Consider the following 57,671-nt stretch of genomic DNA (forward strand, 5'->3'; position numbering starts at 1 on the left):
ATGTGCAAATTCAGTGGTTCGATGGACCAGGCTCGCGGCGGCAGCCTGTGCTGTGGTGCCTCCGCTTGCCGCATTCGCCGGGTTCGTCCCGTCGCTCTTCGTTCCTAAGGACATCGGACACGTCCAGCCCGCGAGGCTTTTTCGGCACCCCTCAACCGCGTGGCATTGCCTTCGTGCGCGCACCGTTTCCGTTCGAGTAGTAAGCTGTCCGGCATGGCACTCGCCATACCGTCATGCCATGCGGCGCGCGGCCCGCGCGGCGCGTCGTCGTCTTTGCTCGTCCGTTTCCGGACTCTCACGGTTGGGCTCATGGCCCGTGTCCGTATCATCAAGCGAGACCCTCAATGAAAGCATCGGACCTGTTCGTCAAGTCGCTGGAAGCCGAAGGTGTCGAGTACGTGTTCGGCATCCCCGGTGAAGAAAATCTCGATCTGCTCGAATCGCTGCGCCGCTCGAAAATTCGTCTGATCCTCACGCGGCACGAGCAGGCGGCCGGCTTCATGGCCGCCACATATGGGCGTCTCACTGGCCGCACCGGCGTATGTCTGGCCACGCTCGGCCCCGGCGCAACCAACTTCGTGACCGCCGCGGCATATGCGCAGCTAGGCGGCATGCCGATGCTGATGGTCACCGGGCAAAAGCCGATCAAATCGAGCAAGCAGGGCCATTTCCAGATCGTCGACGTGGTGCGGATGATGGAGCCGCTCACCAAGTACACGCGGCAAATCGTGTCGATCGCCAATATTCCGGCGGCGGTGCGCGAGGCGGTCCGGCAGGCCGAAGAGGAGCGGCCCGGCGCCACGCACCTCGAATTGCCCGAGGACGTCGCGCATGAAGAGGGCGACGGCAAGCCGATTCCGAAGAGCTACAGCCGCCGTCCGGTCGCCGAGGAAAAAGCGGTGGCGCGCGCAGTAGAGGCGATCACCGGCGCCAGGCATCCGTTGCTGATGATCGGCGCGGGCGGCAATCGCAAGACCACCACCAAAATGCTGCGCGAGTTCGTCGACCAGATCGGCATTCCGTTCTTCACGACCCAGATGGGCAAGGGCGTGATCGACGAATCGCATCCGATGTGGCTCGGCAACGCGACGCTGTCCGACGGCGACTTCGTGCACCGCGCGATCGACCATGCGGACTGCATCATCAATGTCGGTCACGACGTGATCGAGAAACCGCCGTTCTTCATGCGCAGCGGCGACGCGAGCGAGAAGACGGTGATTCACGTCAATTTTCTCGGCGCGGAAGTCGACACGGTGTATTTCCCGCAGATCGAAGTGGTCGGCGATATCGCCAACGCGGTGTGGCAGTTGAAGGAACGTCTCAAGGCGCGCCAGGAGCATTGGGACTTCACCCGCTTCAAGGAGATCAAGGAGCATTTCGAGGCGCATCTGGTCAAGGGCCAGCACGACGACCGCTTTCCGATGTACCCGGTGCGGATCGTCAACGACGTCTACGAGACCACGCCGGCGGACGGCATCGTGTGTCTGGACAACGGCATGTACAAGATCTGGTTCGCCCGCTATTACCGCGCGCATGAACCGAATTCGCTGCTGCTCGACAACGCGCTGGCGTCGATGGGCGCGGGCCTGCCTTCGGCGATCGCCACCAGGATCGTGCACCCGGACCGCAAGGTGATCGCCGTGTGCGGCGACGGCGGCTTCATGATGAATTCGCAGGAGCTGGAAACGGCGGTGCGGCTGAAGCTGGACTTGGTGATCCTGATTTTGCGCGACGACGCGTTCGGCATGATCCGCTGGAAACAGGAGAACATGAACTTCCCGGACTACGGCATGACGCTCGCCAATCCGGATTTCGTCGCCTACGCTCAGAGCTACGGCGCGAAGGGGCATCGGATCGAATCGGCGGCGGAGTTCGCGCCGTTGCTGCGTGAATGTTTCGTGACACCCGGCGTGCACGTGATCGACGTGCCGATCGACTATTCGGACAACGAGCGCGTGCTGAATCGCGAGATCAAGCGGCTGTCGGCGCAACTGTGAGCGCCGTCTGAAGCGTATGCGGGCGGCGTTCGGGAATGAACGCGCACACGCCGGCGGGGTATGGCCGGGATATGGCCGGGATATGGCCGGGATATGGCCGGGATTTGGCCGGTTTATGGCTCTTGCTGGTTGCGCTGTCATGCCACGCTGCAACTGTCAGGCATCGGATCAAGGAGAACGCGTCATGTTGAACGAGACTTACCCGTACTACCTCGCGAACGAAGCGGTGGCCGCCAATACCGATCTCGAAGTGACCGACAAATTCAGCGGCGCGGTGGCGACCCGCGTGGCGATGGCCGACGCACCCACGATCGACAAGGCGATCGGTTACGCGGTCGACGCCATGCCCGCGTTGCGCGAGTTCCCGCCGTTCAAGCGCCAGGCCGTGCTCGAGCACTGCGTGAAGCGTTTTCGCGAGCGTTACGACGAACTGGCGCTCGCGCTGTGTATCGAAGCCGGCAAGCCGATCAACGATTCGAAAGGTGAAGTCACGCGCCTGATCGACACGTTCAAGGTGGCCGCCGAAGAGAGCGTGCGCATCGACGGCGAGATCGTCAATCTGGAAATTTCGCCGCGTGCGAGGGGCTATCACGCCTATGTGAAGCGCGTGCCGATCGGGCCATGCTCGTTCATCTCGCCGTTCAATTTCCCGCTGAACCTGACCGCGCACAAAGTTGCGCCCGCCATCGCCGCGGGCGTGCCGTTCGTGCTGAAGCCGGCGAGCCGCACGCCGGTCGGCGCGCTGATCATGGGCGAAATCCTCGCGGAAACCGATTTGCCGAAAGGCGCGTTCTCGATTCTTCCCGCCCATCGCGACGGCGCCGATCTGTTCACCACCGACGAACGCTTCAAGCTGCTGTCGTTCACCGGCTCGCCGGCGGTGGGCTGGGAGCTGAAGAGGAAGGCCGGCAAGAAGAAAGTGATTCTGGAGCTGGGCGGCAACGCGGCCGCAATCGTCGACGGCGATCAGGGCGACAAGCTCGACTATGTGGTCGAGCGGCTCGCGTTCGGCGCGTTCTATCAGTCGGGGCAGAGTTGCATCGGCGTGCAGCGGATTCTGGTGCATGCGCAGGTCTATGATGCGTTGCGCGAGAAGCTGATCGCGAAAACGAAGTCGCTCGTGATGGGCGATCCGAAAGACGAAAAGACCTTTGTCGGGCCGATGATCTCCGAGTCGGAATCCAAACGGCTCGCCGGCTGGATGGAGAGCGCGGTGCAGGCGGGCGCGAAAATCGTTGCGGGCGGCAAGGTCGACGGTGCGATGTTCGAGGCCACGCTGCTCGAAGGCGTGCAGCGCGACACCGATCTGTACCGCAAGGAAGCGTTCGGGCCGGTCGCGATCCTTGAGCGTTTCGACGATTTCGAGGCCGCGCTCGAGGCGGTCAACGACAGCGACTTCGGTCTGCAGGCGGGCGTGTTCACCGATTCGCTCGCCCATGCGCATCGCGCTTGGGATGCGCTCGAAGTGGGCGGCGTGGTGATCAACGACGTGCCGTCGTTCCGGGTCGACAACATGCCGTATGGTGGCGTGAAAGACTCGGGACTGGGGCGCGAAGGCGTGCGCTACGCGATCGAGGATATGACCGAGTTGCGCTTGATGGTGATGCGCGAGACGTGGTGACGCGGCGCGGCCGGCGGCGGCCTTGTGCCGCCGTAAGCAGAAAGGCGCCGCACGCGCCATGAGTGTTTTCGCTGAAGTGCTACAATACCGCCCTTTCCGGCGGGTGTTTCCGTCGGCCGGAGCCGGCCGCAGTTTTTCCAGTCGTACCGACGGGTCCTGTGCGCAACGCCGTGGCTCCGCCTTCATCCTGATGCTCTCTGCGGTTGCGACCGCTGCCGCGCGCACCGCGCCAAGCGCATTTTTAGCGAAAGCCACCATGTCCGACACAGCCGTCATGCCCAGCACTGCGACTTTTGATCAATTCGGCCTCGCGCCCGACATCCTGAAAGCCGTCAAGGAATCGGGCTACACCACGCCCACGCCGATCCAGGCGCAGGCGATTCCCGTCGTGCTGGCCGGCCGTGACGTGATGGGCGCTGCGCAGACCGGCACCGGCAAGACCGCGAGCTTTTCGCTGCCGATCATCCAGCGGCTGCTGCCGCAGGCCAGCACGAGCGCCTCGCCCGCCCGCCATCCGGTGCGCGCGCTGATCCTCACGCCGACCCGCGAACTGGCTGACCAGGTCGCCGCCAACGTGCAGTCGTATGCGAAGCACACGGCGCTGCGCAGCGCCGTGGTGTTCGGCGGCGTGGACATGAATCCGCAGTCCGAGCAACTGCGCCGCGGCGTCGAAATCCTGATCGCCACGCCGGGCCGTCTGCTCGATCATGTGCAACAGAAAACCGCCAACCTCGGCCAGGTGCAGATGCTCGTGCTCGATGAAGCCGACCGGATGCTCGACATGGGCTTCCTGCCGGATCTGCAGCGCATCCTGAACCTGCTGCCGAAAGAACGTCAGACGCTGCTGTTCTCGGCCACCTTCTCGGGCGAAATCAAGAAGCTCGCGGCGACGTATCTGCGCAACCCGCAGACCATCGAAGTCGCGCGCAGCAATTCGACCGCGACCAACGTGACGCAGATCGTCTATGAAGTCGCTGAAGGCGACAAGACCGGCGCGGTCGTGCAACTGATCCGCGAGCGCAGCCTCAAGCAGGTGATCGTGTTCTGCAACAGCAAGATCGGCGCGAGCCGCCTTGCGCGCAGCCTCGAACGCGATGGCGTGGTGGCGACCGCGATTCACGGCGACCGCACGCAGAACGAGCGGATGCAGGCGCTCGACGCGTTCAAGCGCGGCGAGATCGAAGCGCTGGTGGCGACCGATGTCGCCGCCCGCGGTCTCGACATCGTCGAGCTGCCCGCGGTGATCAACTTCGACCTGCCGTTCAACGCGGAAGACTACGTGCATCGGATTGGCCGTACCGGCCGCGCGGGCGCATCGGGCGATGCGTTGTCACTGTGCAGCCCGAACGAGCGCAAGCAACTGGCCGATATCGAGAAGCTGATCAAGCGTCCGCTGGATGTGGAACGCATGAGCGTCGATGCGCCGGTGCGGCATCGACATGAAGAGCGCGCGCCGCGCCGTGAGCGTAGCGACGGGCGTGACGAGCGGGGCGCTCGCCGGCGCTCGGGCGCGTCGTCGGGTTCGTTCGATCGGCCGCATCATCATCGCGCGCAGCCGGTGGATGACTTCTTCCTGAAGCCGTATGAGCCTTCGCCGGCGTCCATGCGCAAGGTCGAGGAGAACGCGGCTGCCGCGCCTGCGCCGCAGAAGCCGGGTTCCCGGCAGCCGTTGGCGGCGTTGCTCGGCGGCTTCGGAATGCCGAGGAAGTCGACCTCATCGTCGTGATGTCAGTCGGCGGCGAGATTTTGAAACATGCGGCGTCCTGAACGCTTTGCAGGTTCTCGAAGGCTTCGCAGCCTCAATGGCTGAGCTCGCTGTCACACCCTCGCACCCATCCGCCTTGCCCACGCCGCGGTGGCGGCGCCATAGAAGCCGTCTAGTGTCGTAGGCGTGCTGCCGCCCAGGTCCAGTCCCAGATGCCGCGCCGCGGCGCTCAACGCTTCCAGTGGCCGATCGCTGTCGAGCGCGGTGGCGCCGTTCTGCTTGCTCAGCTTTTCGCCCCGTTCGTTCGTTACGACGGGCACATGTAAATAGCAAGGCGTCGGCACGCCAAGACAGCGTTGCAGATAAATCTGCCGCGCCGTCGAGTCCATCAGGTCCGCACCACGCACAATGTGCGTGATGCCCGCGTCCGCATCGTCAACCACTACCGCCAGTTGATATGCCCATTGGTTATCCGCGCGCCGCAGCACGAAATCGCCGACCTCGGTGGCGAGATTCTGCGTCTGTTCGCGCTGCCAGCGATCCTCGAAGGTGATCACGGCGGCAGCGCCGTCGGGCACGCGCAGGCGCCATGCGCGCGCCGGTTTGCCGTGCAGGCCCGAGCGGCACGTGCCGGGATAGGCGAGGGTGGTGTTGCGCGCATGCGCATGCAGCAGCGAATCGGCGATTTCCTTGCGCGTGCAGCCGCATGGATAGAGGAGGCCGGTAGACTTCAATTGCTCCAGCGCCTGCTCGTAGCGCGCGGTGCGCCGGCTTTGCCAGACCGGTGCTTCGTCGGCGTGCATGCCGAAGCGTTCGAGGGTGGCGAGGATATCTTCGGCCGCGCCCGGCACGGTGCGCGGTCCGTCGATGTCTTCGATGCGCACGAGCCACGCGCCACGATGCGCGCGGGCGTCGAGCCAGCTTGCCAGCGCACTGGTCAGCGAGCCAAAGTGCAGCGGCCCGGTCGGCGACGGCGCAAAGCGTCCGCGATACGTCATGATTGGGTGGGCGAGGTTGCTTCGCTCAGGCGCCTGCCGTGCGACGCCATTACGCGGCGTGCGCAGCCTTGCTGTCCGGATGGCAGGCGGGGCATGTTTTACCCGCCACGTACAGCGGCGATTGTTGCTCTTCGGGCGTGACCACTGCGCGGCAGCCAAAGCATTGTGCGGTCGCGGTGGGCTCCAGATTTGGATTTAGCGCGGTGCGGTAGTCGAACACGAAGCAGTCGCCGTGGTAATGCGCGCCGCCCACTTCCTCGAAGTATTTCAGGATGCCACCTTCGAGCTGATACACGTTCTCGATGCCGACGTCCTTCATGTGAATCGCGGCCTTCTCGCAGCGAATCCCGCCGGTGCAGAACGATACGACGGTCTTGCCTTCGAGATCGGCGCGGTTGTTCTCGATCACGCCAGGAAACTCGCTGAACTTCGTAATGCGGTAGTCGAGCGCGTTGTCGAACGTGCCGACATCGACTTCGAACGCGTTGCGCGTGTCGAGCATCACGACCGGGCGGCCCTCGTCGTCGTGGCCGCGGTCGAGCCAGCCCTTCAGCGTCGGGGCGTCGACGAACGGCGCGCGGCCGAGTTCCGGACGGATGGCCGGCTTCTTCATCGTGATGATTTCACGCTTGAGCTTGACCAGCATGCGCGTGAATGGCTGCTTGTCCGACAGGCTCTCCTTGAATTGCAGATTCGCGAACTTGCCCTCGAAGAGGGCATCGTGACGGATGTAGTCGATGAACGCGTTGGTGTTTTCGCACGTGCCGGCGACGAACAGGTTGATGCCTTCCGGCGCCAGCAGCACGGTGCCGCGCAGGCCGAGCGCGTTGCAGCGCTCGAGGACGAGCGGGCGCCATGCGGCAGTGTCTTCGATAGTCGCGAAATGATAGGCGGCGAGATTGACGATACTCATGTGTGTCCAGCGGTAAAAAATGGCCGGCGCGGGCCGGCGTGCCGAGAGGCGGGGCGCGATGCGCCGCCGCGTCGAGGCCGTGGGTCGCGGCCACGTCGAATAGGGCGAATCCGCTATTATCCCTCAACCCGGGGCTGTCCCCGACTCGGCCGAATGGCCAACGGCTTGCGCTAGCTCAAATCGTGCGCTGACTTGCTGTGTGATCACCGCGCAGTTGCCGGGAATTTGCCATGCACTCGCCACGTGGTTGCCATGCACTCGCCACGTGATTACCGCATGCTTGCCACGTGGTCCTCGCGCAATTGCCGAACCATGGCCCTGCGTGCGCGCTTGCCTCAACCGTGCGCCGACCTGGTTACGCCCGCACGCGGCGGTGCCGCATGGGTGTCTTAGTTGCCACGTGGTCCTCGCGCAATTGCCGAACCATGGCCCTGTGTGCGCGCTTGCCGCAACCGTGCGCCGGCCTGGTTACACCCGCACGCGGCAGTGCCGCATGGGCATCTTAGGCCGAATGGCTAACGGGCGGTTTTGGCCTGAACACCGCGGATGGGTGGAGTTACAATGTCGCCCATGTCAGATCCCCGCTTCGTTCATCTCCGCGTTCACTCCGAATTTTCGATTGCCGACGGCATCGTGCGTCTTGACGACATTGTCAAGGCCGCGGCCAAAGACGGTCAGGGCGCGCTCGCCCTCACCGATCTCGGCAACGCGTTCGGCCTCGTCCGTTTCTACAAGGAAGCCCGTGGCAAAGGAGTCAAGCCCATTGCCGGCTGCGATGTCTGGATCACCAATCCGGACGACCGCGACAAGCCCTCGCGCTTGCTGCTGCTGGTCAAGGACCGGCGCGGCTATTTGAACCTGTGCGAACTGCTCAGCAAGGCGTCGCTCACGAACCAGTATCGCGGCCGTGCGGAACTCGAAGCGAGCTGGCTCGAATCGGGTCTCGGCGAAGGGCTGCTCGCGTTGTCGGGGGCGCAGCAGGGCGACGTCGGTCTCGCGCTCGCGGCCGGCAACGAGGAAGCAGCGAAGCGCAATGCGTTGCGCTGGGCGAAGGTATTCCCGGGTGGCTTTTACATCGAGCTGCAACGTTGCGGCCTGCCGGGCGGCGAGCAGTACGTGCAGCAGGCGGTGGCGCTCGCGGCGGCGCTGAAATTGCCGGTGGTCGCCACGCATCCGATGCAGTTCATGACGCCGGACGACTTCACCGCGCACGAAGCGCGCGTGTGTATCTCGGAAGGCGACATTCTCGCCAATCCGCGCCGCTCGAAGCGCTTTACGTCCGAGCAGTATTTCCGCACCCAGCAGGACATGGCCGCGCTGTTCGCCGACATTCCTTCGGCGCTCGCCAACTCGGTCGAGATCGCGAAGCGCTGCAACCTCACGCTCGAACTCGGCAAGCCGAAGCTGCCGCTGTTCCCGACGCCCGACGGCATGTCGCTCGACGACTACCTCGTGCAGCTGTCGAAAGAGGGCCTCGAAAAGCGTCTGGAGCAGCTATACCCGGACGAAGCCGAGCGCGCCGCGCAGCGCGAAACCTACTATCAGCGCCTCGAATTCGAGTGCGGCACGATCATCAAGATGGGCTTTCCGGGCTACTTCCTGATCGTGGCGGACTTCATCAACTGGGCAAAGAACAACGGCGTGCCGGTCGGGCCGGGGCGGGGCTCGGGGGCAGGTTCGCTGGTCGCGTACGCGCTGGGTGTGACCGACCTCGATCCGCTGCGCTACAACCTGCTGTTCGAACGTTTTCTGAATCCGGAACGGGTGTCGATGCCCGACTTCGACATCGACTTCTGCCAGCACGGCCGCGATCGCGTGATCCAGTACGTGAAGGACAAATACGGCGCCGACGCCGTGTCGCAGATCGCCACCTTCGGCACGATGGCGGCGAAGGCGGCGGTGCGTGACATCGGCCGGGTGCTCGATCTCGGCTATATGTTCACGGACGGTGTGGCCAAGCTGATTCCGTTCAAGCCGGGCAAGCACGTCACCATCGCCGACGCGATGAAGGAAGAGCCGCTCTTGCAGGAGCGTTTCGACAACGAAGACGAGGTGCATCAGCTGCTCGAACTCGCGCAGCGCGTGGAGGGCCTCACGCGTAACGTCGGCATGCACGCGGGCGGTGTGCTGATCGCGCCCGGCAAGCTGACCGACTTCTGTCCGCTGTACACGCAGGGCGATGAAAGCGGCGTCGTCAGCCAGTACGACAAGGACGACGTCGAAGCCGTCGGCCTCGTGAAGTTCGACTTTCTGGGTCTGACCACGCTGACGATTCTCGACTGGGCCGAGCGCTATATCCGCCGGCTCGATCCGTCGAAGCAGGACTGGTCGCTCGGCCAGGTGCCGCTCGACGACCCGGCGTCGTTCTCGATCCTGAAGAAAGCGAATACCGTCGCGGTGTTCCAGCTGGAAAGCCGCGGCATGCAGGGCATGCTGAAAGACGCGCAGCCCGACCGCTTCGAGGACATCATCGCGCTGGTCGCATTGTACCGTCCGGGCCCGATGGACCTGATCCCAAGCTTCTGCGCGCGTAAGCACGGCCGCGAAGTGGTCGAGTATCCGGACCCGCGCGTCGAACCTGTCCTGCAAGAGACCTACGGCATCATGGTCTATCAGGAGCAGGTGATGCAGATGGCGCAGATCATCGGCGGCTATTCGCTGGGCGGCGCCGACCTGCTGCGCCGTGCAATGGGTAAGAAGAAGGCCGAGGAAATGGCCGAGCATCGCGAGCTGTTCCGTCAGGGCGCCGCGAAGAACGGCTTGACCGGCGAGAAGGCCGACGAAATCTTCGACCTGATGGAGAAGTTCGCGGGCTACGGCTTCAACAAGTCGCATGCGGCCGCGTATGCGCTGCTTGCGTACTACACCGCGTGGCTCAAGGCGCACCATCCGGCTGAATTCATGGCGGCAAATATGTCGCTCGCGATGGACGACACGGACAAGGTCAAGATCCTGTTCGAAGACTGTCTCGCGAACAAGATGGCCGTGTTGCCGCCGGACGTGAACCTGTCCGCGTATCGCTTCGAGCCGGTCGCCGAAGCCGACGGCAAGCGTTCGAAAACGATCCGCTACGGACTTGGCGCGATCAAGGGCAGCGGTCAGAATGCGATCGAAGAAATCCTGCGCGCACGCGAAGAAGGTCCGTTCGTCGACATCTTCGATTTCTGCAATCGCGTGGACCGCCGCATCGTCAATCGTCGCACGGTTGAGGCATTGATCCGCGCCGGCGCGTTCGACACGCTGCATGCGAATCGCGCGCAACTGATCGCGTCAGTGTCGCTCGCGATGGAGGCGGCCGAACAGGCGAGCGCCAATGCGCTGCAGGCAGGTCTGTTCGACATGGGCGACGCGCCGTCGCAAGGGCATGAACTGATCGACGAGCCGGAATGGCCTGAGAAGAAGAAGCTGCAGGAAGAGAAGGCCGCGCTCGGCTTCTATCTGTCGGGGCATCTGTTCGACGCGTACAAGGATGAAGTGCGCCGCTTTGTGCGCCAGAAGATCGGCGATCTGAAGGAAGGGCGCGACAAGCTGGTCGCCGGTGTGATCGCGTCGCTGCGCACGCAGATGACCCAGCGCGGCAAGATGCTGATCGCGCTGCTCGACGACGGCACGGGCCAATGCGAAGTGACCGTGTTCAACGAGACCTTCGAGGCGCACAAGCAATTCTTCAAGGAAGACGAACTGCTGGTGGTGCAAGGCCAGGCACGCAACGACGCGTTCACGGGCGGCATTCGCTTCACCGTCGACACGGTCATGGATCTGGGCCGTGCGCGCTGCCGCTACGCGGAAGCCGTGAAAGTGCAGATGAACGGCAGCGCGGACGCGCTGGCGTTGCGTCGTGTGCTGGAGGCGCATAGCGCGGCGAGAGACGAGCCGCAGGCGGCTGCGGTGCCGGCTGCCTCATCGCGCGGCGGCGGGCGCAATGGTGGTGGCGGTGGTGGTGGCTATGGCGGTGGCGACAATGGCCGCCAGCGCCCGGCGGTGCAGATTCCGAACGGGCTGGCGGTGCAGGTGGTCTATCGCAGCGCAAATGCGCAAGGCGAGATGCGTCTGGGCGACGCGTGGCGCGTGAAGCCGACCGACGAACTGCTCGCCGCGCTGCGCGGCGAGTTCGCGGGAAGCGCGATCGAGATCGTCTACTGATCGCGGATGTGCGGATCGCCCATGCGCGCCAGCTTCAGGAACCGGTAGTACACCGTTTCCGCATTGAACACCGCGATCATGAAGCCGGCGCGGCCGTCCAGAAAACCGCGCCGTAGCAGGTAGGTCCGCACGAACGCCCAGGCGCCGCGCCCGAGCGCCTTGCCAAAGCTGCCGCCCTGGCCCGCCGCGTGGCGTTGCTGGGCACCGGCCGTCGAATACGCATCGAGCTTGCGCAACACGCCCTCGAAGTCCTCGTACGAGTAGTGCATCAGTTTGCCCGTCAGGCGCTGCGCGGGCGTGTCGAACACGAGGCGTTCGTGGACGAGATCGTCGGAGAAACGTGCGGCGCCGCGTTTGAACAGGCGCGGAATCCAGTCCGGATACCAGCCGCTGTGATGAATCCAGTGACCGCAAAAACTCGATAGCCGGTCCACCGCATACACGTGCGCGGTGGGCGCGGCTAGCGCCGCGCGGATCGCCGACGCCAGCTCCGGCGAGACGATCTCGTCGGCGTCGATCGACAGAATCCAGCTCGTGTCGAGCGCGTCCGCCGCGCGGTTCTTTTGCGGGCCGAAGCCGGGCCAGTCGGTTTGTTCGATCACGCGCGCCCCGTGCGCGCGGGCGATGTCGGCGGTGCCATCGGTGCTGCCGCCGTCGATCACCACGATCTGATCGGCAAAGGCCACGGCTTGCAGGCATTGGGCCAGTCGCGCCGCCGCGTTCCGGGTGATGATGGCGACGCCAAGGGTGTTTTCTTGCATACCTGAGTTGCGTGGAGGGCCAAATGTCGGAGCGAGCCGAGAGAGCCGAGAGCGCCGGGCAAGCCGGGCGAGCCGGTGGCGTGAGCGACTCTTGCGAGCAAGTCTCGCGAGCGAGTTCCGAGGCGAGTTGTGGAGCGAGTTGTGAAGCGAGTTGTGAAGTATACACAGCCCATCCGACCCCACACCAAGCCGTCACGCAAACAGCCTTGCTCGCCGCACGTCATGCACATCACGCGCATCACGCGCATCACAAATCATCGCAGCCAGCCATACGTGACCACGCTGCTCGTCACTTGCCGTTGCCCAGCCGCCACCTTCGGCACGATCCCGCACGAGCCTGCCCGCGCGCATCGCACGATCGAACCTGGTTACTGCGCGCCGACCGTCATCTCCAACCGATTACAATGCTCTCTTTTGAGGTTCCACGCGGCGTCCCTTCCATGCGTCGCGTGCTTGCCGTCCCGCATTTCCAGAGGATTCCTTGAGCGCGAAGCCAACGTTAAGCAAACCCATCGGTTCAGGTGAGGCGTCGTCGCCAGCCGTGGTCTTCCGGCGCCTTTGGCCATTTGTCAAGCCGCTGCTGTGGGTGGTGGTCGGCGCGATCATCGCGATGGCCGTGAGCGCCAGCACCGACGCAGCCATCCCCGCGTTGCTCAAACCGCTGCTCGACAAGGGCTTCGGCGCGCATGCCAGCGACAACGCCAAGTGGTTCGTGCCGGTCGCGGTGATCAGCCTCGCGCTGATTCGCGGCTTGTCGCAGTATGCGTCCGGCTATCTGCTCGCGTACGTGTCGAACAAGATCCTGCTCGAGCTGCGGCTGAAGATGTTCAACCGCATGATCCACACGAGCGTCGCGTTCTTCCAGCGCGAAACCGCGAGCACGGTGATCAATGCGATCGTCTTCGAGGTGAACCAGATTCTCAACGTGTTGCTGAGCGTGATGGTGACGCTGGTGCGCGATTCGCTGACGGTGATCTTCCTGCTCGGCTACCTGTTCTATCTGAACTGGCGTCTGACGCTGATCGTCGCGGTGCTGCTGCCCGGCATCGGCTGGCTGGTCGGCAAGATCAACCGGCGGTTGCGGCGCCTGAACCGCGAGCATCAACTGCTGACCAACGAACTGTCGTACATCGTCGAAGAAACGGTGGGCGGCTACAAGGTCGTCAAGGTGCATAACGGCGAGCAGTACGAAATCGACCGCTTCACCGCGATGAGCAAGCGCCTGCGCGGCTACGCGATGCGCATGACCGTCTCCGGCGGCCTCGCGCAGCCGCTGACGCAGTTCCTCGCGTCGATCGCGCTCGCCGTCGTGATCACGATCGCGGTGGTGCAGTCGTCGTCGGATCAGACCACGGTCGGCGGCTTCGTCGCGTTCGTCACGTCGATGCTGCTGATCATCTCGCCGCTCAAGCATCTGATGGACGTGAATCAGCCGCTGCAACGCGGCATGACCGCAGCCGAACTGATCTTCGGCCTGATCGACGAGCCGTCCGAGCCGGAAGGCGGTGGCAAGCCGCTCGTGCGCGCGCGTGGCGAAGTGGAATTCCGCGACGTTTCGTTCACCTATGGCACGAGTGCCACGCACAATCGCCACACGCTCGATCAGGTGTCGTTCAAGGTCGCGCCGGGTGAGATGGTCGCGCTGGCGGGACCGTCGGGCAGCGGCAAGACCACGCTGGTGAATCTGCTGCCACGCTTTTTCGATCCGACCGGCGGCGCGATTCTGGTCGACGGCGTCGCGCTGCCGGAATACGGCCTGCACGCGCTGCGCAGCCAGATCGCGATGGTGAGCCAGGACGTGGTGCTGTTCAACGACACCGTGGCCAACAACGTCGCGTACGGCCAGACGGCCGACCCGGTGCGGGTCAGGTCGGCGTTGCGTGCAGCCAATCTGTGGGACACCGTCGAAGCGATGCCGAACGGCATCGACACGCTGGTCGGCGACAACGGCATGATGCTGTCGGGCGGTCAGCGGCAGCGTCTGGCGATTGCACGCGCGATCTACAAGGACGCGCCGATCCTGATTCTCGACGAAGCCACCTCGGCGCTCGATTCCGAATCCGAGCGCCACGTGCAGGCCGCGCTGGAAACCTTGATGAAGGGCCGCACGACGCTGGTGATCGCGCACCGCCTGTCGACGATCGAACGCGCCGACCGGATTCTGGTGATGGAAGCAGGGCGTATCGTCGAGCGCGGCAGCCATCGCGAACTGCTGAAGCAGGACGGCCTGTATGCGCACCTGCACCGCATCCAGTTCCAGCAAGACGCGGCCTGATCTGGCCCGTTTGCCCGACTCCCGGCCACTGGGCGAACGTCGTTTCACTCGTTTCCTGATAGCCCTCGACTGATCGGGGGCTATTTCCCACATTCTGGCATGGTCGATTCACGGCGCTGTCGCCGCTGCCGTTGCGCGCTTGCCGACCCACCGTCGCCTCCGCTGCCGCCCCCGCCAGAGCGCGGTTTGCACATCATTTGGCGCCTGCGCGCCTGATTCCCTTACCGCCGCTTGCCAACTCCCCATCTGGTCCGGATTTTCGGACAGTGTTGTGTTTTAGAGTCATTTTGTTGCGCTTTTGTCGCACTAAACGCATGCTGGCGGGCTGCCACAATCCCGCGCCGCGGAGATCCGAGCTTTCATGTTTGATTACGACCCCAGCAAGCCGCTGGTTTCAATTGCGCTTGCGACGTACAACGGCCGCACCTATCTGCCCGAGCTCCTGGCCTCGCTGGCAGCGCAAAGCTGGCCGAATCTCGAGGTGGTGGTTTCCGACGACGCGTCCACCGACGGTACGCCCGAACTGCTTGCGTCCTACGCCGGGCGCGTGCCGGTGCGGCTGGTGGGCGATGGCGAACGGCTCGGCATCGTCGGCAACTTCGAGCGCGCATTGGCGGCCTGCCGCGGCGACTACATCGCGCTGGCGGATCAGGACGACGTGTGGGCGCCCGAGAAGGTCACCGACCTGATGCGCGATCTGCAACGCGTTGAAAGCGAGCGGGGCAAGCCCACGCCGGCGCTGGCTTTTTGCGACGTCGAACTGGTGGACGCCACGCTGTGCCGGCTGTCGAAATCGTTGTTCGACATCACAGCGAAGTCGCGCCGCGCCGAGCGTCTGCGCGATTTTCTGCTGAGCAACCACGTGCCTGGCTGCGCAATGCTGGTCAACCGCGCCGCGCTCGAACGCGCGCTGCCGTTTCCCGCCGGCATCGTGATGCACGACTGGTGGCTGGCGATGGTGGTCGCGTCATTTGGCGAGATTCGTCACGTGGCGGCGCCGCACCTCAAATATCGTCAGCACGACAGCAACGCGGTTGGCGCGAGCGCGACCAATGAACGGCCCACGGCCGAGGCGCGCGGCGAACGCGGCGAGCTCAGCGTGGAGGCGGCGCAGCGGCGCGGCGCCAGCAGACGGCGGCAGATTGAAGGGATTGCGGATCAGATTCGCCTGTTCGCGTGGCGTTTCGGGGCTGAGCTGCCGGTCGCCGCACGCGACGACATGCACGCGTTTTCACGCGGCATCGAAAGCTGGCGCGGTGCGTTCGAGTTCGTGATGATCAGCTACACCGGCGAGACCTTCGTGCGCGCGGTGAAGATGATGCGGCGCTTGCGCAGGAGCGTGCTGAGCTTCGGCGTCGAGGCGCAGCGGCCGAGCTTCTGGCGACGTCTGCGCCCGCGGCGCGGCGCGCCGCGTCGCGCGCTTTGATGTGCGCCGCGATGCACGCCGTAGCGTACGCCGCGAAGCACGCCACAACGCACGCCACAACGCACACCGCGACGCGCGTCGTCGTCAGCGGCGCTCTTTGCGCACGACGCGCTTGAGCCAGATGCCCGGCGCGTAGACCGCCGGACAGCTCGCGTACAGAAACATGCGGATGCGTAGCCCGAGCTTCACGCCGGCGCCGCGTATCAGCAAGCCGGCACGCTCGCCGAGACTGCCGGCCTCGAACATCGCGTGGATGAACTGTTCACGCGCGAGCTTGGGCGCCATCGCCGCACGCATGCGCTCGCCCACGCCGCCGATCTCGGCGTCGCGCTGCAACTGCGCGAGCTCCGCCAATCCATACCGATTGCTTTGGCGCATCCGCGCCACCAGTTCGTCCACCGAGCCATAGCGGCGTTTGCGCGACAGGCCGCCGCGCCGGTAACGCACCAGCGGCTCGCGCAGGCTGACGGCACCGCCTCCGAGGATCGCGCGCAGCACCATCACCTGGTCTTCGGCCGCTGCGCCCGGCAGCATCGGTCCGAAGCGCTCGAACAGCCGCCGCGACCATGTGTGCGCCGCGCCAATCAGCCATGGGCGCCCAGCCAGCCAGTCGTCGAAACTGCGATAGGTATCGAGCTCGGTCGGGCTCACCCGCTCGTGAACCTGGCCCGTTTCGTCCATGTCGGCGAGGTCGGTGGCGATCAGGTCAGGGCGGCGTCCGTGCGCGAGCCAGAAGTCGACCACCCGCTCGCAACGGGTCGGCGCCGACATGTCGTCACCCGCCGCGACGAACAGCAGCTCGCCGTGCGCCAACTGCGCGAGTTGCGACAGATGCGCGCTGATGCCCTGATTGGTCGTATTGCGCCGCGTGATCACCCGATGCGGACCGCTGTAGCCCGCCAGCGCCGCTTCGATCGCGGCGAAGGTGGCGTCGCTGGAAGCGTCGTCCGAGACGATGATTTCGAGCGGTTGATAGGTTTGCGCGAGCGCGCTTTTTACGGCGTCGCCGATCTGCCCGGCCTGGTTGTAGGCGATCACGAGCATCGAGACCAGCGGGCGTTCGGCGGCCGGCGCTGCGGACGAAGGGTTGGGCGACAGGCTATCGGTCATAGGGTCGGGGCGGTTGCGATTGGGCTAGATTTTAATCGGTGGCGCATGCGCTGCGTGATGAGTGCGGGGTGCGGAGTGCGGGGTGCGCCGGGAGGCATCCTTTACAATTGCCGCTGCTCCGAACAACCAGCACACGCGGCGCCGCGCCGCGCTGTGCGCCTCATCGAGAACCGCGCCTTGTCCGACCCGAACCGCCGCCCGCTCACCGACCTCGCGCTGACCGCCCAGGCGCTGAAGAATAGCGGGGGCGCCGAACGCTACACGCGTGACGTGATCGCCGGCTTGCATCGGCTGGGGTTGCGTCCCACGCTGTTCGCGCGTGAAATCGATCGCGCGCTGCCCGAGGCGGCATGGATCGACGCGCAGCCGCTGAACGTGCGCTGGGCGCCGCGCAAGCTGCGCAACCTCGCGTTCGACTGGCGTCTGAAGCAGAGGCTCAAACGCCATCGTCCCGCCTGTGTGTTTTCGATCAACCACTCCAGCCATGCCGACGTCGCGTTGTGCGGCGGCACTCATCCGGGCTCGCTGGAAGCCGCCGGCCGCGCCGCGCGACGCAGCGACGCGTGGCAGATCGAGCTGGAGCGGCGCGTCTACACGCATGCGCGTTCGATCATTGCGCATTCGCAATTGATGAGTCGCGAGTTGCAGCGCTTTTACGGAGTGCCGGCCGAGCGCATCGACGTGCTTTATCCGCCGGTCGACACGGCGCGCTTCCAGCCGCTGACCGACACGGCGCGTGCGGCGGTGCGCCGCCACTTCAATCTGCCGGAAGACCGCGTGATCTTCGTGTTCTCGTCGACCAGTCACGAACGCAAAGGCTATCCGCTGCTGGAAGAGCTTTTTGCGCAGACCACGCTGCCGGTTTGCCTCGTGGTGGCCGGCCGGCCCGTGCCGAAGACCAGCGACACGATCCGCTATGTCGGCTACTGCAAGGAGATCGAGAAGCTGTTCGCGGCGGCCGATTTCACCGTGGTCGCGTCGGCGTACGAGCCGTTTGGCCTCGTCGGCGTCGAGTCGGTGATGTGCGGCACGCCGCTCGTGATCGCCGACAACGTCGGCTCGGCGGAGACCGTCACCGGCGCGGCGAAGATCGAGTTTTCGCGGCAGTCGGCGGGCAGTTTCGAGCGGGCGATCGAGCAGGCGGTGGAGCGGGTGCGCGGCGGCGGCGCGCGGCTCGCCACGCCGCTCGACCATCTGGTGTATGACCCGAGCGTCGATGCGCATGTCGCCGCGCTCTATGCGCTGTTCACGCGATGAAGCGACGCGCGCCGCGCACGTCAACGTGACGACGCGACGGCGCGGTCGATGTCGGCGGCCTGGCAGACCTTTGGAAGGTTGCGAAACTCACGGACTCACGGACTCACGGACTCACGGACTCACGGACTCACGGCCGCGGACGATGCCGGTTTGAATCCCGTGAGTGTGGTCGGCTCGGCTCGAACAATCCAGCGCGAAATTGATTCAGGGTTTCACACCTGTGGCGCGCTGTTCGGCGGGCGATGCGGGTGCTTGCGCGGTCGTCAGCAGTTCGCGCTTGCGCGCATCGATGACTGCGAGCAGCGTGGCGACCAGCAACGCGAGCAGCGCCGTGACCATGATCGGCACGAGGACATCGATGGTCAGTCCGAAAATCACGGTGCTGGTGGCGACCGCGAGGCCCGAGTAGGAGGCCGCGCGAATCGCCGCATCGGTCGAGCGCCGGTTCTGCCAGAAATAGACCGACATCCCGAAGTAGAACAACATCAGGCAGGCCACACCAATCGCGCCCATCTCGGCGAGCGTCGAGAAAAAGTCGCTGTGAGCGCGCTCGTTGACGATCTCGGCCTTCACTTCACCGTGCTTGGCCATCACACCCAACTCGTTCACCAGATGGCCCTTGCCGATGCCGAATACCGGGTGGTGCTCGAAGATCAGCCGCGACGCGTTCCACAACTGCAGGCGCAGACCCACCGACGTATAGTCCTCGCCCTTGTGCAGCATCGAGACATCGGTCGACACTTCGGTGACGCGCTTATGAATGCGCTCGGTCGAGAACAACGCGCCGGCCGCGATCGCGATCGCCAGCGTCGCCACCAGCAAGCGCTTCTTGCCCACGAACCACCGATACTGCATGCCGAGCAGCACGACGAACACCGGCACGGCCAGCCAGCCGCCGCGCGTGCCTGACAGATACGATGCGTAGCCGCCCGCCACCAGCGCCAGCAGGCGTGGCAGCAATACGCGCCAGTCGCGCGGATTGTCCCAGCCAAGCGTGAAGACCGACAGGAAACCGAGCAACAGCACGGTATCGCCAAACGGAATCGCGTTCGTATACGAGTTATTCAGGCGATTCGCGTCGGTCCAGCCGCCCGGGGGTTGATCGACGATCGCCCAGATGCCGACCGCCAGCGCGCCGGCCGCACAACCCCAGCCGATCATGCGCAGATTGCGCGACGGCAATTGCCGCAGCAGCAGGAAGATCGGCAGCGCGAGCACGAAGCGCGACAGCGCGTCGAACTGGCGAGGCAGCCAGTAGCCGAGCACCAGTTGCTGGACGCCGATTGCGACGACCAGCGCCAGCATGCCGGCGGTAAACCAGCGATAGGTGGCGAGCGCCGAGAAATAGCCCGGTGTGCGCCGGTTGACCACGGCGGCGCCGAGCGCCAGGGCGAGCAATGCGAAGAAGCAGTAGCCGGTGCCGCCGCGCCACATCAGATTGACCGCGGGCGCGAGAAACAGCAGGACCGTGCTGAGCCAGACCAGACTGGAAGCAAAAATCATAGGGCAACTATTTGTATGAACACTACCGTTCCGGTGGGAGCGTTGCGAGGGGGCCGGACCATTGGCATATCTTTTCAAGACGGTAGAGCGACCGCGATTATACCCGCCCCCCTGCTTGCAAAATGCTTGCTGTTATGCGCTGCAAGTTGCCCACCGGCCGCTGGCAGCGCATCCGGACCGTGCGCCGCGTAGCCGCGCTATTTGCCGCCCGGGCGGGCAGCGGCGGTACAATCCCCGCCAAACTCATGGCCGGCCTGCAACGCGCGCCGCGCTTGCACCCAGCTCAACGGACCGAATCGATGTTCTCAATCATCATCCCGACCTGGAACAACCTGCCTTACCTGCGCCTCGTGATCGACAGCCTGCGGCGTCATTCGACGCATGCGCATCAGATCATCGTGCATGTCAACGACGGCTCGGATGGCACGCTCGCCTGGGTGCGCGACGAGGGCATCGAGCACACCGCGTCGCCCGGCAACATCGGTATCTGCCACGCGGTCAATATCGCGGCGGCGCGCGCCACGCGCGACTACATCGTCTACATGAACGACGACATGTACTGCTGCCCCGGCTGGGACGACGCACTCGTCAAACGCCTCGCGCAGATGCCCGCCGACAACCTGTTCATGCTGTCCGGCACGATGATCGAGCCGGTCGACTCCGGCAATCCCTGCGTGGTCGTGCAAAACTTCGGCCGCGACGTGGAGAGTTTCCGCGCCGACGACCTGGTCGCCGCCGCACGCGGACTCGTGCGCGCCGACTGGCGCGGCGCGACATGGCCGCCTACGCTCGTGCATCGCGACTGGTGGCATAAGGTGGGTGGCTATAGCAGCGAACTGAGTCCGGGTATGAGCAGCGACAACGACTTCTCGATGAAACTCTGGGACGCCGGTTGCCGCGTCTTTCTCGGCGTCGGCGACAGCCTGGTCTATCACTTCCAGCAGAAGAGCACGGGCAAGATCGTAAAGAACGACGGGCGGCGCCAGTTCCTCAACAAGTGGGGCATGACGCAAGCCACCTTCGATCGCTACTATCTGCGCCGCGGCACCGCGGTCGAAGGCGGGCCTGCGGTCGGCGATCCTGAGCAGACCGGCCGTCTGCGGCGCGCGCTGCTAAAGTCGCGCATCAAGCGCGCGTTTGGCTGACGGCAGGAGCCGTACCGCTTACGCATGCACAAGCGGGCGCGCAGGTTCGGGCGCGCGTGCCCGATCGCCCGCGCTCACACACCGCCGGGGCACGTGGCCACACCCGCTGGCACCAATAGCGCTGAAAGCGTCGACAGCGCCTGCAACACGCACGACTCAAACGCCGCCAGTCACGAGCGGCAGCACCGTCAGATCCGGATGCGTGCCGTCGACGATGCTGCGTCCCACGTGCACCGCTTCGTAGAGCGCTTCGTCGCGGCCGGCGAAGCTCTCTTCGCCGTCGGCATGAAACGGCACCGCGTGGCCGGGGATGGTGGGATCGGCGCCCGGATGGCAGACGTAGCCGACATATGTGTAGCGGCTGGCTGTCGTAGCTGATGTGACTGATGGGTTGGCTTCGTTGGGCGGATCTTTTGGCATGGGCGCCACGTGAATTTCGAAGCCCTCGTATTCCACCATTTGCCAGGTTGCGGTTTCATCGGTCATGGCCGCCTCCGTCTTGATCGCTCCTTCAAAAAGTCTAGGTGATTTGCAGGTAAAGCGCGCCTGCGCACGGCTACGGCAAAACCATGACGGCTCGAGAGCGAATTCTCTGGCCAATTGCCGGGTTCGATAATCGGTCTGTCGGCCAAAAAAATTTCAAGTGTCTATTTGCAAATGGCGCCGCGCGTTGATGGCTCCGTGCGAACGCGCCCGCGTGGTCGTCATATAGAATGACGCGCTTTGCCCCGAATACGACCTCGCCCATGTGGTTCAAAAACCTTCAGTTGCACCGTCTTCCCGCTCCTTGGTCCGTCACCCCCGAACAGATGCAGAAGTGGCTCGCGCCGCACGCGTTTGCACCCGGCAATAGCGTCGAGATGCAAAGTCATGGCTGGGCGTCGCCGCGCGACAACGATTCGCTGGTGTACGCGCTCAATGGCCAGATGCTGCTGCTGTTTCGCACCGAAAAGAAACTGCTGCCCGCGTCGGTCGTCACCCAGGTGACGCGGGAGCGCGCCCTCGAACTCGAGGAACAGCAGGGCTTCAAACCCGGCCGCAAGCAGATGCGCGAACTCAAGGAGCAGGTCACCGACGAACTGCTGCCCCGCGCGTTCAGCATTCGCCGCGATACCCGCGTATGGATCGATTGCCGCAACGGCTGGCTCGTGATCGACGCGGCGTCGCAAGCGGTCGCCGACGAAGTGCGTGGCCTGCTGGTGAAATCGATCGATCAGTTGCCGCTCGGCACGGTGCGCGTCACGCAAGCGCCGGTCACGGCGATGACCGGCTGGTTGCTGTCAGGCGAAGGTCCAGCGGGCTTCTCGCTCGATCAGGACACCGAGCTGCGCTCGCCCGCCGAAGGCAACGCGACTGTGCGCTATGTGGGACATACTTTGGACACCGAAGATATGCGCCGGCACATCGAAGCGGGCAAGCAGTGCATGCGCCTTGCGATGACGTGGAACGATCGCGTGTCGTTCGTTCTGACGCCTTCGCTGACGATCAAGCGGATTGCACCGCTCGACGTATTGAAGGAAGCGAGCGACCCGACCGCGCAGAACGACGACGAACGTTTCGACTCCGACGTCACGTTGATGACCGCCGAACTGGACCGCATGCTGACCGATCTGCTCGACGCGTTGGGCGGTGAGCAGGGCGATGCGCTGCCGCAAGCCGCGGCGGCCTGATTCGTTGCTGCTCGCTGGTGCTCGTTGCAGAGCGGCGCGTCGACGATGTTGCGCGCCGGCACTCGCGAGGCCGGGGACGGGCTGGCCGGCTCCGGTGCAACGAGATTCGCGGTTCTTCTTCGTGGTTCCTCATGTGCCGGCCGCCGCGCGGCGCGTCGAACGAAGGAGCGATCGACGCATCAGCGACGGACGCGTTCCGCTCGGCTGGTGCGCCATCGATGCGTGCTCCCGCGCGGCCTGCACAACTTCGGCGTTGTCATGAAAACGGCAATCGCATCAACAGCTTGTCGACAATGCCGAAGAGTTATGCACAGATTTGTGCCCAGTTTCTGTTGATAACTTCGGTTGATAACTTCGGTTGATGCAGCGAACGCAGCGTCACTCCCCGAGCGCCAGCGCGCGCCTGCGCCGCCGCAGCGCCGAGCCGATCGACACCATCGCGCCGATGCCACCCATCGCAACCGCGAGCGTCACGATCAACGGGCCGGTTTGCGTGCGCGCCGAGAACAGGCTGACCAGCAAACCGGCGAGCGGCTGCGTCATGTTGTTCAGCAGGATCACCACACCGGTCGTCTTGCCATAGTCCTGCGGCGGAATGATCTGCTGACGCACGCTGCGGATGTAGACGTTGAACATCTTGTCGAAGCCGACGATCAGCAGGAAGCCAAGCGCGTAGCCCCAAGGGGCCGCGCTCGCGCCGGCGATCACGCCGCCCGCGCAGATCGCCACGAACGCCACCCGGCCGAGCAGCCGCGTTGGCCACGTCGCTCGCGCGATCGTCAACAGGATCAGCACCGTGGCGACTGCGCCGGCCGTTTGCAGTCCAGCATAGTAGTGGTTCGATTGCGCGTGATAGCCGGTCACCATCGCGGCGGATGTGGCGAGCGTCACGCCGATCACCAGGTTTTCCGCAGCGGCGAGCAGCACGACTTTCTTCAGGCCCGGCAGCACCAGCACATGCCGTAGTGCAATGCGCAACGGCAGGCTCCAGTGGCCCGCCGGAGCAGGCGGTGGATTGGTCGCGCTGAAGCCGCTCGCGCGCTGCCACAGCAGCAGCGCGCCGTCGGCAGCGAGAAACAGCACGCCGGTCGCGCCCACCACCCACTCCCAGCGCCATAGGCCGAGCAGCAGCGCGGCGAGCATCGGACCGAGCACGAAACCCAACTGGTCGGCCAGTTGCGAATAAGCGAGCACGCGCTGAAACTGTTGCGTGCTGAAGATCTGCGGCAGCAAGACTTCGCGGGCGACCAGCCCCTGGCTCGTCAGCACGCCGCATGCCGCCGAAAGCGCGATCAGCCAACCAATCCCGCCAAACAGCGCGTACGCCAGCACACCGCCGAAACACGCGAGCGCCCGCACGGCCTGACTGGTCCGCATCAGCCTGAGCGGCGCGAAGCGGTCGCACAACGCGCCGAAGAACGGGAACACGAGGTAGCGCGGCAGCGTTTCGATGAAGAACGCCAGACCCGACCACGAGACCTGGCGGGTGGTCTGGAACACGACGAGTGGAACGAGAAACAGCAGGATCTGATCGGCGAGACGCGCGATGAACAGCGAGTAGAAGAAGGCCTGATGGTTGACGCGCACCGTGGATGTCCCGTCGTTTATGGGTCGAGACCGATCCTATCAACGATGGCGCGCGTGGCCTCGTTGTTGCGTCGTCGCGAGGCCACGCGGTACGGTGGCGTGCAACCGCGTGCAACCGCGTGCAACCGCGTGCAGCAGTGTGCAGCAGTGTGCAGCAGTGTGCGGTAGGGTGCAGTAGTGGGCAGTAGTCGGCTAATCGCCGCGATATGCCTGTTCGAGCTGCGCGATATCAAGCTTGACCATTTTCATCATCGCCGCCATCACGCGATTCGCCTTCGTCCGGTCGGAATCTTGCAGCATCCGCATGAGCGCGTCGGGCACGATCTGCCACGACACGCCGAAGCGGTCCTGCAGCCAGCCGCATTGCGACGGCGCGCCGCCATCGATGAGCTTCGACCAGTAGCTGTCGATCTCCTCCTGCGAGCCGCAGTGCACGAACAGCGAGATCGCCGGCGTGAACGGAAACTGCGACCCGCCGTTCAGGGCCATGAATTGCTGGCCTTCGATTTCGAACGTGACGGCCAGCACGCCGCCTTCCGGGCCGGGGCAGGCCTCCGTGTAGTGCAGCGTGGTGGCGATGCGGGAGTCGCCAAACACGGAGGTATAAAAGCGGGCCGCTTCTTCCGCTTTGCCGTCGAACCACAGGCACGGCGCAATCTTTTGCATGACGTTTCTCCTGTCCGGCGGACGGGGCGCGCGTTATTTCATCGCGGCCATGGCTTGCTGGATTTCTTCTGTGCTGAGATCGCGCGTGTGCGTGGCGAGCGACCAGCTATGACCGAACGGGTCCTTCAACTGACCATAGCGATCGCCCCAGAACATGTCGGTGACAGGCATCACCACGGTTGCGCCGGCATCGACAGCCTGTTTGAAACTGGCATCGACGTCCTGCACGTAGAGATGAATCGTGACCGGCGTGCCGTTCAGCGTGAGCGGGCCGAATGTCCGGTGATCGGGCCATTCGTCGGTCAGCATCAGCATCGAGTCGCCGATCTTCAGGCTGGCGTGCATCACCTTGCCGCCCGGGCCGTTCAGGCGGTACTGTTCGACGGCATTGAAGGCCTTCGTGTAGAACGCAATGGCGTCCGCGGCGTTGGCGCAGACCAGATAGGGCGTGAGCGAGTGCATCCCGTCGGGGATGGGTTTGACTGCGGCGCTGGTCATAACGGTGACTCCTTGAGGGAACGGTACGTGAGTTGAAAGACCGGCTGCGGGCGCCAGGCCTTCAACGTTACGACGAGTCCGGCACTGCTGAATCGACACGTCGGGAAAAATATTATTGGGCACGGGCGTGCGTGCGGCAACCGGCTTGCCAGGCGTTCTGCCAAGCGGCCTGCCAACCGGCCCGCCAGGCGGCATGCCAAACGGCCGGCTTGCTTCAGGCAGGCGGGCCGCTTCAGCCGGCCGGATTGTCCTCGTCCGGTGGCGTGACGGATGGTGGCGCGGCGTTGCCGCCCGGCGCGCCGAGGATGCTGATCTGGAACGTCGGCGTGCCGGCCAGCGATTGCAGCGTGGCGTCCTCGGGAATGTGCTCGAAGAGGGGCAGTATCACCGAGCCGCCGATCACCGCGCGCCGGCTGTTGTCAGCCGGGCGCAAGCCCCACACGTCCTGGTAGACGACCGGCACCGTGACGCCGTCGCGGGTCGTGTTGCCGATATACAGCATCACGTGGCCGCCAATGTAGATCAGCGTGCGCAACGCTTCGCCGTGCTGGGCGAGATAGTCGAGCCGCTGCGCGGGCGTCGACGCGGACAGGTCGATCATGCGGCCGGCGCTCATCTGCGTCGACGAATGGCGCGGCAGCCATACACCGAACGCCGCGAAAATGCTCTGCAGTTCCGACGAACAGTCGTTGTAGAGGCCGGTATTGCCCCATCCATACGGCCGGCCGATCAGAGTTTTCATCAGCATCGCCAGATGGCGCGGTGTGGCGGCGAGCGGCATTGGCGCGATCTGCGCATCGCTGAGCGTGGCGCGGCGGATCAACGCCCGGCCGTCGGCATCGCGGGCCGGCACGAGGATTGCGCGCGTCGCGGCGCTGCCTGCGCTGTCGGCGGTACCAGCGACAGCGACAACGGCGGCGCTGCTGGGCTCGCTCGCGGCCCCGTGAGCGGCGGCCTGCCGCGCGGCGTCGGCCGACCCCGCGGGCAGCGACGGCGCTGTCGGGAGCAATGGCAGCAGCGTGCCAGCCGGCGCGTCGAAGCGGAACACGCCGCCGCTGTCGCGTACCGGCGCCGACGCCACCGTCACCGCGCCGAGCGATTTGCCGGTCGCCGCGCGCCATGTGTCGACGAAGCGTTCGTCGGCCCGCGCGACGCCGTCGCTGCGCACCCAGCCCTGAACGTCGGGCGTCTGCACGTAGTGCCATGCACCGTCGATGCTGCTGCCAAGCACATACAGCGGCGTGCCCGGACGCGCGGCCGAGATCTGCAGGTTGTCGAACGGGTAGCCTTCACCGGCCAGACGGTGGTTGTAGAACGATGGGTCCATGGTCGGCAGCTCGCGCACCATCAGGTTGGCGGTGGCGATCGCGCGGCGTTGGGGCTGATAGACCGGCGCCTGCGTGAACTGCCCGACGTTCATGTTCTCGGCGATCGCGTCGATCCATGCCTTGTCGTGAGGCCGGAAGTCTTGCCCGTAGCCGAGCGCCGCGCCGCTCTTGCCAGTGTTGTCGAACCTGTCGATGCGGCGCTCTTGCAGCGCGGCAATGTCCGCGCCTTGCTCGCGATAGACGCGCGTCGTCACGTACGCGGCATTCCAGGGCGACGGCGCATGCGTGCCGGTGCCGAAGTAGCGCGCGTACAGCGCCCGGAAATGCGCCTGCTGATCCGCGGGGCTCAGGAACGGCTGGTCGTAACCGGGGCTGTCCGGCGCGAGCCAGTGGTCGACGTTCTGGTCGTAACCGGCGATCGGAAACAGCGTGATGGTGTCGACCGGCGCGTGCGCGTACGCATCGTGCGTCGGTGATGGAGTACTGCACGCGGTGAGCGCCGCGAGTGCGGCGCATAGCGCGGCGGTGCGGCAGGCGGTCGGCCACGAGGCAAGGCGGGACAGGACGGCAACAGACATGGGATTCGACTGAAAGGGGCCAAGGGCACGATGATACGGTGTCGGCGCGACCGTGCGATGCGCCAGGACAATTGTGCCGTGATCGGGAGCACGGTGGCGAGCATGCCGCGTTGTGCACGCCCGTTGTGCACAACTATACCGAACGCTTTTGTGGTTTCATCTGGGTTCGGTCTGCCCGTAGCGGCTGCACGATAGCGCGCTTCACGTTCATACGCGCGCAGCCGGCGAGCAGTCCATGACACTCAACCGATACCCTCGACGCCTCGTCTCGCAACTTTCGTCCGAGGCGGCCCAATCAGCAAGGAGCACGACATGCGGACCAGCGCACGCAACCAATTCGCCGGCGAAGTCGCCGAAGTCAAACACGGTGCGGTGAACGACGAAGTCACGCTGCGCATGCCAGACGGTCTCGAGATCGTCGCGATCATCACGCACGGCAGTGCGACGTCGCTCGGTCTTGCTGCCGGCAAGAAGGCGTTTGCGCTGGTCAAGGCGTCGTCGGTGATCGTGATGATTGATGTGGCGAAAAACCAGGTGTCGGCGCGCAATTGCATCGCCGGAACGGTGTCGACGGTGACGAAGGGCGCGGTGAATGCCGAAGTGACGATCGACGCGGGCGGCGCGCAGGTCGCGGCAATCATCACCAATGACAGCGTCGAGCGCCTCGGGCTCGCGAGCGGCAAGCCGGCTACCGCGATCTTCAAGGCGTCGAGCGTGATTATCGGCGTCGATCAGTAAGGATCTGGCGCGCTGCGCCTGCTTCAGCAGGTTTCAGGCGCGGGCCCGCAGGCCGGGCGCAGCGCAAGAGGGCGGCGGAGACCGCGCCGCGCCGGTTCGTGAACGAATTGGCCGCTTGCTTTACACTGCACCACTGCACCACTGCACCACTGCACCACTGCACCACTGCACCACTGCACCACTGCACCACTGCACCACTGCACCACTGCACCACTGCATCGCCTCGCTGTGCCTCTTTCCGCTTTCATCACGGACGCCGTCATGTTCGAAGTCTCCTCCACCTCGCATCTGCCCAAAGCCGCGCAATACGAAGAACTGGTCGCTCAGGCGCGTGCGCTGCTTGCCGACGAAACCGACTGGATCGCCAACGCCGCGAATTTTTCCGCCTTCGTGTTTCATTCGCTGAGCGATCTGAACTGGGCCGGTTTCTACTTCCACGATGGCCGCGAACTGGTGGTCGGGCCGTTCCAGGGCAAGCCCGCGTGCGTGCGCATCGCGCTCGGCAAGGGCGTCTGCGGCACGGCCGCGCAAACCCTCCAGACCCAGGTGGTCCGCGACGTACACGAGTTTGCCGGCCATATCGCGTGCGATTCGGTGTCGCAATCGGAAATCGTCGTGCCGCTCGTCGCGCCGGACGGCACGCTGATCGGCGTGTGGGATGTCGACAGCCCGATCGTCGCGCGCTTCGACGAAGAAGACGCGAAGGGCATGGAGGCGCTGTGCGCGGTATTCATCGAAGCAGCGTTGCCGCGCACGGGGGCGGCGTCCTGAGACGGGGTTTCGGGGGAGAAGTCATCGCGGGACGGTTCACCGTCGGGCGCGGCGGTTCACATGATGGCCGACGCCCCCAGACGGTGCGTTAGCGTGAATGCCGTGCCGAATCGCTGTGCGACTTGCTTAGGTATCCATAGCAAATGCACAGGTGGTTACTGGTTGCCAGTTGCCAGCCATACGCTCGCCTGACGTGGGCGGATTACATACATCTCTGTCAATCTTTCAGACGCTGCAGCGCATCGCCGTGATGGACCGCGCAATGAGGGACGCAATGAACCTCGCGCGAATCTCGCTCAAATCTCGGGAACATATCCTGCGCACGCGCGTCAAGAGAAGTACCTGTCCCACAACATAACCCAGACTTGCGATGAATGATCTCTTTGCCCGCCTGATGTATTTCGAACCGACGCTGCTCGTCACGGTCACGAACAGCGCTACTCATGCCGCTCTAGCCGTGCTGATCCTCGTGGTCGGCTGGTGGCTGTCGAACCGCGTTGGTGCGATGTTCGCGAGGGCACTCGCGCGCACGCGTGCGGACCCGACGCTCGCGCCGATGCTCTCGGCAATGGGTATCTGGGCGGTGCGCGTGCTCGCGTTCATCGCGGCGCTCGGCGAAGTCGGCATCGCGACCGCGAGCGTGCTGGCGGTGCTCGGTGCGGCCGGCCTCGCAATCGGGCTCGCGCTGCAAGGCACGTTGCAGAACATCGCGGCCGGCATGATGCTGCTGTTGCTGCGGCCGTTTCGCGTCGGCGATGTGATCGAGGGCAGCGGCGCGGCGGCCGGCATCGTGCGCGAAGTGGGGCTGTTCACCACGCGTATCGAGCGTGGCGACGGCAATGCGGTGTTTGTGCCGAACAGTCAGATCTGGAGCAATCCGGTGATCAACTACAGCAGCGGCGGCACGCAGCGCATCGAGGTTGAAGTGGAACTCGTGCAGCGCAAGGACGTCGATGCCGCGATTGGCGAACTGAAGAAACTGGTCGCCGACGAACCGCGCGTACTGAGCGGCACGACGCTCGCACCGGTCGTCACTGTCGCCAATTATCCGGACGACGGCGGCGCGACGCTGCGCATCGCCGCGTGGGTGCGCACGCCGGACGCGTCGCTTGCCGGTGGCGATCTGCACGAGCGTGCGCAGACCGCGCTCGAACAGGCCGGCTGCCCGGTCGCGGCGTGAGCGTCGGCTGATCCATAGCGGACGTATCCGCGCCTGCTGCGCGCGCAGCAGGCGGGCGGCATGACGCGAGTATCAGGAGCGCGGCCGCGGTTCGCATGGGCGTTTCATAACCATTGGCATACCTGATCGATCGACTCGCGGCCAAGCATGTGCCGCGCCAGTAGCGTGATCAGTCGCGACGCGCGCCAGCTTTTCTATCGGGTTGGCGGCCCGCTCAATGCAGGCGTGGATGAGCGAGGAAGAATCGCAGCATGGCCGCGGTCGCGTCGGGACCTGCCGGGTCCGTGTACGAGCCACGCGGACTGCCGCCGGCCCATGCGTGCCCCGCGCCGTGAATCGACCAGTACTCCGCTTCGACACCGTTCGCAGCAGTGAGGTGTTGCACGGTGGCGCCGTGCCCGCTGGTTGCTGCGAATGCGGATGCGGATGACTCGCTGACGGTCGTGACGCCAGTGTCGAACGGCGCGACGAGCGCGGCGGCATTCGACGGATGCACGGTTGTATCGGCATCGCCATGAAACACGATCAACGGACGCCGCGGCGCGGCGAGCGAATGGCTGCGATGCGGCTTGCCGCGTTTCATCGCGGCGAATGCCGACGGCAGATCCTTCGCGCATCCGTATGCGAGGCCCGAATGCACGCAGCCTGCCGCGTACAGGTCGGGCCAGGTGGTCAACATGATGTCCGCCATTGCGCCGCCCGCCGACAACCCGGCCACATACACGCGCGCCGCATCGATGCGATAGCGCGTCATCACCTCGCGCGTGATGCCCGCGATCAACGACGGCTCGCCGTGATCGCGCTGCTGGTCGGCCGGCTTGAACCAGTTCCAGCAGACCGAACGATTGGCCGCTCGCGACTGATTCGGATACACGACGATGAAGCCGTGACGCTCGGCCATTTGGTTCATGCGCGTGCCGGCCGCGAAATCGTCGGCGTTTTGCGTGCAGCCGTGCAGCATCACGATCAGCGGCAAGGGTTCGTTGTTGTAGATGGCTGGCACGTAGAGCTTGTACTGACGTTGACCCGTGCTATTGCTGAACGTATGTGTGCCGAAGGCGCCGGATGTGTCGGCGTCGAAGGTGCGCGCAGCGGGGGCGTGCGGATCGGGGCTCGCGTAGGGGTGCGCGTGTGCCTCGGCCTGTTCTCGAATCTGCGCCCAGGTTTGCGCCCAATCGGCCGCGGCCGCTGGCATCTGCGGTGGCTGCGTACGGCCCGCCTGCGGGCTGCTGGCCGCGAGCGCGCGTTGAATCGCGACGGTCGCTTCGCGGGGGGCCTTCGTGCGCAGCAGCTCGAAGGCGTTTTTCATCGACTTCAGGAAATCTTTGTTCATAGCGATGATCGTGTGCGTTGACGGGCTATCTGATGCGGCCGGCGAGCGCCGCCTTGACCGCCGGCGACGCGTGAAACGCGCCCAGTACCACAACCGATGCAATCGTCGCCGCTGCGAGTTCCGGCGGCACATCGGCGGCGATGCTGGCAAGGCCGAGTACGTGAATATCGAGCTGCTCGTGTGCGGACTGAGCAGCTTCAAGTTCTTGTCGCGAGAAATGTTGCAGGCCGAGCACCATCGCGCGGCGTGTCACCGTTTCGGTGACGACCCGCGCGTGCACCGCGAGCAGATTGCGGATCGCCGTGCGGATCAGATCGGTGCGGTTCGTGTAAAAGCCTTCCTCGACCAGCAGATCGACCTGGCCGAGGTCGACCGGCCCGAGGTTGATGGTGATTTTTTCGGTCTCGCCGCCTTTGGGGCGCGAGGTGTCGATGAGGCTGAGTTTGGGCATTTGTATTCCGGCTGGCATCTTATGGCCATCCAATTGACATCCAATGGGATGGTTATACGCCTTCGAGCCGTATCGAGTCAATTGCAATAATTGGGGCGCAAGAGGACGGAAATGTGGGCGGTGGGCTCGAGTCGAGGGGCGCGGCTCGTGACTAGCGACTCGCGGCGCCTGCCGCCTGCCGCGCGCACGGCGTTCCTGTTCAGCATCGTTTCGGCCAGGCGAGCCGACGGACGGACGGTAAAGGCGGAGGGCAGAGTATTTGTGCAAGCGGCGCTCGGCGAGTCTGGGATGACTGTTCGGCGTGGTTGCGAGAGAGAGAGGAGCGGTGCCAGCGGTTCTGGTCGGCACAGAGGATGTGCGTCCCGGATGCTCGTGCGTGTCGCGGCCGGCGATGGGATTCAATGCTTGGCGTGCCGCGCCGCGAGGCAGCACACGGTCGTCGATGCGAGCCGCCTTCAGGTCGGGCAGCTCGCTGCGTCAGGCACAGTTACTTGAGCGACCTGCCTTGCTTGTACCCGTGCATACGGTAGTGGCCATATGCATTCAGGCCAACGGCTGGCGACGTCGTCGATCAAACAGTAAGTCAGGTCGATTCTCCGATTCGGGATGAAACGAGAAAATCCCTACATCAAAACAATGTCGTACTGCTCCTGACTCAAATTCGACTCCACTTGCAACGACACCGGCTTGCCGATGAAATCGATCAGCATCGCCAGATGCTGCGACTCTTCTTCGAGGAACAGATCGATCACCTGCTGCGACGCTACTACGCGAAACTCGCGCGGATTGAACTGCCGCGACTCGCGCAGAATCTCGCGCAGCACGTCGTAGCAGACCGTGCGCGGCGTCTTCACCTGTCCCTTGCCCTGGCATACCGGGCAGGGCTCGCACAGCACATGCGCGAGGGATTCGCGCGTGCGCTTGCGGGTCATCTCCACCAGCCCGAGTTGCGAGAAACCATTCACGGTGACCCGCGTGCGATCGCGCGACAACGCCTTCTTCAACTCGCCCAGCACCTGGTCGCGATGCTCGGTGTTTTCCATATCGATGAAGTCGATGATGATCACGCCGCCCAGATTGCGCAGCCGCAATTGCCGCGCAATAGTGTGCGCGGCCTCGAGGTTGGTCTTGAAGATCGTATCGTCGAAATTGCGCGCACCCACGTAACCGCCGGTGTTCACGTCGATGGTGGTCATCGCTTCGGTCTGGTCGATCACGAGATACCCGCCTGACTTCAGATCCACGCGGCGCGACAACGCGCGCTGAATCTCGGCCTCGATGTTGTACAGATCGAAGAGCGGCCGCTCGCCGGTGTAGTGATGCAGCTTCGCCGACACCGCCGGCGTGAACTCCGCCCCGAAGTCCGCGAGCATCTGATGGGTCTCGCGCGAGTCGACCTGAATGCGCGACGTTTCGTCGTTGACGAAATCGCGCAGCACGCGTTGCGCGAGATTCAGATCCTGATAGAGCAGGCTGGTCGGCGGCATGCGCTGCGCTTGCAACTGAATCGTCGCCCACGTCTTGCGCAGATAGGCGACGTCGCCGGCCAGCTCTTCGCTGGTCGCGTCTTCGGCGATCGTGCGAACGATGTAGCCGCCTTTCTCATCGGCGGGCAACACGGCGGTCAGCCGTGCGCGCACCGCTTCGCGTTCGGCTTCGCTTTCGATTTTCTGCGAGATGCCGATGTGCGGTTCCTGCGGCAGGTACACCAGCGTGCGTCCGGCAATGCTGACTTGCGTGGACAGCCGCGCACCTTTGGTGCCGATCGGATCCTTGACGACCTGCACCATCAGCGTCTGACCTTCGAAGACGATCTTTTCGATTGGCTGATGCGGCGTCTGATGTTGCGCTTCGCCGGCAATGCGCGGATGCCAGATATCGGCTACATGCAGAAACGCGGCGCGTTCGAGACCGATGTCGATGAACGCGGATTGCATGCCCGGCAACACGCGCACGACCTTGCCGAGATAGACGTTGCCGACGCGTCCGCGAGACAGCGTTCGTTCGACGTGAAGTTCCTGGACGGCGCCCTGCTGGACGAGCGCGACGCGCGTTTCCTGCGGCGTGACATTGATCAGGATTTCTTCATTCATGGTGTTGTTTTAGAAGTCGATGCGCGCTGCCCGCAGGAGGGCAGCGGTTTCAAAAAGCGGCAAACCCATGATACCTGAATAGGACCCGTCGATATGCTCGATAAACTCTGCGGCGCGTCCCTGCACGCCATAGGCACCCGCCTTGCCGAGCGGCTCGCCGCTCGCCGCGTAGCGCCGGATCGCGTCTGCGTGCAGTGCAGCAAAACGTACCTTCGACACCGATAGCGCGGCGGGCAGCAACGCGCCTTCGGCATCGACCACGGCGATGGCGGTCAACACTTCGTGAGCGCGGCCCACGAGTCGCGTGAGCATCGCGACGGCATCGTCGGCGTCGACGGGCTTGCCGAGGATCGCATCGTCGATCGTGACGGTTGTATCTGCAACGAGGATCGGCCGTGCCGCGTGGCCGCTTGCCTCGAGCCGCTCGCGAGCGGCATGCGCCTTGGCGATGCAGACCCGCTGCACGTAATCGTGCGCGCGTTCGCCGGGCAACTCGGCTTCGAGCGCTTCGGCATCTTCATCGGGGCGCGGCAGCAGCAGTTCGAAACGCACGCCGAGCTGTTGCAACAGCTCCTGGCGGCGTGGACTTTGCGAAGCGAGGTAGACGAACGGATGCAGCGAAGCAGCGGACGTGGACATGAGCGAGTCTCGAGGAAGCGGATTGCGGGAGCGTGAGATGAGCGCGATGGGTGGGCGATGAGTGTACCGGCTGAGTGTATCGGTCGAGTGTCGGTCAGGCGCGTTGGCGAATCGATCGGCGCACGACATCACCGCCAGCGGCATCGACGCAACGGAATCGACTCAACGGAATCGACTCAACGGAATCGACTCAACGGCATCGACTCAACGGCATCGACTCAACGGCATCGACGCAACCGCATTGGCGCGCATATCGATCCGCGCCGCCAGCAGGACCGCAAACGCGCGGCCGAAAAACCGCGCGACCGCTCAGCCGCCTCGTCCGCTCACACGCGATGATAGGGATGATTTTGCGTGATGGTCCACGCGCGGTAAAGCTGTTCGGCAAGCAGCACGCGCACCATCGCGTGCGGCAAGGTCAGGCTCGACAAGCGCAACAGCATATCGGCGCGCGCTTTCAGTTCGGGATCGAGCCCGTCGGCGCCGCCGATCAGAAACGCCACGTCGCGGCCGTCCTGCTGCCAGCCGGGCAAGGCGCCGGCCAGCTGCATCGTGGTCCAGTCCTTGCCGCGTTCGTCGAGCGCGACGATGCGCGCATTCTTCGGCAGCGCGGCTTCAATCTTCTGCCGCTCGGCGGCCATCACGCTTTCCGCGGGCCGCCCCGACGAACGCTGCTCAGGCTTGATCTCGCGCAGTTCGATGCGCAACTCGGGTGGCATGCGCTTCGCGTATTCGTCGAAGCCGGTGGCGATCCAGTCCGGCATCTTGTGGCCGACGGCGAGGATATGCAGTTTCATGACGAGTGCAATGACGAACGGAGGCGCGGTGGACCTCTACGGCAGGCCGGCACGGTGCGCTTACTTGCGGCGCGCGGCCGTCTTGCGCGCGGGCTTCGCGGCGGGCGCTTCTTCGTCTTCGTCCTCGTCGTCGGGCTCGCTGGCGCGGGCGCCGCCGAACGGATCAGGCGTGGACAGCTTGATGCGCACCGGCTTGTCACCCCAGATTTCCTCGAGGTTGTAGTACTGGCGCAGCGCCGGTTGCAGGATGTGGACGATCGCGTCGCCGCAATCCACCAGTACCCATTCGCCGATGTCCTCGCCTTCAGTGCTGACGATCTCGCCGCCGGCTTCCTTGACGCCTTCGCGCACGCTCGATGCTAGCGCCTTGGTTTGCCGGTTCGAGGTGCCGCTCGCGACGATCACGCGATCGAACAGCGCGGTCAGGTGGCTGGTGTTGAACACTTTGATGTCTTGCGCTTTGACGTCTTCGAGAGCGTCGACGATCACGCGTTGCAGTTTGCGAATATCCATGGATTAGCGATGGTACAGATGATGTTGAAGAATATAGTCCCACACCGCGGCGGGGACATGACTCACAGCCTGGTCCTGCGGTTCGCCTTCGACGAGGGCGAGCCGCCGGGCCACCTGTTCGCGCAGATGCGCGCGAATGTCGGTGGCCGAGACGTTGAACGCAAGCGTCGTGTCGATCAGCAGGTGGCCGCAGGGCGTGGCTTGCAGAACGTCGGCGTGGGCGCGGCGCGCGCCGATTTCCTGCGCGACCGCCGGCGCAACCGCCGTGAGGTCGAAACCGGGCCGGGTGGCCACGCCGATATGCGCGAAGTCGAACAGGCGCCGCCAGTCGTTCCACGTGTCGAGATGCACGAGCTGATCCGCGCCGATCAGAAGCGTGATCGATGCATCGTCACCTTCGCGTTCACGCCAGCGTTGCAGCGTGTCGATCGTGTAGGTCGGGCCCTCATGATCGATTTCATCGGTCGCGACGCGCACCGTCGCCCCCGGCAGCGTCAGCGTGCTGGCCGCCGCACGGGTCATCGCCAGCCGGTGCACGGCGGGCGAGACGCCGGCTTTCTGCCACGGCTGGCCGGCCGGCAGCAGCACGAGTTCGGTCAGTTGCAGCACGTCGGCGAAACGCCGCGCGAGCGCGAGGTGGCCATCGTGGATCGGATCGAATGTGCCGCCTAGCAGGCCGATCCGGCGAGGCAGGGCAACAGGATGAGCGTTCGGCTTCAGGTGAAGATCCTTTGATCGTGGCGCGTGCAATGCGGTGCGGACGCGACGCCCGTCACAGCCACTCGCGCGGCACGAGAAAATCGCTGTAAAGACGCGCTTCCGGCGTGCCCGGTTCGGGTTGCCAGTTGTAGCGCCAGTTCGCCACAGGCGGCATCGACATCAGGATCGATTCCGTGCGTCCGCCGCTTTGCAGTCCAAACAGTGTGCCACGGTCGAAGACCAGGTTGAACTCGACGTAGCGGCCGCGCCGGTACGCCTGGAACTCGCGCTCGGCCTCGCCGTACGGCGTGTTGCGGCGCTTCTCGATGATCGGCAGGTACGCCTTGAGAAATCCCTCGCCGACGCTGCGCAGCATCGCGAACGATTGATCGAAGCCCGGCGCCGAGAAATCGTCGAAAAAAATCCCGCCGATGCCGCGCGCTTCGTTGCGGTGCTTCAGGAAGAAATACTCGTCGCACCAGTGCTTGAATTTCGGGTAAAGATCCGCGCCGAAAGGCTGCAACGCATCGCGGCAGATGCGATGAAAATGCTGCGCGTCTTGCTCGTAGCCGTAGTACGGCGTCAGGTCCATGCCGCCGCCGAACCAGAACACCGGCGCTTCGCCGTCCTTGATAGCGATCAGCAGACGCACGTTCATGTGCACGGTCGGACAGTGCGGATTGCGCGGATGCAACACCAGCGACACGCCCATCGCTTCGAAGCCGCGGCCCGCCAGTTGCGGACGTGCCGCGCTCGCCGAACCCGGCAGCGCGTCGCCCGCAACGTCCGAAAAGCCGATGCCGCCCCGCTCGAAGAACTGGCCGCCTTCGAGGATCCGTGTGCAGCCGCCGCCGCGCAGCTTTTCGCCTGGCGCGCGTTGCCAGACGTCGGTCGCGAACGGTGTGCCGTCGAACGCGCCGAGCGTGTCCGCGATATGCGATTGCAGGCCTTGCAGCCAGCTGCGCACGGCCTGTGCGTCGTAGCTCGAATCAGTCATGAATGCAGATGCTGAGGGCGGCACGCTCGTCGTACCGCGGGTTCGTGAAGGGCGACGGCCGGACGTTCGTCAGGAATACATCGGCGAACGCCCGGCGGTACGGTGTTTCGCGTCGGGCGGCGGGTTGGCCATGACCAGTCCAGACCAGCCCGGACCGCCCGGACGCCGCACAGTGCGCGAAAGCCCGCAGTGTAGCGCCGTTGGTGCCGCACGCGGGCGAGCAGGGCGGTGGCTTACTGCTTGCCTTCGCTGCGGGCGTCGTGCTTGCGGTTCAATGCACGGTAGCCAATATCGCGGCGGTACTGCATGCCGTCGAACGAGATCTGGTTGATCGTGTCGTACGCGGCCGATTGCGCGCTGCGCACCGAATCCGCCAGACCGACCACGCACAGCACGCGGCCGCCCGAGGTGGTCAGCTTGCCGTCGGCGAGCGTGGTGCCGGCGTGAAACGTGACCGAATCCGCGGTTTCAGCGGGGATGCCGTTGATGCGGTCGCCCTTGCGCGGCGTGTCCGGATAGTTGTGCGCGGCGAGCACGACGCCGAGCGCCGTACGGCGGTCCCATTCCAGCTCGACCGTATCGAGGGTGCCGGCAATCGCCTGCTCGACCACCTTCGAATAGTCGCCCTTCAGGCGCGCCATGATCGGCTGCGTTTCGGGGTCGCCCATGCGGCAGTTGAATTCGAGCGTTTTCGGGTTGCCTTGCGCGTCGATCATCAGGCCGGCATACAGGAAACCGGTGTAGCGGATGCCTTCCTTCTCCATGCCGCGCACCGTCGGCAGGATGATTTCGCGCATCACGCGGGCATGCAGTTGCGGCGTGACGATCGGCGCGGGCGAGTAGGCGCCCATGCCGCCGGTGTTCGGGCCCTGGTCGCCGTCGAGCAGACGCTTGTGGTCCTGGCTCGAGGCGAGCGGCAACACGTGCTTGCCGTCGACCATCACGATGAAGCTCGCTTCCTCGCCAGCGAGGAATTCCTCGATCACGACGCGCGCACCGGCATCGCCGAGCTTGTTATCCGACAGCATCATGTCGACCGCGGCGTGCGCTTCTTCCAGCGTTTGCGCGACCACCACGCCCTTGCCGGCGGCGAGGCCGTCGGCCTTGATGACGATCGGCGCGCCCTTGGCGTCCAGATACGCATGCGCGGCGGCGACGTCGGCGAAGGTTTCGTATTCGGCGGTCGGGATCGCGTGGCGCTTCATGAAGGCCTTGGCGAAGTCCTTCGAGCTTTCGAGCTGGGCAGCTTCCCTGGTCGGCCCGAAAATCTTCAGGCCACGCGAGCGGAACAGGTTGACGATGCCGGCCGCGAGCGGCGCTTCCGGCCCGACCAGCGTGAAGGCGATCTGTTCCCGCTCGACGAAATCAGCGAGCGCGGCCGGCTCGGTGATGTCGATGTTGCGCAGACGCTCGTCCTGGGCGGTGCCACCGTTACCCGGCGCAACGTAGACGAGCTGAACCCGCGGCGATTGCGCAAGCTTCCATGCGAGCGCATGTTCGCGACCGCCGGAACCGACGACGAGTAACTTCATGTGAATCCCCGAGACTTAAAAACCATAAACGGCTGAAGCGGCGAGCCCAGCCGTGCAATAAACAGCGAGATTCGCGCTGCGTGCGCCCGCGCGCAAAAGCGCTGGGCGCGACACTTCGCGAACCTGGGCGGCAGCGGCGCGGCACGCGCGCACATGCGCATCCATGTTCAGTGACGCTCGCTCAACGATGAGCGATGAACGGCGACGCGAGGGACCAGCCGGCGGCGTGGCGCGGGTCGCTGCGATTCGCTGCGAAACCCCCGCGCGCTGCGCTGCCGGGGCACGCTCATTCATCGGCGATCGCGGCGTTTGTATAGACTTCCTGCACGTCGTCCAGATTTTCCAGCGCGTCGAGCAGCTTCTGCATTTTCACGGCGTCGTCGCCGCTGAATTCGACTTCCGTTTGCGGCTTCATCGTCACTTCGGCCAGTTCGGCCTTGAAGCCCGCGGCTTCCAAAGCGGCCTTGACCTTCGGGAAATCGTTCGGCGGACACAACACTTCGATACTGCCGTCTTCGTTCGTGACGACGTCGTCGGCGCCGGCTTCGAGCGCGGCTTCCATCAGCGTGTCTTCGGCCGTGCCGGGCGCGAACAGGAACTGGCCGACGTGATCGAACATGAACGACACCGAGCCGTCCGTGCCCATGTTGCCGCCGTTCTTCGAGAATGCGTGCCGGACTTCGGCGACCGTGCGGGTGCGGTTGTCGGTCATCGTGTCGACGATCACCGCCGCGCCGCCGATGCCATAGCCTTCGTAGCGGATTTCTTCGTAGTTCGCACCGTCCACGCCGCCCACGCCGCGCTGGATCGCGCGGTTGACGTTGTCCTTCGGCATGTTGGCGTCGTACGCCTTTTCGACCGCGAGCCGCAGACGCGGGTTCGAATCGATGTCGCCGCCGCCCATGCGCGCCGCGACCTGAATTTCCTTGATGAGCCGTGTCCAGACCTTGCCGCGCTTGGCATCGGCCGCTGCTTTCTTATGCTTGATGTTGGCCCATTTCGAATGACCCGCCATACCTTTCTCCGTCGCGCGCGCCAGCGAGGCGCACGCATAGTGCAATGAGTTGTTGCGATGTCGGGCGCTTGCGATTCGCGCGCCTCGATGTCAAACCATCCGCTGTGAGTCCGTTGTGAGACCGGCCGGGGCTGGCCGCCCGCGGCTCGCCGACCGGCTCAAACCGCCTGTTTCAAACCGCCTGTTTCAAACCGCCCGCTTCGAAGCCATATCCAAAGCCATTTCCAAAGCCGTATTCAGCCTGCCCGGCCGGCCCTGGCCCGCGGGACAGAAGTCCGGCGGCGCGATGGGGGCGATGCGGCTGGCGCGCGGCGAATGCGGTGCCGGCCACGCGAGCACAGCATGGAACGCAGTGCGCGAGACGAGACAGCGGGGGCGAGGATGCCGGTTGAGCCGAGCGAGGCCGTTCCTTGAGCGGACTCGAATTTTATCACGCCGCGGGGGTGCGGCAGGGAGGAACCTTGCTGGAAATAACGCGCAAAGCGCGCGGGCACGGGCAGGCCGCGTGACTCCCGTGCCCGCCGCTGGCAGTTTTGGCGCCACGCGCTTGCGGACTGCGCTTATGGACTGCGCTTGCGGGCGGCGCTCACCCCGTCATCAGTTTTTCGTGCCGAACAGCCGGTCGCCGGCGTCGCCCAAGCCCGGCACGATGTACGCGTGCTCGTTCAGGTGCGAATCGAGCGAGGCGATGTACAGCTTGACGTCCGGATGGGCGTCCTGGAACACCTGCACGCCTTCCGGCGCGGCGACCAGCGCGAGGAACATGATGTTCGCGGCGGGCACGTTGCGGCGCTTGAGCACGTCGACCGCGTGCACGGCGGAGTAGCCGGTCGCGACCATCGGATCGCACAGGATGAACACGCGGTCTTCGAGATCCGGCAGGCGCACCAGGTATTCGACCGGGCGATGATCGTCGGCGCGATAGACGCCGATATGGCCCACCCGCGCCGACGGCACCAGTTCCAGCAGGCCGTCTGACATGCCGATGCCGGCACGCAGCACCGGCACGATCGCGAGCTTCTTGCCGGCGATCACCGGCGCGTCGATCTCGACGAGCGGCGTGGTCAGGCGGCGCGTGGTCATCGGCAGGTTGCGGGTGATCTCGTAGCCCATCAGCAGCGTGATCTCGCGCAGCAGTTCGCGAAACGTGCGCGTCGAGGTGTCCCGGTCGCGCATATGCGACAGCTTGTGCTGGATGAGTGGGTGATCGAGGATGAAGAGATTGGGAAAACGGCTGTCCTGAGTCATGGCGGGGGCGCACGCGGCGGCAAGAGGGATCGATTCGGGATCGGTTCGGCGCGCCGCGCCGCGCCGCCCGCGAGGCGACTGGCTGGCGGACGCGCCACGACGCAAGTTTACCGAAAGAGTGCAGCCTGAAGATACCGGAGATTGCAGCCGCCCGGCGCAGTCCGGCACCGATTCTTCTAGAATCGTGGGAAACGTTGCAACGGCTGGGCAGCGCCGCTGCGCCAGGACAACGCGAAGACAACGCCAGGACAACGCCAGGACAACGCCAGGACAACGCCAGGACAACGCCACGGCAACGCCAGGACAACGCCAGGACAACGCCACGGCAACGCCACAGCAACGTCACGGCAACGTCACGGCAACGTCACGGCAACGCCGAAACAACGCCGAAACAACGCCGAAACAACGCCACGAGGACACACATGGACATGGGAATCGCAGGACGCACCGCGCTGGTCTGCGCAGCCAGCAAAGGCCTGGGACGCGGCTGCGCCGAAGCGCTCGCCGCCGAAGGCGTCAACCTGACGATCGTCGCGCGCACCGCCGAAACACTGGAGGCGACCGCCGCCGAGATTCGAAAGCAAAGCGGCGTCGAAGTGAAAACGGTGGCGTGCGACATCACCACGCCCGCGGGCCGCGCCGCGGCGCTCGCCGCCTGTGGGCAACCGGACATTCTGGTCAACAACGCGGGCGGACCGCCGCCGGGTGACTTTCGCAACTTCACGCATGAAGACTGGATTCGCGCGCTCGAAAGCAACATGCTCACGCCGATCGAACTGATCCGCGCGACCATCGACTCGATGAGCGCACGCGGCTTCGGGCGCATCGTCAACATCACGAGTTCGGCGGTGAAGGCGCCGATCGACGTGCTCGGCCTGTCGAACGGCGCGCGCTCGGGGCTCACTGGCTTCGTCGCGGGACTCGCGCGCAAGGTGGCGCCGACCGGCGTGACGATCAACAACCTGCTGCCGGGCCTGTTCGACACCGACCGCATCGCGGTCACGTTCGAGGCGCAGGCCAAGGCGCAAAACATTTCCATCGACGAAGCGCGCAAGCAGCGCATGAAGACGATCCCCGCGGGCCGCTTCGGCCATCGCGACGAATTCGGCCGTGCGTGCGCGTTTCTGTGCAGCCAGCACGCCGGGTACATCACCGGGCAGAACTGGCTGATCGACGGCGGTGCGTATCCCGGCACGTTCTGAACGGGCGGGTGCCGAAGCGGCCGCCGCGGCCGCCTCGGCCTCGCAACGAAGCATCACGACACCACAACCACAATCACATCGGTTTCAGGAGTCTTACGTCATGACCACCCGCATTGCGCTGATCGCACATGATCACAAGAAGGACGACATCGTCAAACTGGCCGGCGAATACGTCGACACGCTCAGGCGCTGCGAGATCGTCGCGACCGGCACGACCGGCGGACGCATCAGCGACACCCATGGCCTGAAGGTCGAACGGATGCTGTCCGGTCCGCATGGCGGCGATCTGCAGATCGGCGCGCAACTTGCCGAAGGGCGCGTGGACATGGTGATCTTCTTGCGCGACCCGATGACGCCACAGCCGCACGAACCGGACATCAACGCGCTGGTGCGCGCGTGCGACGTGCACAACATTCCGTGCGCGACCAACATCTCGACCGCGCGCATGATTCTCGACGTGCTGGCCTTGCGTCTGGCCGAGCAGGTCTGACGGCGCGGCAGCGGCAATTCCGACGATATCTACAGGAAGGAGACATGATGGCCAAAGCAATCCGATTCGATAAGACCGGTGGCCCGGAGGTGATGAAATGGGTCGACGTCGAAGTGGGCGAACCTGGCGCGGGCGAGATCCGCATTCGCCAGACGGCGGTCGGGCTGAACTATATCGACGTGTATTTCCGCACCGGCCTGTATCCGTTGCCGCTGCCCGGCGGTCTCGGCATGGAAGCGGCGGGTGAGGTCAGCGCGATCGGCGCGGGCGTCACGGGTCTGCAAGTGGGCGACCGCGTCGCCTACGTGGCGCGCCCGCCCGGCGCGTATGCGCAGGAGCGCGTGCTGTCGGCCGCGCAGGTCATCAAGGTGCCCGACGCGGTCAGCGACGAGCAGGCCGCGTCGGTGATGCTGCAAGGTCTGACCGCGCAGTATCTGCTGCGTCGCACGTATCCGGTCAAGGCCGGCGACACGATCCTGATTCAGGCTGCGGCGGGCGGCGTCGGTCTGCTGGTCTGCCAGTGGGCCAAGGCGCTCGGCGCGACCGTGATCGGCACGGTCGGCTCCGATGAGAAAGCCGCGATCGCGAAGGCGCACGGCTGCGATCATCCGATCGTCTACACGCGTGAGAACTTCACGAAACGCGTGCGCGAGATCACCAACGGCGCGGGTGTGCCGGTGGTGTACGACTCGATTGGTAAAGACACGTTTGCCGCGTCGCTCGACTGCCTCGCGCCGCTCGGCATGTTCGTGAGCTTCGGCAATGCGTCGGGGCCGTTGCCGCCGATCGATTCGTCGGAATTCGCCGGACGCGGCTCGCTGTTCTTCACGCGCCCGACGCTCTTCACGTATATCGGCAAACGCAGCGACTACGAGGCGATGGCCGCGGAGCTGTTCGACGTGCTGGTGTCGGGCAAGGTGAAGGCGAGCATCAATCAGCGTTACGCGCTGGCGGACGTTGGTCAGGCGCATGCGGATCTCGAAGGGCGCCGCACCACCGGCTCGACCGTGCTGCTGCCGTGACGAAGCACATGCCGTAAAAGAGCACACGTAAAGAAGCACGCGCCGTAAAAAAGCACATGCCGTAAAGAAGCACATGCCGTAAAGAAGCACACGCCGTAAAGAAGCACGCATGCCGGTGCGTGTCCGCTACCGGCATCCCGACTACCCAGGGCCGTTCCATCGCAGGATGGAACGGCCCTGTCCGTTTACGCGATTTTTATACGCACCCCGCCATCTTTGACCAGCCCTTTAGACGGTTCGGCATACCGTTGCATCCATCCAAAGTCCTTCAATGGAGAACAGGAATGGATGTGCTGTATATCGGGGGCCTGGTGCTGTTCGCCGCGCTGACCTTTGCATTGATTGCCGGCTGCGAGAAGCTGATGCAGTTCCGTCGTGGCCAGGGAGCGCGCTCATGAGCTGGATTCTCTGGTTGTCCGGCGCGGCCACCGTGCTGCTGTTCATTTATCTCGTCTATGCGCTGTTGCGCGCGGAGGACATTGAATGAACTCGAACGATGTCCTGCAAGCGAGCCTTTTCATCGTCGTGCTGCTGGCCGCCGCGGTGCCGATGGCCCGCTATCTGGCCGCGGTGATGGATGGCAGTTCGCGCGTGCTTCGCTGGGGTGGCCCGCTCGAACGTCTGCTGTATCGGATCGCGGGCGTCGACCCGTCGGTGGAGATGGGTTGGAAGCACTATGCGATCGCCACGATCGCGTTCAACGTGCTCGGCGTGCTGTTCCTTTACGTGTTGTTGCGCGTGCAAGGCGGGCTGCCGGGCAACCCGCAGCAGTTCGGCGCGATGACGGTCGACAGCGCATTCAATACCGCGGTCAGCTTCGTGACCAACACCAACTGGCAGGACTACACGCCGGAACAAACGCTTGGCTATCTGACGCAGATGCTCGGCCTGAGCGTGCAGAACTTCCTGTCCGCCGCCACCGGCATCGTGGTGGTGATCGCGCTGATACGCGGCTTCGCGCGCCACACCGCGCAGACCATCGGCAACTTCTGGGTCGACCTCACGCGGGTGACGCTGTACGTGCTGCTGCCGATGGCCTCGCTCGTCGCGGTCTTGCTGATGAGCCAGGGCGTGATCCAGAACTTCAAGCCCTATCAGGACGTGCCGACGCTGCAAACCACCACGTACGCCGCCCCGAAGCTCGACGCGCAAGGCAATCCGGTCAAGGACGCGAAGGGCAACCCGGTGAGCGTCGATACGCCGCTGAAGACGCAGACCATTGCGATGGGCCCGGTCGCGTCGCAGGAAGCGATCAAGATGATCGGCACCAACGGCGGCGGCTTCTTTAACGGCAACTCCGCGCATCCGTTCGAAAACCCGACGCCGTTCTCGAACTTCCTGCAGATCTTCTCGATCCTGATCATCCCGGCTTCGCTTGCGCTGGTGTTCGGGCGGATGATCGGCGACCGCAAGCAGGGCGTGGCCGTGCTCGCGGCAATGACGATCGCGTTCAGTGTGTGCGTGTTCGGCGAGATCGGCGCGGAGCAGAGCGGCAATCCGGCGTTCACCGCGTTGCATGTCGATCAGTCGGCGAACGCGTTGCAATCAGGCGGCAACGCGGAAGGCAAGGAAACCCGCTTCGGCATCGCGCAGTCGGGCATCTTCACGGTCGCGACCACGGCGGCATCGTGCGGCGCGGTCGCCAATACGCACGACTCGCTGACGCCGATCGGCGGCCTCTATCCGCTGCTGCTGATGCAACTGGGCGAAGTGATCTTCGGCGGCGTGGGCTCCGGTATGTACGGGATGCTCGTGTTCGCGCTGCTGGCCGTGTTCGTCGCGGGTCTGATGATCGGCCGCACGCCGGAATACGTCGGCAAGAAGATCGAGGCATACGAGATGAAGATGGTGTCGATCGTCGTACTGCTCACACCGCTGCTGGTGCTGGTCGGTACATCGATCGCGGTGCTCACCGACGCGGGCAAGGCCGGCATTTTCAACCCGGGGGCGCACGGTTTCACCGAAGTCCTCTACGCGTTCAGCTCGGCCGCCAACAACAACGGCAGCGCGTTTGCGGGCCTGACGGTCAACACGCCGTTCTACAACTGGCTGACTGCGATCGCGATGTGGTTCGGCCGCTTCGGCACGATCGTTCCGGTGCTAGCGATCGCCGGCTCGCTCGCCGCGAAAAAGCGCATCGGCGTGACCGGCGGCACGCTGCCGACGCATGGCCCGCTGTTCGTCGTGCTGCTGCTCGGCACGGTGCTGCTGGTCGGCGCGCTGACCTATGTGCCGGCGCTTGCGCTCGGCCCGGGCGTCGAACATCTGATGATGATGGGCGCCCATTGACGCGGCCCATGCGAACCCATGACCGAACAGGCTTGCGCCTCGCGCTAACGGGATATTCGAGGATTCAATGACTGACCATAATGCAACCCGGTCCATGTTCGACCCGGCGCTGCTGCGCCCCGCGATCGTGGACTCTTTCAGGAAGCTCACGCCGCGCACGCAGTTCCGCAACCCGGTGATGTTCTGCGTGTACGTCGGCAGCATTCTGACGACGATTCTATGGATCGCCGCGCTCGCCGGCCAGGCCGAGGCGCCGGCGGGCTTCATTCTCGCGGTCACGTTGTGGCTGTGGTTCACGGTGTTGTTCGCGAACTTCGCGGAAGCGCTCGCCGAAGGCCGTTCGAAGGCGCAGGCGGCATCGCTTCGCAGTGCGAAGCAAGACGTGATGGCCAAGAAGCTCAACGAGCCGCATCCGAAGTCGCCGATCCGCGTCATGACGGCCTCCGATCTGCGCCGCGGCGACGTCGTGCTGGTCGAGACCGGCGACGTGATTCCGGCCGACGGCGAAGTGATCGAAGGCGTCGCATCGGTCGACGAGTCGGCGATCACGGGCGAGTCCGCGCCGGTGATCCGCGAGTCGGGCGGCGACTTTTCGTCGGTGACGGGCGGCACGCGCGTGCTGTCGGACTGGATCGTGGTGCGCGTCACGGCGAACCCGGGCGAAGCGTTCCTCGACCGCATGATCGCGATGGTCGAAGGCGCGAAGCGTCAGAAAACGCCGAACGAAATCGCGCTGACGATTCTGCTGGTCGCATTGACGATCGTGATGCTGCTCGCCACTGCGACGCTGCTGCCGTTCTCGATGTTCTCGGTGGAAGCTGCGCATCTGGCAAACGCGGCCGGGCACGTGGTCACGATCACTGCCTTGGTTGCGCTGCTGGTGTGCCTGATTCCGACCACCATCGGCGGGCTGCTGTCGGCGATTGGTGTCGCGGGCATGAGCCGCATGATGCAGGCGAACGTGATCGCGACCTCGGGGCGCGCCGTCGAAGCCGCCGGCGACGTCGACGTGCTGCTGCTCGACAAGACCGGCACGATCACGCTCGGCAACCGTCAGGCGTCGCAGTTCCTGCCGGCACCGGGCCTGACCGAAGAGGCGCTGGCGGACGCCGCGCAACTGTCGTCGCTCGCCGACGAAACGCCGGAAGGCCGCAGCATCGTCGTGCTGGCCAAGCAGCGCTTCAATATCCGGCAACGCGACATGGCCTCGCTGCATCCGGTGTTCCTCGCGTTCAGCGCGCAGACGCGGATGAGCGGCGTCGATCTGTCTCCCGAGGGGACTGCCCCCGGGGCGCCGGGCCGTGAAATCCGCAAGGGCGCGGCCGACGCGCTCAAGCAGTACGTCGAAGCCAACGGCGGCCGGTTCCCGAACGAGCTCAACCATGCGGTGTCGGATGTCGCGCGGCGCGGCAGTACGCCGCTCGTGGTCGCCGAGAAAGGCGAGCAGGGTGCACGCGTGCTCGGCGTGATCGAGTTGAAGGACGTGGTGAAGGGCGGCATCAAGGAGCGCTTCGCCGAACTGCGCAAGATGGGCATCAAGACGGTGATGGTGACGGGCGACAACCGGCTGACGGCGGCGGCGATTGCCGCGGAGGCGGGCGTCGACGACTTCCTCGCCGAAGCGACGCCCGAAGCGAAGCTCACCACGATTCGCGCGCATCAGGCCGAAGGGCGCCTCGTCGCGATGACCGGCGACGGCACCAACGACGCCCCGGCACTCGCGCAGGCCGATGTCGCGGTGGCGATGAACACCGGTACGCAGGCCGCCAAGGAAGCCGGCAACATGGTCGACCTCGATTCGAATCCGACCAAGCTGATCGAAATCGTCGAGATCGGCAAGCAGATGCTGATGACGCGCGGCTCGCTGACCACGTTCTCGATCGCCAACGACATCGCCAAATACTTCGCGATCATTCCGGCCGCGTTCGCCACCACCTATCCGGCACTGAACGCGTTGAACGTGATGCATCTGGCCACGCCGGCCTCGGCGATCATGTCGGCGGTGATTTTCAACGCGCTGGTGATCGTGCTGCTGATTCCGCTCGCTCTCAAGGGCGTGCGCTATCGCGCGCTGGGCGCGGCGATCCTGCTGCGCCGCAATCTGCTGATCTACGGGCTGGGCGGGATCATCGTGCCGTTCATCGGCATCAAGCTGATCGATATGGTGCTGGCCGCGTTCGGCTGGGTTTGATTGAGGCGCGCGCCGAAGCAACCGTCGACGTGAGCGCCGAAGTAATCAAAGAAATAACCCGCGGAATAACCCAGGGAATCACCCATCATGAAAAATCTGTTCCGTCCGTTGCTCGTGATTTTCGCGGTGCTCACCGCGATCACGGGCCTCGCTTACCCCGCGGTGATGACCGCCGTCGGTCAGGTGGCGTTTAGCGATCAGGCCAACGGCAGCCTGCTCGAGCAGAACGGCAAGCTGGTCGGCTCGCAGCTGATCGGCCAGCAGTTCGACGCGCCGCAGTACTTCTGGGGCCGTCTGTCGGCGACCAGCCCGATGCCGTATAACGCGCAGGGTTCGAGCGGCTCGAACCTCGGGCCGAACAATCCGGCGCTGCTCGACGAAGTTCGCGGCCGTCTCGCCGCGCTGAAGGCCGCCGGCTCCGATATGTCGAAGCCGGTGCCGGTCGATCTGGTGACCTCGTCGGGCAGCGGTCTCGATCCCGAGATCAGCCCGGCGGCCGCCGCCTATCAGATCGAGCGCGTCGCGAAAGCGCGCCAGCTGGCGCCGAACGACGTGCAGGCGCTGGTCGATCGCTATACGGCGGGCCGTCAGTTCGGCGTTCTCGGTGAGCCGCGCGTGAACGTGCTGAAGCTGAATCTCGCGCTCGACGCGATGAAGCGCAATTGATCAACGTCGATGAGCGCCGAGGCTCCCGAAGGCGGTGTCCACGCGACGCCGCATCGCCTTCTGGACGGCTTTTCGACACGTTCGCGTCGTCGCGCCGTCATTTGCGGGCCGGCCATGGGCGTGCCACCATGTATGCACCACCGCTCTCCCGATCGTGAAAAACATTGAGCATGATGAACCGCCCCGACCCTGACCAACTGCTCGACAAGCTCCAGCGCGACGAAGAGAAACGTCAACGCGGCCGCTTGAAGATATTCTTCGGCGCGTCGGCAGGCGTCGGCAAGACGTATGCGATGTTGCAGGCCGCGCGCCGTCGCCACGACGAAGGCGCGCACGTCGTGATCGGCATCGCCGAAACGCATGGTCGCAGCGAAACCGCCGCGCTGCTCGACGGCCTCGACGTGGTGCCGCTCCAGCAAATCGAGTATCGCGGCCGCAAGCTCGGCGAGTTCGATCTCGACGCGGCGCTCGCGCGCAAGCCGCAACTGATTCTGGTCGACGAACTGGCGCATTCGAACGTGCAGGGCGCACGTCATCTGAAGCGTTGGCAGGACGTCTACGAACTGCTCGACGCGGGCATCGACGTCTATACGACGGTCAACGTCCAGCACCTCGAAAGCCTGAACGACGTGGTCGGCCAGATTACCGGCATCCGCGTCTGGGAGACCGTGCCGGATCGCGTGTTCGATCGCGCCGACGAAGTCACGCTGGTCGACCTGCCCGCCGAGGAGCTGCTCGACCGCATGCGCGACGGCAAGGTCTATATGCCGCAGCAGGCCGAGCACGCGGTGCGCAACTTCTTTCGCAAGGGCAACCTGATCGCGCTGCGCGAGCTGGCGTTGCGCCGCACCGCGGATCGCGTCGATGCGCAGATGCACGAGTACCGCGCCGATCGTTCGATCCAGCGCATCTGGCAGGCGCGCGAGCGTTTGCTGGTGTGCGTCGGGCCGGGACCGGACGCGCCTGCCCTGGTGCGCGCGGCGGCGCGCCTCGCCGCCAGCCTGAAGGCCGACTGGCTCGCGGTCTATGTCGAGACGCCCGCGCTGCAGCGCCTGCCCGACGCGCGCCGCGAACGCACGCTGAACGCGTTGAAGCTTGCCGCCGAACTCGGCGCCGAAACCGCGACCCTCGCGGGCACCGACGCGATCACCGCGCTGATCGGCTATGCGCGGGCCCGTAACGTGTCGAAGCTGGTGGCCGGCGCGTCGTCGCGCACGGGCGCCAGGCGCTGGCTGCGCCGGCCGTTCGGCGAGCGGATCGCCGAGCAGGCGGGTGAGCTCGATCTCACGCTGATCCGCGCGTCGACCGAACGCAATGGCGGCGAGCATCGGCGCCTGTTGAACACCACCGCGAACGCATGGCGCGAGGCGCTGAGCGCGGCGCGCGAACGCCGTTCGCCGCCGCGCGCCTACGGCATCGCGCTGGCGATCTGTGCGGCCATCACGCTGCTGTCGAGCCAGCTGATCGACCGCATCGATCTGACCAACCTTGTGATGCTGTATCTGCTCGGCGTGATCTTCACCGCGGCGAAGCTGGGACGTGGGCCGGGCGTGGTGCTGTCGTTCCTGAGCGTCGCGGCGTTCGATTTCTTTTTCGTGCCGCCACGCATGTCGCTGTCGGTATCGGATACGCAGTATCTGCTGACTTTCTTCGGCATGCTGCTGACTTCGCTGGTGATCAGCCATCTGACCTCGAGCCTGCGTCGTGAGGCGAGTGTCGCGCGACGTCGCGAACAGCGCACCGGCGCGATGTATGCGATGGCGCGCGAACTGGCGGCGGCGCTCACCACCGAACAGATCGTCGCGATCGGCAGCCGGCATGTGAGCGAGGTGTTCGGTGCGCGCGTCGCGATCCTGCTGCCGGACAGCGTCGATCAGGTCAAACAGAAGATCGAGGACCCCGATGCAGCGGTCACGCTCGAAGGCGAGCAGCTCGATATCGACGTCGGCCAGTGGGTCTACGATCAGCAGAAGCCGGCCGGCCATGGCACTGACACGCTGCCGGCCGCCGCCGCGCTGTACCTGCCGCTGAAGGCGCCGATGCGCACCCGCGGCGTGCTGGCGGTGGTGCTGCGCGACGAGCGCGAGCTGGATGTACCCGAGCAGCAGCGCATGCTCGACGCGTTCGCCGCGCAGATCGCCCTGGCGCTGGAACGCGTGCATTACGTCGATATCGCCCGCGACGCGCTCGTCAACATGGAGTCGGAGCGCTTGCGCAACTCGCTGCTGGCGGCGATCTCGCACGACCTGCGTACGCCGTTGACGACGATCGTCGGTTTTTCGTCGATGCTGGCGCAGGCGCGTACGGCGCGCAGCGCAACGCACGCCGAAGCGCAGCCCGGCGACGATCTCGTCGACGCGATCCACGAAGAGGCGCTGCGCATGACCGACATCGTCACGAATCTGCTCGACATGGCGCGCTTGCAGGCGGGCAGTCTGCAACTGAATCAGCAGTGGACGCTGCTCGAAGAAACCGTGGGCGCCGCGTTGCGCGCATGCAAACGCGTGCTGGCGGGTCATCCGGTGCAGGTCAGCCTGCCCGCCGATCTGCCGCTGCTGCATCTGGACGCCGTGTTGATGGAGCGACTGTTCTCGAACCTGTTCGAGAACGCGGCCAAGTACACCGCGCCGGAGACGCGCTTGACGATTGGCGCCCAACGCATCGACGCGGACGGCCAAGCGATGGTCCGCGTCGCCGTCGACGACGACGGTCCGGGTCTGCCCGCCGGCATGGAGGCGCGCGTGTTCGAGAAGTTCACGCGCGGCGAGAAGGAGTCGGCCAAGCCGGGCATCGGCCTCGGACTCGCGATCTGCCGTGCGATCGTGGAGGCGCACGGCGGTACAATCGGCGCGCTCAACCGGCTGTCGGCGGATGGCCGGATCGAAGGCGCGCGCTTCTGGTTCACGCTGCCGGTAGAAACGCCGCCCGACGCGCCGGATGCGCTGGAAGACGAAGGCGCCGAGCCGCTGGTTCAAGCCGAAAGTGCGGCCGAAGGTGCGGCCGAAAGCGTGGCCGAAAGCGCGGCCGAACGCGCGCCGGAAAGCCCGCCCGATGTCCACGCAGATGACGACCGCGCTGCAACTCTCAACCCGTTGGCCAAGCCCACTCATGAGTGACCCGAGCATCACCGTCGTTCTGATCGAGGATGAAAAGCAGATTCGCCGCTTCGTGCGCACCGCGCTGGAAGGCGAAGGCATCGTCGTGCATGACGCCGAAACCGGCAAGCAGGGGCTCGTCGAAGCCGCGACGCGCAAGCCCGATCTGGTGATCGTCGATCTCGGTCTGCCTGACACCGACGGTCTCGACGTGATCCGCGAACTGCGCGGCTGGAGCGAGCTGCCGGTGATCGTGTTGTCGGCGCGCACCCAGGAGAGTGAAAAAGTCGCCGCGCTCGATGCCGGCGCCGACGACTACCTGACCAAGCCGTTCGGCGTGTCCGAGCTGCTGGCGCGCATCCGCGCGCATATGCGCAGGCGTAACCACGGCGGCGCGAACGAGTCGCCCCAGGTGCGCTTCGGCGCGGTCACAGTCGATCTGGCGCTGCGCCAGGTGACCCGCGACGGCGCGGCGATCCATCTGACGCCAATCGAATACCGGCTGCTTGCGACACTCGTGCGCCATGCCGGGCGCGTGCTGACGCACCGGCAGTTGCTGCGCGACGTGTGGGGACCGTCGCATGTCGAGAGCCATCACTATCTGCGCATCTACATGGCGCATCTGCGCGGCAAGCTGGAGCGCGATCCGGCGCAGCCCGAGCATATCGTCACGGAAACCGGCGTCGGCTATCGACTGGTGGGCGCGGTCTGAGCCGGCCTCGACGCTGTGCGTGGATCGCTCCGATATAATTACGCTTCGTAAGGACGACCTTACGCCAATACGACGAACGGGGACGGCCCCATCTGATCATGGAGCGGTCCCATGTCCTGGTTTCTTCTGCTGCTTGCCGGTTTGCTCGAAGTCGCGTGGGCGGCCGGTCTCAAGACCTCCGAAGGTTTCACCCGGCTCGGGCCGTCCGTGTTCACGGTCGTGACCGCGCTCGGCAGCTTCGCGCTGCTCGCCGTGGCGATGCGCCAGTTGCCGCTCGGCACGGCCTACGCCGTGTGGACGGGTATCGGCGCGGTCGGCGCGTTCATCTTCGGCGTCGTGATGATGGGCGAGGCGTTGAGCGTCGCTCGGGTCGCCAGCGCTGCGCTGATCGTGGTTGGCCTGATCGGGCTGAAGTTGTCGTCGGGGCATTGAGGCTGGCCGTCAGTTGGGGCATTGAACTGGCCGTCGAAGCCATGCACTGAGCATGCCGCCGGGCTCGCCCCGCGAACCGCGCGGCTTAATTGCATAAATCGACTGCATGAATCAGCTGCATGAATCACCTGCATGAATCACCTGCATGAGTCGCGGCCAGCGTCTCATCCGCGCCAACGGTCGCGCGCCGGTCTACGTTCTGCGAATCATCGTGGCTATAATTAGACCGAATCCAACCTGAAATTGCCCGCGGCCTATCTGGCGCGGCCGGCTCGGCGCGGGTCCGGCGACTTCGGTGAAGACATTGCCCGTCTTTTTCCGCCGCAGCGCCCGGCACGCACAGCGAGCCTGGAGGCGGCCATGCTTGAATCACTTTCTCTCGCTGCTGGCCTTTCATGGGGCAGTGGCCTACGCCTCTATCTGACGGTCCTGCTGGCCGGCGTATTCGGACGTCTCGGCCTGGTGCATCTGCCCGACACACTGTCCGCGCTGACGTCACCGTGGGTGATCGGCGCGGCGGCCGTGCTGACGCTCGCCGAATTCCTCGCCGACAAGATCCCCGCGTTCGATTCCCTATGGGACGCGATTCATACCTTCATCCGCATTCCTGCCGGCGCCGTGCTGGCCGTCGGCGCGCTCGGCCATGCCGATCCGGCGCTGCTGACCGTCGCGGCGCTCGCGGGCGGCACGCTGGCGGGCACCGCGCATCTCGCCAAGGCGGGCACGCGTGCGCTGATCAATCTGTCGCCGGAGCCGGTGTCGAACATCGTCACGTCGACCGCGGAAGACGGCCTGGTATTCGGCGGCATGCTGCTCGCGCTGTTCGTGCCGCTGTTGTTCCTCGTGCTGATGGTGGGTTTCCTGATGGTGGCCGGCTGGGCCTTGCCGCGTCTGTGGCGTGGCGTGCAGGTCGGGTTTCGCGGCATGGCCACGCACATGGTGTCGCGTTTTGCGAGGAGCAGGCACGATTGAGCGCTACCGTACGAGGTGCAACGGCACGCGCTGACTCGAAGCCCGCGCGGGGTCTCGGCGGCGGCGATCTATTGCGCCAGGCGATTCGCATGACGGCGCGCGACTGGCGCGCGGGCGAATTGACGATGCTGCTGCTGGCGCTGGTGCTGGCCGTCGCGGCGCTGTCGAGCGTTGGTTTTCTGGCCGATCGTCTGCATCAGGGACTCGAGCGCGACGCGCGGCGCATGATCGCCGCCGATTTCATCGTGCGCGCCGATCATCCGGTCGATCCGCAATTCGCCGCGCAAGCCAGGGCGCTTGGTTTGCGCACCGCCAGCACGGCGATCTTCCCCAGCATGATCAATTCGACCGGCGCGCAGCCGGTTTCGCGCCTCGCCGCGATCAAGGCGGTGTCGCCGGGCTATCCGCTGCGCGGCGCGTTGCGGATCGCGGCGGCGCCCGGTGCGGCAGACCATCCTGCACACTCGATTCCACCACCGGGCACCGCGTGGGTCGATCAGGCGCTGCTCGACGCGCTGAAGCTGCATGTCGGCGACACGGTGAAAGTCGGCAACCGCAGCTTCACGATCGGCGCGGTGATCACCCGCGAATTCGACCGCGGGTTTTCGTTCGTCAACTTCTCGCCGCGCCTGATGCTGCGCGCCGACGAGGTCCAGTCGACCGGCCTCATCACGTTCGGCAGCCGCGTGACCTACCGGCTGCTGGTGGCGGGTGCAGACGCGGCGGTGGCGCGCTTCGCGCAGTTCGCACACGACCGGGTGGACGGCGGCAAGATGCGCGGCGTCGCGCTCGAGTCCTTGCAGGACGGTCAGCCGCAAGTGCGCCAGACGCTCGATCGCGCGGGTCATTTTCTCACGCTCGTGTCGCTGCTCACCGCGCTGCTGGCGGCGGTGGCGATCGCGATGGCCGCGTACCGCTATATGCGCCGGCATCTGGACAGCTGCGCGGCGATGCGCTGTCTCGGCGTCAGCCAGGCCGCGCTGCGCGCGCTATTCACGCTGGAATTCGCCGGGCTCGGCTTGATCGGCGGCGCGCTGGGCGTGGCGCTCGGCTATCTGGGGCATCTCGCGTTGCTGACGTGGCTCGGCAGTCTGATCGACGTGGCGCTGCCGCAGCCGACGCTGTGGCCCGCGTTCGAAGGCATCGCGGCCGGCCTCGTGCTGCTGCTGGGCTTCGCGCTGCCGCCGCTGTTGCCGCTCACGCGCGTGCCGCCGGTGCGCGTGCTGCGTCGCGAATGGGGCGACGCCGGACGCACTGCGTGGGCCGCCTACGCGCTCGGCATCGCGCTGTTCGCCGCGCTGCTGATCGTCGCGGCCGGGGAGTTGAAGCTCGGCGGGATCGTCGCGGGCGGCTTCGCCGGCGGACTGCTGGTGTTCGCATGCATCGCGCGGTTTGCGCTGTGGGGCGCGGCGCGCGTGGTGCGCAGCGAGCGCGTGAACGCAGGGATCGGCTGGCGCTATGCGCTGGCGTCGCTCGAGCGGCGCAGCAGTGCCAGCGCGCTGCAGATCACCGCGCTTGGTATCGGCCTGATGTGCCTGCTGCTGATCGCGATGACGCGCAACGACCTGGTGGAAGGCTGGCGCAAATCGACGCCACCCGATGCGCCGAACGAGTTCATCATCGACATTCAGCCCGATCAGCGCGACGCCGTCACGCAGTACCTGGGCGCGCACGGCGTGCCCGGCACGGCGCTCGCGCCGATGGTGCGCGGGCGGCTCGTGGCGATCAACGGCAAGCCGGTCAATCCGGACTCGTTCAAGGGCGAGGACGCGAGGCGTCTGGTGGACCGCGAATTCAATCTGTCGTACACGACCGAGCTGCCCGAGGACAACCGGATCGCCGCCGGCACGTGGTACGGCGACACGAGTACGCCGCAAATTTCGATCGAGCAGGGGCTTGCCAAGCTGATCAACGTGAAGCCCGGCGATGTGCTGCGCTTCGACGTGACGGGCTTGCAGGTCGACGCGCCGGTGACGAGCGTGCGCAAGCTCGACTGGGGTACCTTCAAGGTCAATTTTTTCGTACTGATGCCGCCCGCTGTGTTGCAGGATTTTCCGGCGACGTTCATCACGAGCTTCTATCTGCCGCAGGACAAACAGTCGACGCTCGACGGCCTGATCACCGCTTATCCCAACCTCACGGCCATCGATACCGGTCCGATCCTCGCGCAGATCCAGCGCGTATTGCAGCAGGTGATCGGCGCGGTGCAGTTCCTGTTCGCATTCACGCTGGCGGCGGGCGTGCTGGTGCTGTATGCGGCGCTCGCCGGCACGCGCGACGAGCGTATGCGAGAATCCGCGCTGCTGCGCGCGTTGGGGGCGTCGCATCGACAGGTGCGCGCCGTGCAAATTGCCGAGTTCGTCGCGGTGGGCGCGCTGGCGGGGCTGATGGCGGCGATTGGCGCGCAAGTGATCGGCTGGGTGCTGGCGACGCGCGTGTTCGAGTTCTATCTGAGCTTCGATCCGTGGCTGCTGCCGGCCGGGATCGCGGCCGGCGTCGCGTGCGCCGGTGTGGGCGGTTGGCTGAGCTTGCGGCATGTGTTGGCGCGTCCCGCGTTGCAATCGTTGCGGGATGCGTGATTTTTCTTGTCAGTTGATGAGCAGTCTATGAGCGATTTGAACGACGAAGTGTCCGCGGCGCAGCCGACGGCCTTCGAGCTGGTCGGCGGCGAGGCGCGTGTGCGCGAACTGGTCGACCGGTTTTACGACCTGATGGATCTGGAAGCGGATTTCGCCGGGATTCGGGCTTTGCATCCGGAGTCGCTCGACGGCTCGCGCGACAAGCTTTTCTGGTTCCTGTGCGGCTGGTTGGGCGGCCCCGATCACTACATCAGCCGGTGCGGTCATCCACGCTTGCGCGCGCGGCATCTGCCGTTCGCGATCGCGTCGAGCGAGCGGGATCAGTGGCTCAGATGCATGGCGTGGGCGATGGAAGACATCGGACTGGCCGAGCCGCTGCGCGAGCGCCTGCTCGGCTCGTTCTTCGAGACCGCCGACTGGATGCGCAACCGCAATGGCTGACGAGCCCGGCGCGACACCCTACGCGATGCAGGCGGACTACGCCGGCCTCGCGCCGCCGGCGCGCGAAGTCCTCGATTGCTGGTTCGGCGCGCCGGGTACGCCCGGCTTCGGCGACGAGCGCAAGCTCTGGTTCTCCGGCGACGTGGCATTTGATGCGATGCTGCGGGAACGCTTCGGTGAACTGATCGATGTGGCGAACGACACCACGATCAACGCGACGAACCACACCACGAACAACGCGACGAACAGCACCACGAATGACGCGACGGCCGCCGCCGCGCTCGACCACTGGCAGGCCACGCCGCTCGGCGCATTGGCACTGATCATCGTATTGGATCAGTTCTCGCGCAATTGCCATCGCAACACGCCGCGTGCGTTCGCCGCCGATCAGAA

General features: G+C 65.2%; 48 protein-coding genes (1 of these 48 cut by a window edge). 27 read left to right on the forward strand and 21 right to left on the reverse strand.

From position 1 onward, the window contains the following. The first annotated feature begins 344 nt into the window (after window positions 1–344). The 3 genes from BN2475_RS13465 to BN2475_RS13475 all read left to right on the forward strand — a co-directional run bounded on the left by BN2475_RS13465 (window position 345) and on the right by BN2475_RS13475 (window position 5,344). A complete protein-coding gene (locus BN2475_RS13465; protein WP_094780011.1) occupies window positions 345–1,997 on the forward strand; it encodes an acetolactate synthase large subunit in 1,653 nt (550 codons plus the stop codon). Window positions 1,998–2,181: 184 nt separating this feature from the next. Then, window positions 2,182–3,618, forward strand: a complete 1,437-nt coding sequence (locus tag BN2475_RS13470) for an aldehyde dehydrogenase family protein (protein WP_094780012.1) — start codon at window positions 2,182–2,184, stop codon at window positions 3,616–3,618. Between the two features lie 256 nt (window positions 3,619–3,874). Next, entirely contained in the window at window positions 3,875–5,344 is a 1,470-nt protein-coding gene (locus BN2475_RS13475; RefSeq protein WP_094780117.1) for a DEAD/DEAH box helicase, read from the forward strand. Between the two features lie 92 nt (window positions 5,345–5,436). Here BN2475_RS13475 and gluQRS read toward each other — a convergent pair whose 3' ends face one another. Continuing rightward, a complete protein-coding gene (gene gluQRS, locus BN2475_RS13480; protein WP_094780013.1) occupies window positions 5,437–6,321 on the reverse strand; it encodes a tRNA glutamyl-Q(34) synthetase GluQRS in 885 nt (294 codons plus the stop codon). Between the two features lie 49 nt (window positions 6,322–6,370). Beyond that, window positions 6,371–7,234: a sulfurtransferase gene (locus BN2475_RS13485; RefSeq protein ID WP_094780014.1), complete on the reverse strand. Its 864-nt coding sequence runs from the start codon at window positions 7,232–7,234 to the stop codon at window positions 6,371–6,373. Window positions 7,235–7,795: 561 nt separating this feature from the next. On the opposite strand from BN2475_RS13485, the gene dnaE reads away from it, so the two are divergent. Beyond that, entirely contained in the window at window positions 7,796–11,377 is a 3,582-nt protein-coding gene (gene dnaE / locus BN2475_RS13490) for a DNA polymerase III subunit alpha (RefSeq protein WP_094780015.1), read from the forward strand. Here the strand turns inward: dnaE and BN2475_RS13495 are convergent. Then, the gene (locus BN2475_RS13495) at window positions 11,371–12,138 is read right to left on the reverse strand and encodes a glycosyltransferase family 2 protein (RefSeq protein ID WP_094780016.1); all 768 of its coding nucleotides are present in this window, start codon (window positions 12,136–12,138) and stop codon (window positions 11,371–11,373) included. The genes dnaE and BN2475_RS13495 overlap by 7 nt on opposite strands. Window positions 12,139–12,619: 481 nt before the next feature. Here BN2475_RS13495 and msbA point away from each other — a divergent pair, with 481 nt between their 5' ends. Further along, on the forward strand, window positions 12,620–14,413 hold the full coding sequence (gene msbA, locus BN2475_RS13500) for a lipid A export permease/ATP-binding protein MsbA (protein ID WP_094780017.1): 1,794 nt from the start codon (window positions 12,620–12,622) through the stop codon (window positions 14,411–14,413). A gap of 361 nt (window positions 14,414–14,774) precedes the next feature. Continuing rightward, window positions 14,775–15,839 carry a glycosyltransferase family 2 protein gene (locus tag BN2475_RS13505; RefSeq protein ID WP_094780018.1) on the forward strand — a complete coding sequence of 355 codons (1,065 nt, stop codon included), beginning with the start codon at window positions 14,775–14,777 and terminating at the stop codon, window positions 15,837–15,839. Between the two features lie 84 nt (window positions 15,840–15,923). On the opposite strand, the gene BN2475_RS13510 is transcribed toward BN2475_RS13505, so the two are convergent. After that, entirely contained in the window at window positions 15,924–16,949 is a 1,026-nt protein-coding gene (locus BN2475_RS13510; RefSeq protein ID WP_094780019.1) for a glycosyltransferase family 2 protein, read from the reverse strand. 177 nt (window positions 16,950–17,126) lie between these two features. On the opposite strand from BN2475_RS13510, the gene BN2475_RS13515 reads away from it, so the two are divergent. Then, the gene (locus BN2475_RS13515) at window positions 17,127–18,206 is read left to right on the forward strand and encodes a glycosyltransferase family 4 protein (protein ID WP_245841303.1); all 1,080 of its coding nucleotides are present in this window, start codon (window positions 17,127–17,129) and stop codon (window positions 18,204–18,206) included. Window positions 18,207–18,410: 204 nt separating this feature from the next. Here the strand turns inward: BN2475_RS13515 and BN2475_RS13520 are convergent, their stop codons facing one another. Further along, complete coding sequence (locus tag BN2475_RS13520) at window positions 18,411–19,709, reverse strand: O-antigen ligase family protein (protein ID WP_094780020.1); 1,299 nt, start codon at window positions 19,707–19,709, stop codon at window positions 18,411–18,413. Window positions 19,710–20,008: 299 nt separating this feature from the next. Here BN2475_RS13520 and BN2475_RS13525 point away from each other — a divergent pair, with 299 nt between their 5' ends. After that, window positions 20,009–20,854, forward strand: a complete 846-nt coding sequence (locus BN2475_RS13525) for a glycosyltransferase family 2 protein (protein WP_094780119.1) — start codon at window positions 20,009–20,011, stop codon at window positions 20,852–20,854. 156 nt (window positions 20,855–21,010) lie between these two features. Here BN2475_RS13525 and BN2475_RS13530 read toward each other — a convergent pair whose 3' ends face one another. Beyond that, window positions 21,011–21,340 carry a hypothetical protein gene (locus BN2475_RS13530; protein WP_094780021.1) on the reverse strand — a complete coding sequence of 110 codons (330 nt, stop codon included), beginning with the start codon at window positions 21,338–21,340 and terminating at the stop codon, window positions 21,011–21,013. Between the two features lie 260 nt (window positions 21,341–21,600). Here BN2475_RS13530 and BN2475_RS13535 point away from each other — a divergent pair, with 260 nt between their 5' ends. Beyond that, a complete protein-coding gene (locus BN2475_RS13535) occupies window positions 21,601–22,524 on the forward strand; it encodes a recombination-associated protein RdgC (protein ID WP_094780022.1) in 924 nt (307 codons plus the stop codon). Between the two features lie 378 nt (window positions 22,525–22,902). On the opposite strand, the gene BN2475_RS13545 is transcribed toward BN2475_RS13535, so the two are convergent. From BN2475_RS13545 to BN2475_RS13560, 4 genes are all read right to left on the reverse strand, one after another. After that, entirely contained in the window at window positions 22,903–24,111 is a 1,209-nt protein-coding gene (locus tag BN2475_RS13545; protein ID WP_094780024.1) for an MFS transporter, read from the reverse strand. Window positions 24,112–24,303: 192 nt separating this feature from the next. Then, window positions 24,304–24,777 (reverse strand): VOC family protein, encoded by a 474-nt coding sequence (locus BN2475_RS13550; protein ID WP_094780025.1) that lies wholly within the window; start codon window positions 24,775–24,777, stop codon window positions 24,304–24,306. A 33-nt stretch (window positions 24,778–24,810) separates the two neighbouring features. Then, a complete protein-coding gene (locus BN2475_RS13555) occupies window positions 24,811–25,275 on the reverse strand; it encodes a VOC family protein (RefSeq protein ID WP_094780026.1) in 465 nt (154 codons plus the stop codon). Between the two features lie 232 nt (window positions 25,276–25,507). Beyond that, window positions 25,508–27,181 carry an SH3 domain-containing C40 family peptidase gene (locus BN2475_RS13560; RefSeq protein ID WP_094780027.1) on the reverse strand — a complete coding sequence of 558 codons (1,674 nt, stop codon included), beginning with the start codon at window positions 27,179–27,181 and terminating at the stop codon, window positions 25,508–25,510. 312 nt (window positions 27,182–27,493) lie between these two features. On the opposite strand from BN2475_RS13560, the gene BN2475_RS13565 reads away from it, so the two are divergent. The 3 genes from BN2475_RS13565 (at window position 27,494) to BN2475_RS13575 (ending at window position 29,870) form a co-directional block, all read left to right on the forward strand. Continuing rightward, the gene (locus tag BN2475_RS13565; RefSeq protein ID WP_094780028.1) at window positions 27,494–27,919 is read left to right on the forward strand and encodes a TOBE domain-containing protein; all 426 of its coding nucleotides are present in this window, start codon (window positions 27,494–27,496) and stop codon (window positions 27,917–27,919) included. 261 nt (window positions 27,920–28,180) lie between these two features. Further along, entirely contained in the window at window positions 28,181–28,690 is a 510-nt protein-coding gene (locus BN2475_RS13570) for a GAF domain-containing protein (protein ID WP_094780029.1), read from the forward strand. Window positions 28,691–29,060: 370 nt separating this feature from the next. Next, window positions 29,061–29,870 carry a mechanosensitive ion channel family protein gene (locus BN2475_RS13575; RefSeq protein WP_094780030.1) on the forward strand — a complete coding sequence of 270 codons (810 nt, stop codon included), beginning with the start codon at window positions 29,061–29,063 and terminating at the stop codon, window positions 29,868–29,870. A 214-nt stretch (window positions 29,871–30,084) separates the two neighbouring features. Here BN2475_RS13575 and BN2475_RS13580 read toward each other — a convergent pair whose 3' ends face one another. From BN2475_RS13580 to upp, 11 genes are all read right to left on the reverse strand, one after another. Further along, the gene (locus BN2475_RS13580) at window positions 30,085–31,209 is read right to left on the reverse strand and encodes an extracellular catalytic domain type 1 short-chain-length polyhydroxyalkanoate depolymerase (protein ID WP_094780120.1); all 1,125 of its coding nucleotides are present in this window, start codon (window positions 31,207–31,209) and stop codon (window positions 30,085–30,087) included. Between the two features lie 19 nt (window positions 31,210–31,228). Beyond that, a complete protein-coding gene (locus tag BN2475_RS13585) occupies window positions 31,229–31,654 on the reverse strand; it encodes a CopG family transcriptional regulator (protein WP_094780031.1) in 426 nt (141 codons plus the stop codon). A 623-nt stretch (window positions 31,655–32,277) separates the two neighbouring features. Continuing rightward, entirely contained in the window at window positions 32,278–33,747 is a 1,470-nt protein-coding gene (gene rng, locus BN2475_RS13595; protein ID WP_094780033.1) for a ribonuclease G, read from the reverse strand. Window positions 33,748–33,756: 9 nt separating this feature from the next. Beyond that, window positions 33,757–34,386 (reverse strand): Maf family protein, encoded by a 630-nt coding sequence (locus tag BN2475_RS13600; protein ID WP_094780034.1) that lies wholly within the window; start codon window positions 34,384–34,386, stop codon window positions 33,757–33,759. Window positions 34,387–34,712: 326 nt separating this feature from the next. Then, a complete protein-coding gene (rlmH, locus tag BN2475_RS13610) occupies window positions 34,713–35,183 on the reverse strand; it encodes a 23S rRNA (pseudouridine(1915)-N(3))-methyltransferase RlmH (RefSeq protein ID WP_094780036.1) in 471 nt (156 codons plus the stop codon). Window positions 35,184–35,243: 60 nt separating this feature from the next. Then, window positions 35,244–35,696 (reverse strand): ribosome silencing factor, encoded by a 453-nt coding sequence (rsfS, locus tag BN2475_RS13615; protein ID WP_094780037.1) that lies wholly within the window; start codon window positions 35,694–35,696, stop codon window positions 35,244–35,246. Window positions 35,697–35,699: 3 nt separating this feature from the next. Next, window positions 35,700–36,446, reverse strand: a complete 747-nt coding sequence (locus tag BN2475_RS13620) for a nicotinate-nucleotide adenylyltransferase (RefSeq protein ID WP_094780038.1) — start codon at window positions 36,444–36,446, stop codon at window positions 35,700–35,702. A 22-nt stretch (window positions 36,447–36,468) separates the two neighbouring features. Next, window positions 36,469–37,392, reverse strand: a complete 924-nt coding sequence (hemF, locus tag BN2475_RS13625; protein WP_094780039.1) for an oxygen-dependent coproporphyrinogen oxidase — start codon at window positions 37,390–37,392, stop codon at window positions 36,469–36,471. 233 nt (window positions 37,393–37,625) lie between these two features. After that, window positions 37,626–38,924, reverse strand: a complete 1,299-nt coding sequence (gene purD, locus BN2475_RS13630; protein ID WP_094780040.1) for a phosphoribosylamine--glycine ligase — start codon at window positions 38,922–38,924, stop codon at window positions 37,626–37,628. A 286-nt stretch (window positions 38,925–39,210) separates the two neighbouring features. Beyond that, a complete protein-coding gene (locus BN2475_RS13635) occupies window positions 39,211–39,939 on the reverse strand; it encodes a YebC/PmpR family DNA-binding transcriptional regulator (protein ID WP_094780121.1) in 729 nt (242 codons plus the stop codon). A gap of 597 nt (window positions 39,940–40,536) precedes the next feature. Beyond that, window positions 40,537–41,187, reverse strand: a complete 651-nt coding sequence (gene upp / locus BN2475_RS13640; protein WP_094780041.1) for a uracil phosphoribosyltransferase — start codon at window positions 41,185–41,187, stop codon at window positions 40,537–40,539. 422 nt (window positions 41,188–41,609) lie between these two features. On the opposite strand from upp, the gene BN2475_RS13645 reads away from it, so the two are divergent. The 15 genes from BN2475_RS13645 to BN2475_RS13715 form a co-directional block, all read left to right on the forward strand. Continuing rightward, window positions 41,610–42,389 (forward strand): SDR family oxidoreductase, encoded by a 780-nt coding sequence (locus tag BN2475_RS13645; protein ID WP_094780042.1) that lies wholly within the window; start codon window positions 41,610–41,612, stop codon window positions 42,387–42,389. Between the two features lie 100 nt (window positions 42,390–42,489). Beyond that, on the forward strand, window positions 42,490–42,879 hold the full coding sequence (locus BN2475_RS13650; protein ID WP_094780043.1) for a methylglyoxal synthase: 390 nt from the start codon (window positions 42,490–42,492) through the stop codon (window positions 42,877–42,879). A gap of 47 nt (window positions 42,880–42,926) precedes the next feature. Then, window positions 42,927–43,901 carry a quinone oxidoreductase family protein gene (locus BN2475_RS13655; RefSeq protein WP_094780122.1) on the forward strand — a complete coding sequence of 325 codons (975 nt, stop codon included), beginning with the start codon at window positions 42,927–42,929 and terminating at the stop codon, window positions 43,899–43,901. A gap of 284 nt (window positions 43,902–44,185) precedes the next feature. Beyond that, complete coding sequence (locus tag BN2475_RS13660; protein WP_094780044.1) at window positions 44,186–44,299, forward strand: potassium ABC transporter ATPase; 114 nt, start codon at window positions 44,186–44,188, stop codon at window positions 44,297–44,299. Next, window positions 44,296–44,388 (forward strand): K(+)-transporting ATPase subunit F, encoded by a 93-nt coding sequence (gene kdpF, locus BN2475_RS13665; RefSeq protein ID WP_094780045.1) that lies wholly within the window; start codon window positions 44,296–44,298, stop codon window positions 44,386–44,388. The genes BN2475_RS13660 and kdpF overlap by 4 nt, the downstream gene beginning before the upstream one ends. Next, a complete protein-coding gene (gene kdpA / locus BN2475_RS13670) occupies window positions 44,385–46,190 on the forward strand; it encodes a potassium-transporting ATPase subunit KdpA (protein WP_094780046.1) in 1,806 nt (601 codons plus the stop codon). The genes kdpF and kdpA overlap by 4 nt, the downstream gene beginning before the upstream one ends. A gap of 67 nt (window positions 46,191–46,257) precedes the next feature. After that, the gene (gene kdpB, locus BN2475_RS13675) at window positions 46,258–48,381 is read left to right on the forward strand and encodes a potassium-transporting ATPase subunit KdpB (RefSeq protein ID WP_094780047.1); all 2,124 of its coding nucleotides are present in this window, start codon (window positions 46,258–46,260) and stop codon (window positions 48,379–48,381) included. A gap of 87 nt (window positions 48,382–48,468) precedes the next feature. Next, window positions 48,469–49,047 carry a potassium-transporting ATPase subunit KdpC gene (kdpC, locus tag BN2475_RS13680; protein WP_094780048.1) on the forward strand — a complete coding sequence of 193 codons (579 nt, stop codon included), beginning with the start codon at window positions 48,469–48,471 and terminating at the stop codon, window positions 49,045–49,047. 173 nt (window positions 49,048–49,220) lie between these two features. Further along, complete coding sequence (locus BN2475_RS13685; protein ID WP_094780123.1) at window positions 49,221–52,163, forward strand: DUF4118 domain-containing protein; 2,943 nt, start codon at window positions 49,221–49,223, stop codon at window positions 52,161–52,163. After that, window positions 52,156–52,854: a two-component system response regulator KdpE gene (gene kdpE / locus BN2475_RS13690; RefSeq protein ID WP_094780049.1), complete on the forward strand. Its 699-nt coding sequence runs from the start codon at window positions 52,156–52,158 to the stop codon at window positions 52,852–52,854. The genes BN2475_RS13685 and kdpE overlap by 8 nt, the downstream gene beginning before the upstream one ends. A gap of 111 nt (window positions 52,855–52,965) precedes the next feature. Next, the gene (gene sugE, locus BN2475_RS13695) at window positions 52,966–53,286 is read left to right on the forward strand and encodes a quaternary ammonium compound efflux SMR transporter SugE (protein WP_094780050.1); all 321 of its coding nucleotides are present in this window, start codon (window positions 52,966–52,968) and stop codon (window positions 53,284–53,286) included. Between the two features lie 360 nt (window positions 53,287–53,646). Next, entirely contained in the window at window positions 53,647–54,258 is a 612-nt protein-coding gene (locus BN2475_RS13700; protein WP_094780124.1) for a DUF4126 domain-containing protein, read from the forward strand. 89 nt (window positions 54,259–54,347) lie between these two features. Next, window positions 54,348–56,837, forward strand: a complete 2,490-nt coding sequence (locus BN2475_RS13705; RefSeq protein WP_094780051.1) for an ABC transporter permease — start codon at window positions 54,348–54,350, stop codon at window positions 56,835–56,837. Window positions 56,838–56,864: 27 nt separating this feature from the next. Then, window positions 56,865–57,278, forward strand: coding sequence for a group II truncated hemoglobin (locus BN2475_RS13710; RefSeq protein ID WP_094780052.1), 414 nt, complete (start codon window positions 56,865–56,867; stop codon window positions 57,276–57,278). Continuing rightward, a protein-coding gene (locus BN2475_RS13715; protein WP_094780053.1) for a DUF924 family protein crosses the window boundary here: on the forward strand, window positions 57,271–57,671 show its 5' portion. The gene runs 319 nt beyond the window's last position; 401 of the gene's 720 nt are visible here — the first part of the coding sequence; its start codon is at window positions 57,271–57,273; its stop codon lies beyond the right edge, outside the window. Before BN2475_RS13710 ends, BN2475_RS13715 begins: the two co-directional genes overlap by 8 nt.

It is taken from the genome of Paraburkholderia ribeironis (assembly GCF_900019265.1).
Lineage (GTDB): Bacteria > Pseudomonadota > Gammaproteobacteria > Burkholderiales > Burkholderiaceae > Paraburkholderia > Paraburkholderia ribeironis.

Bases quoted from the DNA above. Each gene is read 5' to 3' on its own strand.
- BN2475_RS13585 (WP_094780031.1), bottom strand. From the start codon at position 31,654: ATGCCCAAACTCAGCCTCATCGACACCTCGCGCCCCAAAGGCGGCGAG.
- BN2475_RS13650 (WP_094780043.1), top strand. From the start codon at position 42,490: ATGACCACCCGCATTGCGCTGATCGCACATGATCACAAGAAGGACGAC.
- BN2475_RS13485 (WP_094780014.1), bottom strand. From the start codon at position 7,234: ATGAGTATCGTCAATCTCGCCGCCTATCATTTCGCGACTATCGAAGAC.
- gluQRS (WP_094780013.1), bottom strand. From the start codon at position 6,321: ATGACGTATCGCGGACGCTTTGCGCCGTCGCCGACCGGGCCGCTGCAC.
- BN2475_RS13470 (WP_094780012.1), top strand. From the start codon at position 2,182: ATGTTGAACGAGACTTACCCGTACTACCTCGCGAACGAAGCGGTGGCC.
- BN2475_RS13525 (WP_094780119.1), top strand. From the start codon at position 20,009: ATGTTCTCAATCATCATCCCGACCTGGAACAACCTGCCTTACCTGCGC.
- BN2475_RS13550 (WP_094780025.1), bottom strand. From the start codon at position 24,777: ATGCAAAAGATTGCGCCGTGCCTGTGGTTCGACGGCAAAGCGGAAGAA.
- upp (WP_094780041.1), bottom strand. From the start codon at position 41,187: ATGACTCAGGACAGCCGTTTTCCCAATCTCTTCATCCTCGATCACCCA.
- sugE (WP_094780050.1), top strand. From the start codon at position 52,966: ATGTCCTGGTTTCTTCTGCTGCTTGCCGGTTTGCTCGAAGTCGCGTGG.
- kdpF (WP_094780045.1), top strand. From the start codon at position 44,296: ATGAGCTGGATTCTCTGGTTGTCCGGCGCGGCCACCGTGCTGCTGTTC.
- BN2475_RS13510 (WP_094780019.1), bottom strand. From the start codon at position 16,949: ATGACCGATAGCCTGTCGCCCAACCCTTCGTCCGCAGCGCCGGCCGCC.
- BN2475_RS13570 (WP_094780029.1), top strand. From the start codon at position 28,181: ATGTTCGAAGTCTCCTCCACCTCGCATCTGCCCAAAGCCGCGCAATAC.
- BN2475_RS13575 (WP_094780030.1), top strand. From the start codon at position 29,061: ATGAATGATCTCTTTGCCCGCCTGATGTATTTCGAACCGACGCTGCTC.
- BN2475_RS13600 (WP_094780034.1), bottom strand. From the start codon at position 34,386: ATGTCCACGTCCGCTGCTTCGCTGCATCCGTTCGTCTACCTCGCTTCG.
- kdpA (WP_094780046.1), top strand. From the start codon at position 44,385: ATGAACTCGAACGATGTCCTGCAAGCGAGCCTTTTCATCGTCGTGCTG.
- BN2475_RS13705 (WP_094780051.1), top strand. From the start codon at position 54,348: ATGACGGCGCGCGACTGGCGCGCGGGCGAATTGACGATGCTGCTGCTG.
- BN2475_RS13700 (WP_094780124.1), top strand. From the start codon at position 53,647: ATGCTTGAATCACTTTCTCTCGCTGCTGGCCTTTCATGGGGCAGTGGC.
- BN2475_RS13710 (WP_094780052.1), top strand. From the start codon at position 56,865: ATGAGCGATTTGAACGACGAAGTGTCCGCGGCGCAGCCGACGGCCTTC.
- BN2475_RS13565 (WP_094780028.1), top strand. From the start codon at position 27,494: ATGCGGACCAGCGCACGCAACCAATTCGCCGGCGAAGTCGCCGAAGTC.
- BN2475_RS13530 (WP_094780021.1), bottom strand. From the start codon at position 21,340: ATGACCGATGAAACCGCAACCTGGCAAATGGTGGAATACGAGGGCTTC.
- kdpC (WP_094780048.1), top strand. From the start codon at position 48,469: ATGAAAAATCTGTTCCGTCCGTTGCTCGTGATTTTCGCGGTGCTCACC.
- BN2475_RS13560 (WP_094780027.1), bottom strand. From the start codon at position 27,181: ATGTCTGTTGCCGTCCTGTCCCGCCTTGCCTCGTGGCCGACCGCCTGC.
- BN2475_RS13685 (WP_094780123.1), top strand. From the start codon at position 49,221: ATGAACCGCCCCGACCCTGACCAACTGCTCGACAAGCTCCAGCGCGAC.
- BN2475_RS13505 (WP_094780018.1), top strand. From the start codon at position 14,775: ATGTTTGATTACGACCCCAGCAAGCCGCTGGTTTCAATTGCGCTTGCG.
- BN2475_RS13520 (WP_094780020.1), bottom strand. From the start codon at position 19,709: ATGATTTTTGCTTCCAGTCTGGTCTGGCTCAGCACGGTCCTGCTGTTT.
- BN2475_RS13555 (WP_094780026.1), bottom strand. From the start codon at position 25,275: ATGACCAGCGCCGCAGTCAAACCCATCCCCGACGGGATGCACTCGCTC.
- BN2475_RS13655 (WP_094780122.1), top strand. From the start codon at position 42,927: ATGGCCAAAGCAATCCGATTCGATAAGACCGGTGGCCCGGAGGTGATG.
- rng (WP_094780033.1), bottom strand. From the start codon at position 33,747: ATGAATGAAGAAATCCTGATCAATGTCACGCCGCAGGAAACGCGCGTC.
- dnaE (WP_094780015.1), top strand. From the start codon at position 7,796: ATGTCGCCCATGTCAGATCCCCGCTTCGTTCATCTCCGCGTTCACTCC.
- BN2475_RS13645 (WP_094780042.1), top strand. From the start codon at position 41,610: ATGGACATGGGAATCGCAGGACGCACCGCGCTGGTCTGCGCAGCCAGC.
- BN2475_RS13660 (WP_094780044.1), top strand. From the start codon at position 44,186: ATGGATGTGCTGTATATCGGGGGCCTGGTGCTGTTCGCCGCGCTGACC.
- BN2475_RS13495 (WP_094780016.1), bottom strand. From the start codon at position 12,138: ATGCAAGAAAACACCCTTGGCGTCGCCATCATCACCCGGAACGCGGCG.
- rsfS (WP_094780037.1), bottom strand. From the start codon at position 35,696: ATGGATATTCGCAAACTGCAACGCGTGATCGTCGACGCTCTCGAAGAC.
- kdpE (WP_094780049.1), top strand. From the start codon at position 52,156: ATGAGTGACCCGAGCATCACCGTCGTTCTGATCGAGGATGAAAAGCAG.
- hemF (WP_094780039.1), bottom strand. From the start codon at position 37,392: ATGACTGATTCGAGCTACGACGCACAGGCCGTGCGCAGCTGGCTGCAA.
- BN2475_RS13475 (WP_094780117.1), top strand. From the start codon at position 3,875: ATGTCCGACACAGCCGTCATGCCCAGCACTGCGACTTTTGATCAATTC.
- purD (WP_094780040.1), bottom strand. From the start codon at position 38,924: ATGAAGTTACTCGTCGTCGGTTCCGGCGGTCGCGAACATGCGCTCGCA.
- BN2475_RS13535 (WP_094780022.1), top strand. From the start codon at position 21,601: ATGTGGTTCAAAAACCTTCAGTTGCACCGTCTTCCCGCTCCTTGGTCC.
- rlmH (WP_094780036.1), bottom strand. From the start codon at position 35,183: ATGAAACTGCATATCCTCGCCGTCGGCCACAAGATGCCGGACTGGATC.
- BN2475_RS13635 (WP_094780121.1), bottom strand. From the start codon at position 39,939: ATGGCGGGTCATTCGAAATGGGCCAACATCAAGCATAAGAAAGCAGCG.
- kdpB (WP_094780047.1), top strand. From the start codon at position 46,258: ATGACTGACCATAATGCAACCCGGTCCATGTTCGACCCGGCGCTGCTG.
- BN2475_RS13465 (WP_094780011.1), top strand. From the start codon at position 345: ATGAAAGCATCGGACCTGTTCGTCAAGTCGCTGGAAGCCGAAGGTGTC.